This is a genomic window from Pirellulales bacterium (assembly GCA_019694455.1).
Classification (GTDB): Bacteria; Planctomycetota; Planctomycetia; order Pirellulales; family JAEUIK01; genus JAIBBY01.
This window is the reverse complement of sequence record JAIBBY010000001.1, coordinates 172478-230148: the sequence shown is the minus strand read 5'-3', so window position 1 is coordinate 230148 and position 57671 is coordinate 172478. Positions and strand designations below refer to the sequence as shown.

The window sequence follows — 57671 nt, the reverse complement described above, 5'->3', positions numbered from 1 at the left end:
GCATGCGATTTCAAAAGCGCGAGGCTGGTCTGCCGGTGCTGGCGGAAGCCGACTTTTGCATCGTCGGCAGCGTTGAGTCAGGTCGGTTGTTGCCAGAGGGGCCATTTGGCGACCATCTGGGCTACTACAGTTTGGCGCATCCCTTTCCCGTCTTGCGGGTCGAGAAGGTCTTCCATCGTCGCGGCGCGATTTGGCCATTCACAACCGTTGGGCGCCCGCCACAAGAAGACACGACCTTCGGCCAACTGATCCACGAGCTAACCGGTCCCGTGATTCCGCAAGTCGTGCCCGGTGTTCGCGCGGTTCATGCCGTCGATGCCGCCGGTGTGCATCCCTTGCTCTTGGCCATCGGCAGCGAACGGTACACGCCGTATGCCGAGCGGCGCCGACCGCAAGAGTTGTTGACGCAGGCCAACGCCATTCTTGGACAAGGACAAATGTCGTTGGCCAAGTATCTGTTGATCGTGTCGCACGAAGACAATCCCGCCCTCGATATCCACGACATCAGCGAGTTCTTTCGGCATTTATTGACGCGCATCGATTGGCGTCGCGACCTGCATTTTCAAACCTGCACCACGATCGACACGCTCGACTACTCGGGCAGCGGCCTCAATGAAGGCTCCAAGTTGGTCATGGCCGCGGTCGGGCCGGCAATTCGCGAGTTGCCAGGCACGCTCGACGGCGAGCTTCACTTGCCCAGCGGCTACGGATCGCCCCAGGTTCCATTGCCGGGAATTCTCGTCATGCAAGGACCGCGGCACACGTCCAACGCCCTGGAGGGCTTTTGCACGGCCTTTCGCGCAGCGGATGCGATCAATCGCTTTCCGCTGGTGGTGCTGGTGGACGACAGCGAGTTTGCTACCCGCAATCTGAATAACTTGCTCTGGACGACGTTCACGCGCTCGAATCCGGCGGCCGACATCGACGGCGTCGAAAGCTTCGTCGAGCAGAAGCATTGGGGGTGCCGCGGAGCGTTGGTGATCGACGCGCGCAGTAAGCCGCATCACGCTCCCCCGTTGATCGAAGATGCGGACGTTGTGAAGCGGGTTGACCAATTGGCGGTGTCAGGCGGACCGCTGCACGGCATCATCTAAAGAGACAATATCTCCCAAATCGGGAACACCATGGCTGCTTGTCGCACGCCGTATTTGCTGTTCGTCGACCAACTGCCGAACAGTAGAATCGGGGCGATGCAATGGCAAGAGTTGGTGTTCATTGTCGTGGCGCTTTCAATCTTAGGCGCCTGCATCGGCAGTTTTCTGAATGTTGTGGCCTATCGATTACCGCGCAGCATGAGCCTTTCGCGCCCGCCGTCGCAGTGCCCTGCCTGTGGCCATGCGATCCGCTGGAGCGATAATGTGCCCGTCCTGGGCTGGTTACGTCTCCGGGGCCGCTGCCGCGACTGTTCGGCGCCGATCGCCGCGCGCTACCCCATGGTCGAAGCGACCACGGCGCTCATCGTGTTGATCGTGGGAATGCTTGCGCTCCTTAGTCGCGGCGGCAGCGCGGACACCGCCTGGATCGCGCGCACGGCGTGCGACGCCGCGCTGTGCCTGACGTTGCTCAGCGTCGCGCTCATTCAATGGGATGGAAACTACATTCCCGGTCGATTGTTGTTGCCGGCGCTGGTGATTGGACTCGTTGTGCCGCTCGTGTGGCCAGAGTCGAAGCCGAGATTGGCCCTGACTGGAATGTCTGAAGTTCGTTGGGGACCGCGCGGGGCGGTTGTCAATGCGACTGTGCTGGGCGCGGCCTACGGTTTGCTGGTCGCAGCGCTTGCGCAATGGCTACGGCGATCGGCGCGAGGCAAGCCATTTGGCCCGCCTCGTTCGCAGCCAGAGCAGACATCGCGCATAGAGTGGTATGCGCTACCGACGTTGATTGGACTTTTCTGGGGTTGGCCGGCGGTACTTGTCATAATTCCTGTCGCGGTCGCGCTTGGCGCGCTCGTGCCGCGCGCATTGCGACGCGCGATGCCGCTTGGCGCGGCGCTGTTAGTGGTCGCGATGCTGTATCTTGCCATTGCGAGCGCCTACGAAGGCTTTGGCTCGGCGAGCGCATCGCAATTGTCACCTCGTCATGACGCGCTCGCAGTGGCCATCGCGGCGGACCGATCGATGGGCCGAGAGCAAGAATAGATTTGTCACGAGTCTGTTTTCAGCGCAGCATAGGTGGTGTAACGCTCGCCGCGGTCGATGTCATAAATCGGAATAACATGCTTCAACTTACTTTTCTCGGCGCCGCAGAGACAGTCACCGGATCGAAGTACTTATTGGAGGCCGACGGCTCGCGTCTCTTGATCGACTGCGGCCTGTTTCAAGGACTGAAGGAACTGCGCGAGAAGAACTGGGCGCCGCTGCCGATAAGAGCGAGCGAAATCAATGCGGTGGCCCTCACCCACGCCCACATTGATCACACGGGCTATCTGCCGCGACTCGTAAAGCAGGGATTACATGGGCCGGTGTATGCCACTCCGGCGACCAAGGAGCTGACTGACCTGCTCTTAAGCGACGCGGCGCGGAATCAAGAGCAGGACGCCGAATATTTCAATCGCAAGCGATTGACGAAGCACAAGCCAGCGCTGCCGCTGTTCGACACAGACGACGCGCGTCGCACGGTCGACGTGATTCAAACGGTGGAGCGTGAGACCTGGTTCTGCCCGTGCGAACCGTTCTGGTTGCGCTATCATGATGCAGGGCATTTGCTCGGTTCCACCATGATCGAACTCGAGGTTCGACAGGGCCCGCGTCCGCTACGACTGCTGTTTTCCGGAGACGTCGGACGTTACAAGGCGCCGTTGTATCACGATCCGGCGCCGCCGCCAGCCTGTGACTATCTGATTTGCGAAAGCACCTACGGCGACCGTGAGCATCCCACGGTGGACATCCAGGAACAGCTTAGGCAGGTGGTGACCGATAGCGTGGCGCGTGGCGGCGTGCTGCTGGTCGCGGCGTTTGCCGTCGGCCGGGCGCAGCAACTCACCTATCTGCTGCAACTGCTCATGGCGCAAGACAAGCTGCCCAGAATTCCAGTCTATATCGACAGCCCCATGGCCAGCGAGGCGTCGCGCATCTATGCGGCGTTTCATGGCGAGCATGATCTATCGGAAGTCCAGGCCGCCGGAGTCGAAGATTCGATGACCGCTCGCAACGTGCGGCTAGTGCATTCGCGCGAGGAATCGAAACGTATCAACGACGACGACGGGCCGGCGGTGATTATCTCCTCATCGGGCATGATGGAAGGCGGTCGCATCTTGTTTCACTTGCGACAACGGTTGCCCGATCCGAAGAATACGGTGGTGTTGGGTGGGTTCATGGCTGAGGGGACCCGTGGACGACAGTTGCAGCGCGGGGCCAAATACTTGCGCATCCATCAATCCGATGTGCCGGTGCGAGCGCGGATTGTGGAGATGTCGGGTCTCAGTTGTCATGCCGACCGTAGCGAACTGCTCCGTTGGCTGGCGCCGTTGCCGGCTCCGCATCGCGTTTTTCTGACGCATGGGGAAAAGTCGAGCGCCATGTCGTTGGCCGAGGAGCTGCGCAAGCGGCGCAGTTGGGATGTGATTGTGCCGCGTCTCTACCAGACAGTGACGCTGGAGTCTCCCATATGACCCGGCGCGCGGCTCATGAGTTGACCGACGACGAGATGGCTCGCCGCAATCTGGAGGCGATTCATGCATCGCCCAGCTACGTGCTGGCCCAACGCGACTTGGAGATGCTTGCGCGGCCGGAGTTGCGTCCTATCCGCATGCAGTTGGAACTGCTTAAACCAGAATTGGCCTTTGGTCACGAAGGCATCGATTCCACCGTCGTGATATTTGGCAGCACGCAAATTGTCGAGCGGCGTCATGCTGAGGGTCTTTTGGCCGCCGCCGAGCGCGCATTGGCCGCCGATCCACATAACCCAATGTTGTCACGCGCCGTGGCGCGGCGACAAAAAACGGTTGACAAGAGCCATTACTATGACGAGGCCAGAGAACTAGCCCGTTTGATCACCAACAGTTCGGAACACAGCGAGTTCGTTGTCGTCACCGGCGGCGGGCCGGGCATTATGGAGGCCGCCAATCGCGGCGCGTTCGACGTCGGGCAGAAGTCGATCGGCCTCAACATCACGCTGCCGTCGGAGCAGTCTCCCAATCCCTACATCACGCCGTCGCTGTGCTTCCAGTTTCACTATTTCGCGATGCGCAAGATGCACTTCTTGTTGCGAGCCAAAGCGCTGGTCGTGTTTCCCGGTGGGTTTGGCACGATCGACGAGCTTTTCGATGCCCTGACGCTGCGACAAACCAATCGCATGCAGCACATCCCCATCATTTTGTATGGCAATGAGTACTGGCGGCGCGTGATTGATTTTCAATACCTGGCGGATGAAGGGGCGATTCAAGACGAGCATCTGACTCTGATGCAATACGCCGATGCCCCAGCCGAGGCATGGAACGCGATTCTCGAGTTCTATGCCAATCCGCCCAAGCAACCGCCCACCGAAACGACCGAGGGTTAGTCGGCAAACGCGGCTTGTTGCGCGGGGGTGAATTTGGCGCCCGCAAGTGGCCAATTTTCTTTGACGCCGCCATATCCACACATTACCATCTGTGCATGTGTTCCCGGATCGTAGGCTGACACATCGGACAAGCCACGGCGCACCCGCTGGGCGTCCCCCTTCCGCCCTACTTTGTTAGGAGACGCTGCGTTGATCTGGCGCACACCGTTCGCACTTGCTTTGGTGGCTGCGTGCCTCACACCGATTGCAGCGCCCGCACAACCTCCTTCGATCGGGTACACTGACCCTTTGGCCGTCGCGCCGGGCAAGGCCACAGATATCACACTGCGCGGCGCAGCGCTGGCGGCTCCAACGGGTGTTTGGTCCAGCTTCGGCGGCCAGATCGAAGTCGCGCCGGGCATTGAAGGCAACGGGACCAAGCCGGATCAAGTTACCTATCGAGTCACGCTGCCGGCCGACATTGCTCCGCAAGTGGGGGCAATCCGCGTTGCCACCGGCCAGGGTATTTCCAGTCTACGGCTGGTCATGATCGACGACTTGCCAACCGTAACCGATAACGGGCAAAACAAGTCGGTCGAAACTGCCCAAGAGTTGACCTTGCCCGTCGCTGTCGATGGCGCCAGCGAGGCCGAAAGCTTCGACTTCTACAAGTTGAACGCGCACGCTGGCCAACGGATTTCGATCGAAGTCTTCGCGCGGCGACTTGGCTTTCCGCTCGATCCCGTGGTGCGGGTGTTGAACTCGTCCGGCAAGGAATTGGCCTACAGCGATGATGAGGGGGGCAGCGGAGCCGATTGTCGCTTAACGCATCAGTTTGACGCCGATGGCGCCTACCTGATCGAAGTTCGCGATATTCGCTATCAAGGAGGCGGTGGCCATCGCTATCGCATGCGCGTGGGCGACTTTCCGCTAGTTACAACGCCCGTCCCCTTGGCGGCTCGGCAAGGCACAACGGCGTTGGTTTCAGCGGCCGGACAGGCCATCGAACGAGCGCCGCGAGTCGCCGTGAACGTCCCCAGCGTTCCGCCGGGCGGCCAAGTCGCGGTTGGTTTTCGCTACCCGGACGGCGCTGGAAGCTCATTCGGAACATTGGTAGCCAGCCAGGCAAGTGAGCAGATCGAGTTCGAACCCAACGACGCCGCGGAGCAGTCGTCGATCCTCTCTTTGCCCGGCGCCATTAGCGGTCGCTTTTTGGCTGCCAAGGATCGCGACTTTTATCAGTTCGATGTGGCGGCCGGACAGCGCTGGGTCTTTGCCGGACGCACTCGCCAGTTGGGTTCGCCGACCGATCTTTACCTGCGGCTGTATAAAGCCGATGGCGCGCTGCTGGCCGAAGTGGATGACAACGGCGCCGACGAGGGGCAAATCAACCATACATTCGCCGAGGCGGGCACGTACCGGCTGATGGTTGAGGATCTTCATCATCGCGGTGGCGCCGATCAATCGTATCGCATCGAGGCGACCCCCTATCAGCCTGGGTTCTCTTTGAGTGTGGAGGGAGACAAGTTTGATGTCCCCCAGGGAGGCGTGCTTGTCGCGAAGGTCACGGCCACACGCTTCGACTACAACGGGCCAATTACGTTGTCGCTGGAAAATGGCGACGGAATCGCGCTGGCCAACAATGTCATCCCTGAAGGGAAAAATGAAGTCGTGATACAGGCGACCGCCGGCGCCGGATTGGAACCTGGCCATTGGCGAACCGTCGCGGTCGTGGGACATGCCAAGATCGGCGAAAAAGATTTTTCCGCGCGGGCTGAGAACACCGCGGCCCTCAAAGGACTGTTCAGCGGCTTTCCATATCCTCCTGAACCGTTGGTTGGTTCGCTAGGGATTGGCGTGGGACCGGTGTTCCCCGATTTCTTCAAGTTGAGCGTGGCCGAAGGCGCCATCCGCCTGCCGCAACTGGTCGGCACGGCGACCTTCACGGTCAAGGCCGAGAAACTGAATGGCTTCAACGACGCCATCGCCTTAAGCATTGAGGGTTTGCCGCCCGAGATCACGGCCGACGTGAAGCCCATCGAGAAGGATAAGGCCGAACAGCAAATTACGCTGAAGGGCCCCGCAACGCTGGTCGAAGGCGAGATGCGAATCCGGCTGGTTGGCACGGCGGCGCACCAGAATCAGCCCAAGCGGGTGGTGCTCGATCAAATCCCCTTGCGCGTTTCGCCCCCCTTGGTGGTGACTGTTGAGTTGTCGGGCGCCGTCAAAGCTGGCGACAAGCTGAAAGCTAAGGTGCGTGCGGTGCGCGACGGAGGCGCTGCGGAGGCGATCGCCTTGGAATGGAAGAACTTGCCGCTGGGCGTCACCGCGCCAACAGGCGCCACGATACCGGCCGGCCAGAACGAAGTGGACCTTGAGCTAGCCACCGCCGCCAACTCGATGGTTGGCGCCGTCGAGAACGTGCTGGTGGTCGCCAGCACCAAGGTGCAAGGGCGCGACATCGTGGTCGAAAGCTCACCCGCGAAACTGGAAGTGACGATGCCGTAGAGCCACCGGCCAGGACGGAATCGGTGGCACAAGGAAGGGATCAAGGATATGCGCGTTGCTCGATCTTCTGGCCTGGGATGGCTGCCGGTGTGTCTGGCGATCCATGGGGCGTTTGGCGCTTGGGCCACCGCGAACGAAGCCACCCCGGCGGCGCCGGTCGTTGGCGCCGTGGAGCGGATCGAAGTCTACCCCACCAGCTTTCGGCTCGATTTGCCTCGCCGGCGAATGCGCTTTGCGGTCACCGGTTTCTATGCCAATGGCGATGTCGTGGACCTGACGCGCGCCGCCGAATTGATCTCATCCGACCCGAATGTGGTGGCCATTGCCGGAGGCGTGGCGCGGCCGGTCGCCAACGGCGCGGCGACCATCCTGATTCGCGCCGCCGGCAAGGAGGCGCAGGTCGCCGGCGAGGTCAGTCGCCAGGAATCGCCCGAGCCGGTTTCGTTTCAATACGGCACGCTCGTCGCGCTCACCAAGCAAGGTTGTAACTCCGGCGCATGTCATGGTTCGCCCAGCGGCAAGGGGGGATTCCGCCTCTCGCTGCGCGCCTACGATCCGGTGCTCGACACAGAGACCTTGGTGCGCGAAGTCTTCAATCGGCGAACCAACGTCTTTGATCCTGACGCCAGCTTGCTATTGCGCAAACCCCTGATGGAAATGCCGCATGGCGGCGGGCGCCGCCTGCGAAAGACGGACGCCAGCTACGCGGTGTTGCGCGACTGGATCGCCGAAGGGCTGCAGGCCGACGCGCCCGACGCCCCCACCTGCACTGGCATTGAGATCCACCCGCCGCAGCGCGTGCTCAAATATCCCGCGCACACGCAGCAGATTGTTGTGCTGGCCCATTTCTCCGACGGCAGCGTGCGCGATGTGACCGAGTTGGCCTCGTTCTCAAGTTCGGACGAGGCGGTGGCGACCGTGGACGACTTGGGGCATGTGACGGCGCAGGACCGGGGCGAATCGGCGATTCTGGTCCGCTATCTGGAGCACATGCAAACCTCCTATTTGATGTTTCTCAAGGAGGTCGAAAACTTCGCCTGGAGCGCCCCGCCAGCAAGCAACTACGTCGATCAAAAAGTGTTCGGCAAACTTCAGCAGATGGAAATTCAGCCATCAGATCTCTGCACCGATGAAGAATTCGTGCGGCGTGTTTATCTCGATTTGCTCGGTGTGTTGCCGCAGCCCAGCGAATCGGCGGCGTTTCTATCCGATGCCAACGCGGCGAAACGGGCAAAGCTGATCGACACCCTGCTCCAGCGCCCCGAACACGCCGAGTATTGGGCCCTGAAATGGGGCGATCTGCTGCGACTCAACGCCAAGAAAGTGACCGCCAGGGGGGTGCAGAAGTTCCACCATTGGATTGTCGCGGCGGTGCGCGACAACATGCCGTACGACCAGTTCGTTCGCGAGCTTTTGACCGCTACTGGCAGTTCGTTCGACAACCCGGCCGCCAACTACTATCGCACCGCCGCCGACACCAACGACTGCACCGAGACGACCGCGCAGCTATTTCTCGGCATTCGCATCCAGTGCGCCAAGTGCCACAATCACCCGTTTGAGCGCTGGACGCAGGACAACTACTACGGCATCGGCGCCTTCTTCAATCGAGTGCAGCGCAAGCCGACGGCCGAGCCCGAAGAGCTTGTGGTGTGGGTCGCGCGCGGCGGCGAGGTAGTCCAACCGCGCACCGGCAAGCAGATGCCGCCGTGGCTGCCGCTGGTCGGCGATGCCGAAGTGCCTGCCGAGGGAGATCGCCGCGAAGCGCTCGTCTCTTGGTTGGCCAGCGGCGACAACCCCTTTTTCGCCAAAGCAGAGGTCAATCGCCTGTGGGGCTATCTCCTGGGACGCGGCATTGTGGAACCGGTCGACGATTTCCGCGCGTCGAATCCGCCATCGAACGAGGCCTTGCTGGACGCGCTGGCCAAGGACTTCATCGAACATCGGTTTGATCGCCGGCATGTGATTCGCGTTATCCTCAATAGCCGCACCTATCAACTCAGCGCCCGCGCCAACGACTTTAACAAGAACGACGTTAAATACTTTTCGCACGCCAAAACCCGCATGCTCAGCGCCGAGCAATTGCTCGATGCGATTTGCAGCGTGACAGGCGTCGCCGAGAAGTACGCCGGATTGCCTGCTGGCACGCGCGCGACCGAACTGCCCAGCCCCGATATGGATCACGCGTTTCTCAAGGTCTTTGGACAACCCGCCCGCGAGATGGCCTGCCAATGCGAACGGTCGAGCGAATCGAACTTGTCGCAGGCGCTACAGATGATCAATGGTCCCCTCGTGCATGGCAAGCTGATCGACAGGAACAATCGCATCCGCTCGCTAGCCGAGGCGGGCAAGACCAACTCTGACATCGTCATTGAGTTGTATCAAGCGGCGCTCTGTCGCCGACCCAGCGACGCTGAATTGGCGGCGGCCGAAAGGCACATCGCCGCGCAGCCAGAGCGACTCTTGGCGCTGGAAGATGTTTGCTGGGCAGTGCTCAATTCCAAGGAGTTCTTGTTCCAGCATTAAAGGCGATTGCCGTTTGATGGCGCCCCTGCCCCCAGCGGCTCAGTTAGTGCCCTAGTTCGTTCGCCAACTCGCTGGCCTCGTAGATTTTGTTGAGCGCCTCGGTGATGCCCGCGGAGTGAACGCCCACGGCCCGCGCCCTCTCGTCGGTGTACGCATACGCCAGCACGAGCGAATAGATGTTGCCGTCAAAGATAATGCCCACGACCTCGCCGGATTTGTTTACGATCGGACTGCCTGAGTTGCCGCCGATAATGTCCGCCGTGTTGACAAAGTTGAACGGGGTGGTGAGGTCCAACCGGTCTTTGCGCTGGAGCCAACTCTTGGGCAGGTCGAAGGGGGGCATGCTGCCATGGGCCGCCGCATGCTCGTAAGTGCCGCCGAGCGTCGTCCAGGGAGCGATTTGTTGACCGCCTTCCTCATAGCCGCGCACCGTGCCAAAGGCCAGTCGCAGCGTGAAAGTCGCGTCAGGGTAAGTGTCGGTGCCTTCAATGGCAAACCGCGCGTTGGCAATTCTGGCGTAGGCCTGCCGCAGCGGCTCTTCCACTTGCTCTTCGTAATTCTTGCGCACGCGGCGGGCCGCGGAATCGACCAGCCGGGCAAGTCCCAACATCGGGTCAGTCGATTGGGCCGCCAGCGCGTCGGCGCCGCCTTCAGCCAGCTTCTTGCGCAGATCGACGTCTTCGAGAGCGGTGCCGTTCACCAGCGCCGCGGCGCGCTCTTGCGGCGATGCGCCGGCTAGCGCCTGCTGAACCAGTTCGTTCTCGGCGCCGGCTCGCTCCATCCACATGCCAAGCGAATCGGCCAACTTGGCGATCTCCAACGGTTTATAAATCGGAGCGGTGGAGAACAGTTGCTGCTTGAGCGATTCCAGGTTCGATTCGCGGAATTCGCGCAAACGTTCTTCGTTGGGGCGGCCTGCTTCTTCACTCAGCCGCACCAAGGTGCGCGCGAAATTGAACAACTCGCTGTTGAAGGCGTGACCTTGTTCGAGCAGCGTGTACTCGGTGTAAAGCCGCTCCCAGGCCGCGATGGCCTTTTCGACATCCTGCCAGGCTGTGCCCGCGGCCTCGCGCAGTTTCGGATCCTTATTCACCGCTTCGCGCAGACGACGTTCGTTCTGTCGAAGCGGACTCATGAAGGCGGGGTCTTGCAGCCCGGCCAATTGACCTAACCGCGCCTTGCGGCTGTTCTGATATCCAAACAACTCGTCCTCCGCTTGACGAGCGTTTTCGCTGCTGTTTTCAGAATACATCCGCAAATTGACTTCGCGGCGGCGAATCGTGTTGAGCGAAATCGGCAGCACCCGATCGCGCAGAAACTCAAGGTGCGCCACCGTGTTCTGCCGATCGGTCCGGCCGGGGTGGCCCGACACGAACACCAGTTCGCCATCTCCCGCGCCCGCTTCGCTCCACTTCAAAAAGTGCTCGATCTTGGCGGGCTGATCGTCTTCGTAAACGCGAAAGAAGGTGACATCCAGATCGTAGCGCGGATACTCGAAGTTGTCAGGATCGCCGCCGAAGAACGCGACCTGCTTCTCCGGCGCGAACACCAGCCGCACGTCGGTGTACTTCTTGAAGCGATACAGGTGATAGAGGCCGCCGTTGTACAACGTCACCACATCGCTGCGCAGGCCGGTGGCGTCGAGCGACTCCTTTTCGATCGTGTTCATCACGGCGCGCCGAGCAACCTGCGCGTCGGCGGCGCTCATGTCGGCCTTTACGGCTTCATTCACGCGCGCCGTCACGTCCTCAATGCTCATCAGCACGTTCAACTCCAGGTCATGGCACTTGATCTCGTCCTCCGGCTTGGTGGCGTAGTAGCCCTCTTGCAGCAGGTCGCGCTCGGGCGTGCTGAGCTTGGCCAAGGCGTCGGCGCCGACGTGATGGTTGGTCATCACCAACCCGTTGGAGGAGACAAACGATCCGGAGCCGCCGCTGTTAAAACGCACCGACGACTTCTGCAAATGTTCGAGCCACTGGTCGGTGACTTCGAAGTTGTGTTTTTCCTTGAGCAATTGGCGAGGCGGGTTGTTGAACAACCACATGCCTTCGTCGCTGTAGGTGATGCTGGCGGTCATGACGATAGCGGAGAATAGGAGCGATCGAATAAGCAGAGCAGACAAATTCATTTCGTGTTCCGTTGCTTTCTGAGGCCAACGACAAAGAGGCAGATCAACAGCAAGGCGAACATGCCTAGCGCCAAATATTCCGGTCCATAGGCGGCATGCCACCAGGCGGGCAAACGTTCTTCCATGCGCAGCGACTTGGCGATGTCGACTGGTGCTTTCGGCAGCAAGGCCATGAACGCGATCAATAGGCCGGCGATGGCGCCCCCCGCGATGTAGCCCGAACTGAGCAATACCCCAGGGCTCATTTCCGCTTCGGCAGCCGATCGGCCATGGAGTTTGTCGACCACCCACCGTAAGGCGCCGCCAATGAAGATGGGAACCGAAGTCGAAAGCGGCAGATACACTCCGACCGCGAACGGCAACGATGACGTGCCCGCCAGTTCCAGCGTGATGGCGATCAAAGCCCCTAACAGCACCAGAGTCCACGGCAGACGCTGGTTCAAGATGCCATCGATTATCAGCGCCATCAGGCGCGTCTTGGGCGCCTCAAAACGCGCGACGGCAGTGCCGTCGTCGCGCTGCGTGAGTCGGCCGTTGATTGCGGGGTCGACGAGATAGCGAATCTGTCCCGAATTGTCGACCAGGTACTTTCCGGCGGGGACGCCTTCGATTTCCTTTTGCCGAACGTATAAAACGTGGTAGCTGTTCTTGTCCTTGGCGGCGTGCTCCCCTCCCGGCTGTTCCATGCGCGTCAGAGCCGTGACGTCGGGCACCCGGTAGTTGGGCAAGTTGCGAGGATCGGCCGACCAGACCGTGCCGGCGCTGTTCATCAGGATCAAGATTCCGCCAATCACACTGGCCGATGTGAGCGCCCCGATCACGATGGCGTATTGCTGTAAGCGTGGCGTGCCCCCCACCAGGTAGCCGGTCTTGAGATCTTGTGCCGTGGTGCCGCCATTGCTGGCGGCGATGCAAACAACGGCCGCCACCATTAGCGCCGTGAAGGTTGCCGATGGCCCGCGCTCGTTCATGGCCAAAAAGATGAGGCATGTCAGCAAGAGAGTTGCCACGGTCATGCCAGATATTGGGTTCGACGACGAACCGACCTCCCCGGTCAATCGCGCGGAGACCGTGACGAAAAGAAAGCCAAAGAGCACAATCAACAGCGCGCCAGCAATGCCGCGCGGGTTAAATCCCAGGCCCAACCCAGGCACGGCGGTCAGTATCAAGACCAGCGCGATGCTCCCCAATACTGTCACCCAAATCGGCAGATCGCGCGCCGTGCGCGGCGTGACGGCGGCTTCGGCGCCGCCAAACGAAGATCGCATGTCGCGCAGCCCGCTCGCCACTGAGCCAAAGATCATCGGCAAGGCCTGAATCATGCTGATGATGCCGCCGGTCGCGACGGCGCCTGCGCCGATGTAAAGCACGTAATTCTCGCGCACCATGCCCAGAAATTGATCCGAGGTGGTGTCTTGCGCTGCGGGATCGGCCCCCACCAAGACAATCAATGGTGTAATCACCAGCCAGGCCAGCACACCGCCGCCCAGCATCAAAGAGGCAATCCGCGGACCGATGATGTACCCTACGCCCAACAGTTCTGGCGACAATTCGCCAGACAGCGCTCCGCCTCGCAGGCCGATCTGCGTAGTGGCGCCCGTCTCGGACTTTTGCAGCATGACCAGCGGCAGCTTGACGACCTCTTTCCACAACCCCATGGCGGCCGTCAAAAACTTGTAGACAAACGCCAGACCAAAGCCGGTAAATACCGTGGCGGCCGTCGCCCCCCCCTGCTCACCGGCGATTAGCACATCGGCGCAGGCAGTGCCTTCGGGATACGTCAGCACGCCATGTTGCTTGACGATGAACGCGCGCCGCAGCGGAATCATCATCAAGATGCCCAACAGGGCGCCCAGCGTGCCGACCGTCATCACCTGCAAAAACTCCATCTCACCGCCGAGCAGCATCAGCGCGGGGATGGTCACGCCAACGCCAAAGGCGATCGATTCGCCCGCCGAGCCCGTGGTTTGGACGATGTTGTTTTCCAGGATGGTGGCGCGGCGCGTCCCCGTGATTCGCGAGAATACGCGAAAAAGCGTGATCGCCAGCACCGCCACGGGGATCGATGCGGAGACGGTTAGGCCAACTTTCAGAACCAAATAGAGCGACGACGCGCCAAACAAGATTCCCAGCACCGATCCCAAGATCAGTGCCTGCCAGGTAAATTCAGGCAGCACTTCATTGTCGGCCACAAAGGGCCGATGCGCGGGCGTGACCTCTTTGGGAGGCGACTTGGGTTTGTCGATCGTTTGTTGCGCCGCCATGCATCGATTCCTTGGCACGGGTGGGCTTCTGCCGAGATTCGACCCATGTTGTACAATCCTCGCACGTTGAGAACCACCTCGATTGTGCGAACAACCATTGAATCCGCGGCTGCGCATCCTACTGTTCGAATTTGTGACTGACGGTTGGAACGCGGTGTACGCCGCTCCGCCCCCCCCCAGCTTGGCGCACGAAGGCCAGGCCATGCGCGACGCGCTGCAGGCCGATCTGATCGCGGCGGGGCATCGCGTGGTTGAATGCAACGGCCAAGCGCCAGACGAATTTCTCGCTCGCGAGGCGCCCCGAGCCGATTGGTCGATTGTCGTAGCGCCAGAACTCGATGGTTTGCTGCTTCGCTATTGCCGTCGTGCAAGCGCCGCGGGTGGATACTTGCTGGCCTGCCGCGACGACATGATTGGTCTGATGTCGGATAAGCACGCCATGTGCGAACATTTGGCGGCTAACGGAGTGCCGACCACCAGCGGAAGGTTGATTGGCGATGCGGCGCCCCACCAACTTGCCATCCGTTTGCCGGCCATCGTCAAGCCGTGCGATGGCGCTGGCTCTCAAGATTTGCGGCGAATTGACTCATGGGATCAGCTTGCCGCGGCTACAGACGACGGTCGGCGCTGGCGCGTCGAGGAATTATTGCAGGGCGTCGCGGCGAGCGTGAGTTTCTTATGCGGACCCCAAGGCTGTCATCCGCTGCCTCCCTGCCGTCAGACCTTAGCGGCCGATTTCGCCTATCTGGGCGGCGAGTTTATCGCGTCGCGAGCGCTGCAAAAAAGAGCATTTCGACTGGCCGCGCGGGCGGTCGCCACGCTCGATCGGCCGCGCGGCTGGATTGGCGTCGATCTGGTGTTGGGCGCCAGCAGCGATCAGGATCGAGTGGTCGAACTGAATCCGAGGCTCACGACCTCCTATGTTGGCCTGCGAACCATCGCCGAGGGGAACCTGGCCGATTGGATGCTGCGGATTGCGGGCGGCGATCGTCCCCTGTTAGGCTTTCGACCCGAGGCGCCGCGCTTTGCGGCGGACGGCAAAATGGCATTGGACTCGGTGTAGCGTGGCATGGAACTACTAGGAATCGACATCGGCGGCGCCAATCTCAAGGCGGCGTCGCAGGCCGGCTGGTGCGCTCACCAGCACTTTCCGTTGTGGCGCCAGCCAGATCGCCTGGCTCAGGCGATCCGCCAATTGATCGACGCGGCGCCTCAGTGTTCGCGTGTTGCGGCGACCATGACCGGAGAACTGGCGGATTGCTTTCGCACCAAGGCCGAGGGAGTTCGTTGGATCGTGGACGCGCTGGTCGAGGCGGCCGGCGATCGCGAAGTTCGCATTTATCATACCGATGGAATGTTGGCGCCCCCCAAGCTGACACGCGAACATCCCGAAATGGCTGCGGCGTCAAACTGGCACGCGCTGGCGCGTTATGTCGGCACGCTGTTCGCGCGTGGTCCGGTGCTATTGACCGACCTGGGGTCCACGACCTGCGACTTGATACCGCTAATCGACGGGCGACTTGCCGCGCGCGGATCGACCGACCTGGAACGCTTGCGTTCGGGCGAACTGGTCTACACCGGCGCCTCGCGGACGCCGATCTGTTCGCTGGTGACGCATCTGCCTTATGGCGACGAACTGCTGCCGATAGCGCGAGAACTATTCGCGACAACGCTCGATGCATATCTGATGCTGGGGCGCCTGCCCGAGTGCGCTGCCGACACATGCACTGCGGACGGCCGACCGGCAACGCATGAGTTTGCTCGCGATCGCTTGGCGCGCATGCTATGCCTCGACCACGATGCGTACGCCATGCACGACGCCATGCGCGCGGCCTGGCATATTGAATCGGCGCAGGTGCAAGAGATCGTCGGCGCCATGAACCGTGCGATCGAGTCGATGCCGTCGCCACGGCTATTAGTGATTTCTGGCGAAGGAGAATTTCTGCTGCAAAAGGCGATTTCATCCTCGGCGGGCCGGTACGTCTGGGCCGAGTTGGAAACGATCTCGCTGGCCGCAAAATTGGGAAGCGAGCTTTCACGCTGCGCGCCCGCCTTTGCGGTCGCGCAATTAGCTGAGTCCGATTGGTGATGCTGCAACGACGCGTGGTGAAAGTGGGGGGCAGCCTGTTGGAACTGCCCGACCTCGCCATTCGCCTGCGGCGCTGGCAGAGCGCGCAAGTTCCCAGCCAGTTTATTTTCATTGCAGGGGGCGGACGCCTGGCCGACGCGGTGCGCGGCTACGACGAGATTCATCAGCTTGGCGCCGAACAGGCGCATCAATTGGCCGTGCAGGCGATGTCGGTCACCGCGCGATTACTCGCCGAGTTGATCGGTGAGCGCCCCGTGATCTCGGATTGGCAAGTGGCGACCCGCGAGACGACCAATGTCATGATCCTGGATGTGGTCGACTTTCTCGCCACGATTGAGCCGTCCATTGCCGGCGCTCGCCTTGCTCATTCGTGGGGCGCCACAAGCGACTCGATTGCGGCGCGCGTGGCGATCGCCGCCAGCGCCGACGAGCTCGTTTTGCTCAAATCGCGATTAGCGCCACAAGCCTCAACGATGCCAGCCGCCAGCGCCGCCGGACTTGTTGACGAATGCTTTCCGAGGGTCGCCGCCAGTTGGACGACAGTGAGAGTCGTCAATCTGCGGGATGATGCTTTCGCAGAGCAGCGGTTGATTGCGATGCCGGAAAAATCCAGCGATCGCTAGTTCTTACTGGCGTCGTTGCCATCTTCGCGATTGAGGTGCCTGCGCAGATAACGCGCGCGCTCGATGTTGCGGTCGGCGGTGTCGAGCTCCACACCACGCAGCTTTTGCAAATGCGCCGGCTGGGTGTGAATGAAGAGCTGATTGATCATCGGGATTTCGATGTCTTGGATCAGTCCCAGATTGACTCCCATGCGGACGCTGGAAAGCAAGTGCATGGTCTCTTCCGAACTGATGGTCTGCGCGTTGCGCAATATGCCATAGGCGCGGCTGACGCGATCGTGCAGATTCTGTTGGCCTTCCTTGATCAGCACATCGCGGGCCTTGCGCTCGTAGTCGATGATCACCGGCACCACGTCGCCAACCTGTTTGATCAAATCAGGCTCAGAACGCCCCAAGGTGATTTGATTGCTGATCTGATAAAAGTCGCCCATGGCCTGCGAGCCTTCGCCATAAAGCCCGCGCACCGCCAAGTTGATCTTCTGTAACGAACGAAAGACCTTTTCGATCTGCCGCGTGATGACCAGCGCAGGCAGGTGTAGCATGACGCTCACGCGCATCCCAGTGCCGACGTTGGTCGGACAGGCGGTGAGGAAGCCCAGACGCGGATTGAAGGCGAACGCGATCCGCTCGGCCAGCACGTCGTCGATATGGTTGATCTCGTCCCACGCGCGCTCCAGATCGAGCCCGCTGTGCATGCACTGGATGCGCAGATGATCTTCTTCGTTAATCATCAGGCTGACGCGTTCTTCCTCGTCGAGCGCCACGCCGCGCGCCCCTTGGCTGTCGGCGTGCTCGCGGCTGATCAACTGCCGCTCGACCAGGAATTGCCGGTCTAGCCCCTCCAGGCGGCTGACGTCGAGGTAGCCCAGTCGGCCCGCCAGTTCGCTTTGCAGGATCGCGTCGTGCAGCGTCTTTTCAATCTCGGTGCGGTCGGGCTCGCTGGCCCGGCTGATAAACGGAAAATCGGCGAGATTGCGCGCCAGACGGATCCGGCTGCTCATCACGATGTCCGCCTGGGGCCCCGCGCCGCGAAGCCATTCGCCGCTGGTGTGCGCCAGATAATCCAGTTCTAACTTCTTATCGGACATCGGTCAGGTTATCCACGAGACGCCTAGCCGGCGTCCTTGATTTGCTTGATTTCGTCGCGCAGTTTCGAGGCCTGCTCATAATCTTCCGCGGCGATCGCCTCTTTCATCTCGCGCCGCAGTCGCACGAGCTGAGTCAGTTGGTCGGTGTCGGCCGCGGCGTTCTGCTTGGGGCGTTTGCCCACATGCGTCGTCTCGCCGTGAATGTTGGCCAGCAAGGGCTCCAGCTCTTTCTGAAAGCACACATAATCGTGAGGGCAGCCGAGCCGACCTTTGTTGCGGAACTCGAAGAAGGTGATCCCACAGACCGGGCAGGCCTGCTGGTCGAGTCGCGCCAATTCTTGAGCTGTTTGACCCACGGCGAGTTGCTGGGCAAGCGCCCCCGCCAGGTTGGCGGCGCCGGTGTCTGGGCTGTCAGACTGGGTGAGGTACTCGCGGGCGCATTCCTCGCACAAATGGAGCTCTTCGGGCTTGCCGCCAGTGAGCTCCGTAATGTGGAACGTCGCGGGGCGCTCGCACTTTTGACACTTCATGCTGCTGGACTACCCAATCCGCGCCGGCGCTGCGTGCGGTTCGTCGTAGATGCTTACAAGGCAAGAAGATAACCCAGCGTCGCGCGGTCGCCGAGAAACCATTGGGATTCTAGCAATGGTCCCCTAGGTGTCAATCCGAGCGAGCACGCGCCGGCCGCCGGCTAAACCACTATCGCGCATTGAGATGCGTCGCATCACGTGCCATGGTTGTCCGCCTGGAACTGGCGAACCCATTGCCGCCGTTGGTGTCGTCTTACCAGCGCTGGCGGCGGCCCTCGGAAGTTGCCAAACGGCTGTTACACTTGGGCACGGCCGTATAAATACCAACGGCCGCCAACGGATCAAGGCACGTACTTATGCACGAACCCAGCTTGGAACTGTTTCGGCAACTTGCCAAGGATCACGACTGGGTTCCCGTTTATCGTCGCATCCTCAGCGATACGCTAACGCCGGTATCGGCCTTTCGCCGCATCGACGCCGGTTCGTGCGGCTGCCTTTTCGAGAGCGTCGTTGGCGGCGAGCGCGTTGGTCGTTACAGCTTTTTGACCGCCGACCCGTTTTTGGAGGTCGAGGCCTTTGATCGCCGGGTGGTCGTTCGCAGCGCCGCTGGAACCGAGGCATTCGAGGCCGAAGACCCATTGGTCGAAATTCAACGCCGGATCGAGTCGATTCGCGCGGCCACGCTTCAGGAGTTGCCCCCCTTCACCGGCGGCGCCGTCGGCTACGCCGGATACGACACCGTTCGCTACGCTGAACGGCTGCCCAATGCTCCGCCCGACGATCGCGGGTTGCCCGACTTGTCGTTTGCCTTTTATGACCACATGGTGGTGTTCGATCACGTCACGAAAACCGTGACGGTGATCGCGATGGCTCGTTTGGACGCCTCGGGTCGAGATGAGGAGGCCGCGTACCGGGATGCCTGCCGCCGCGTGGACGCGCTGGTCGAGCGGCTCGATCAAGGGGATGACCACTTGAGCGTGGCCGATATCGATGTGCGTGGCACGCCCAATGTCGAGCTGCGCGGCAACTTTGAGCAGGCCGATTATGAGAACGCCGTCCGCCGCTGCGTCGAATACATTCAGGCCGGCGACATCTTTCAGGTGGTGCTAAGCCAGCGCTGGGAACTTGAAATCGAATCGCCGCCGTTCGAAATCTATCGAACCCTGCGGATCGTCAATCCCAGTCCCTTCATGTTCTTTTTGCGCACACCCAGTGTCACCCTGGTGGGCAGCTCGCCCGAGGTGATGGTGCGGGTGGTCAACGGAACCGTCACGGTACGCCCGTTGGCAGGCACGCGGCGGCGCGGCGCCAGCGAAGCGGAGGATCAACGACTGGCCGAGGAGTTGTTGTCCGATCCCAAGGAGCGGGCCGAGCATGTGATGCTGGTCGATTTGGGACGCAACGACGTCGGACGCGTGGCACAGTTTCGCAGCGTCAAGCTGACCGACTGCATGGTGATCGAGCGGTATAGCCATGTGATGCATATCTCTTCGAACGTGCAGGGAAAGCTGCGCGAGGGCTTTACGGCGTTCGACGCGCTGCGCGCCTGCCTGCCCGCCGGCACGGTGTCGGGGGCGCCTAAGGTGCGGGCTATGGAGATCATCGACGAGCTGGAACCCCATCGCCGCGGCCCCTACGCTGGCGCCGTGGGATATATCGACGTCAGCGGCAACATGGACACCTGCATTGCCTTGCGTACGCTCGTTGTGCAAGGCAAAACAGCGTATGTGCAGGCGGGCGCCGGACTGGTGGCCGACAGCGACCCCCCTACCGAGTATCAAGAAACCCTAAATAAAGCGCGCGGGCTGCTCAAAGCGATTGAAATCACCGAAGCGCGCTGCCGAACCAAGTAATCAACGAATTTGCCGCATTACGGCGATTTGGGCCGACCCAGCAACTTGGTCGCTAGCTGGCCGCGCACCGCGAAGTCGCGGCGCGCGGGTTGTCGCTTTTTTTCACGATCCTTAGAATCCCCAAGCAGCCATCCAACGAATCTGATTGATCGGGGACGAAGGTCCATGCTGAAACGGAAGCCCGTATTTCCGCACGTCATTGAAATGAATTACCAGGCCGGCGAGCGCATCGGCTGCAACGTGTACCTGGTGTTCGACGATGCGGACTGGCTACTGATCGACATTGGCTTCGAGGACGTGGTCGACGAGATTGTCGAAATGATTCGACAGCTCGATTTTCCGCTGTCGAGCTGCCGCGGACTGGTGGCCACGCACGCAGACGTGGATCATGTGCAAGGTATGGCCAAGCTCAAGCAGATTGTGCGCGCGCCCGTGATTGGCCACGCCAAGGCGGTCGAGCCGCTGGAAACAAGCGACCTGGTCAAAACGTATGCTGAGATTTCCGCTCAGAACATCCACATGCCGATGCCGTCGGTGAAGATCGACCAACTCGTGTCGGATGGAGATCGCTTGAAAGTGGGCAATCTCGACCTGGAGGTTTGGCACACGCCGGGACACACCGATAGCCAATTGTCGTTTCGGCTGGGCGATCTTTTGTTCAGCGGCGACAACATTTATCGCGATGGCTGTGTCGGCGTGATCGACGCTCATCACGGCAGCGACATCGCCGCATTCGTGCGCTCGCTGGAGCGGATCCGGGCCAGTGATGTGAAATGGCTTCTGCCGAGCCATGGCCCCATCTTCAAGAAAGATGACGCCGTCTTGGACAGCACAATTGCCCGGCTGAAGGGCTATCTCCATATGGCCGATTTTGGCACCTGCGCGGCCGATTGGCCGCTCATGCACGAATGGGACGAGGAGCTGGCCGCCGGCAAATTGCCGGAATAGCCATGCTGTTCGACTCAGCGCGGAAACCTTGGCAGACTTTGCGGCCTGCCGCAACGCGGATTGCGCGTTTGTGCCGAATATTCGCTTCATGCCGAATATGCCGCCCAGCCGATGCTCCCTCTTAGGCGAACCAGGCGGCCACCGGGCGACCCAATCCTCAGCCCGCCGCCGCGCTGCCGCGCCAAGGAGGGATTCCATGATTCGTCGAATAGTTCTCGCGCTGGTTGGCGCGGCCGCCTTCTCGCTGGCGAGCACCTCGGGCGAGACGCTCGCCCAGCAGGCGTATGGGCGCCAATGGCTCCATACGTACAGCACCCAGGACTGGCAGCGCTTCTATCACTATCCGTACGTCTATTACCCGCAAAACTTCTACGGCGAAGACTACTACAAAAGCGCCGAGAGCTTGTACTACCGGTATCCCCAAGAGATGCGAGTTCCGGTGTACAACAAGCAGTGGCAGAATTACTACCCGCAGCGGCGCCGTTACCACTACGGTCACCACTTCAACCTGGACGTTTTTTAGTCGCTCAACTGAAGCGCCGAGCGTAGCCGTATAGGATCTCGCTGGCCGCTTCGAGTTGGTCGATCGCCAACCACTCATCGGCGGTGTGGGCTTGTTCGATCGAGCCGGGACCGAACACCACCGATGGCACGCCGGCAAGCGCGATCTGCGCCGCGTCGGTGCCGTAAGATACGCCCACCGTAGCCCCTGCTGGCCGCACGGCCCGCACTGCGGCCAGCAGGCCTTCGGCAACCGCGCCGTTGTCGTCGTCGGCAAGTCCCACGCCGCTCAGAAACGGCGCGTCGTGCACCGGTTCAAAATCAATGCTCGGCTGTGCGGCGATGTAACGCTTCACTTCCTCATAAGCCGTCTGGCCGTCTTCGCCGGGCAGCAGTCGCCGGTCGATCTCGATAACGCATTCGTCTGGCACCGTGTTGACGCTGAGGCCGCCGTGGATAACTCCCACGCTGAGCGTTGCCGGGCCGCATAGTCGATGCGGCGGGATCGTGGGCGCGAATTCCGTGGCATAGCGCTGCAAGGCCGCGACCACGCGGGCCATCTTGTAGATCGCGTTGTCGCCCAGGTGCGGGCGGGAACTGTGGATGGCGCGGCCCCGTGTGTGGCAGCGCCACCGAACTGCCCCCTTATGCGCGACAACAACATCAAGCTCCGTGGGTTCGGCGATGACGGCAGCGTCTGGTCGTCGCGGAACAAACGGCGACGGCGCCTCGCGCCACATGCGGCACAGCGCGGTGGCGCCGGTGTATCCATGTTCTTCGTTCACGGTGCAGGCCATGAGAATCGTGGGCATTCCCCGCGGCCGTTCTCGCGCCAAGCGGTCGAGCGCGCCCAACATCGCCGTCATGCCCCCCTTGATGTCGCAAGAGCCGCGTCCATAAACGCGCCCGTCGCGCGCCACCGGCTTCCACGGGTCGATTGTCATGCCATCGACCGGAACAGTGTCCTGGTGGGCTTCGAAGAGCAGAAGTGGCCCTCCCGTCTGCGGCGATCGATCGCCATCGAGCCGGGCAATGATGTTGTCGCGCAGCGGCTCGACTGTTTGCCGCAGATACGGTATCCCGCGTTCCCGGAACCACGATTCCAGATAGTCGGTGACGCGGTGTTCGTATATATCCGGGCCCGACAGGTCGCGCCCCATCGGGTTCACGCTCGGTATCGCGACCAGCTCGCAGAGAGTTTTGACCAGATCCATGGGCTCGCTCCAGTTACGGGGGAGCCCATTGTAGCCGCTGGAAATCGATACGTGGATGAGAAGCTACGACCAGGCCCTTATTTGGGCAACCGTTTGAACGATTGCTCCACGATCGTCTTAAGCGCTGGGGCGCCAAGGAGCCTCCCCAACACCGGAATATTGCCGGCCACATGCACGTCGGAGTCGTCGACCCGCATTTGCACATCGAACCCCTTGCCCTGGATGTCGACGCTACTCTTGTCCTGCGCCCACTCGACGCGCTCCACCATCAGCGAAAAACGCTGCGTTGTTTCGGTCACCGCGCGAGCCAAATGATCGCGGGCCTCGGCGACTGAAGTGCCGTGCTTGAGCGACAATTGAATCAAGGACATGTGCTTCTCGACGTTTTCAGTTCGCCCGAGCGATGACGACGCGCCAGCATCATGCGTTTATCCTACGCAGGGCGCTTGGCAATGCCGCTCAACGCGCAGGGGCGGCCGGAGACTAGTTCCACCACCAGCGGTCGCTGTCGCTGGCCGCCTGCGCTCGTTTGGGGGCGAGTGTGTTGTCCGCGTCGGCCTGGGAACGGGCCGCCATAGCCCATGAATTGATCAACACGCCGCCCGACGCGCTAATAATCCAGTTGCTCCCCTTCTTGATGAACGATGCCTGCGACGGCACTTGGCGCGGCGCGTCCAGTTCGGCCACTCGTAGCGCCGCCGCGTCCATCAACATGGGCAGCGGGCAGTCTGCCCGATCGGCGAGGTTTTCCCTGGCGATCAACGCGGAGATCACGGCCAGATTCATGACATTCTTAAGCTCCGCGAAGATGGGCAATCGCGTCGACAGTTCTTCGTAGTGCTTCGTCATGTTGTTGGCCCAGCGCTGGGCATTGGCGCTGGCCTTGCCAGACTGTTGCCGCTGTCCATTGGCGGCCAGAAAATCATCTTCCGTCATGGCCTTCACGCGCATGGCTTTCAATTCCCAGGCGAGCCCATCGGGCGACTTCACCAAGGGATCGACATCGGGTTCCAGCCACCAGCGCGGCATCATGCTGCCGCCGCGACCGCTGTTCATCGCCAAATAACTGCCGAGGCCGCGCACCGGCGCGGCTTCAAAGTTCATCGCCAGCCGCTTCATGCGATAGTCGGCGGCCACCAAAACTTGCGCAAAATGGCTCGTGGCGGGCACGCCTTGGATGGTCACGGTCTGTGGTCCCAGGCTCTCTTCGATGCCGCTGATGGTCGCATTGGGATTGGGGCCAATCGTTGTCTGCTGACTCAAGAACTGGCTGAGGCGATTCAATCCTTCCTGCGTCGGATCAATGGAGCAGCTAATTCCTGTCTTGCCGGCGGCGTCCGCCGAACGGAGCGCCACCAAGAGATCGTCCAGCATCAAGACGGGGCGACCCGTGGTGACGCCGACCAAGTTGCCTAATTCATCGCTCCGCCAGCCCTCGCCGAAACCCGCCAGCACAATATCGTTTTGCTCGGGGTACAAGAAGACATAGCGAATCTCCTGCAAACCGGCGAGACAAAAGATGTCCTGGGTTAGCGGCGCGCCATCGTTCAGTCGCTTTTGGATGGCGGCCTGCAAGCGCTTGAGCGACACCTTGCGCAGTGGACTGGCTTGGTTCAAATCGGCGGGCAATTCGGCCAAGGCCGACATGCGTTCTCGCGCCAATCGCGCCAGCTGATCGACCTCGACGTTCTGAACAACGCCATCGGCGTTGATGGCGACGCCGCCGACCGGGTTAACGAAAAATCCGCCTCCGAAGACACTGCCGCCGCCGTTATTGCTTCCGCCTCCATTACCTCCACCGCCGTTTCCGCCGCCGCCCCCACCACCCCCGCCGCCTTGGGCAAACGCGCTCGATGCAGTCGCAACGACGGCAAGCACGCACAATGCGATACGAATATGTCTCGCAACGCGAGTGGGGTAATTTGACATACAATCCCGTTCCTTGAATGAGCGTCGGCAGATTCGCAAGCCCGCGCGAACAATCGGCAGCACAGGCCATTTCGGGGCCTGTGTTTAAGACTAACCCGGCCCTACAGCCAGGGCAACGAATCGTTCGTCTCGGAACCGCATTTTCTGGGTTCCGGCTCCCCTTGCCGGGGCGAAACGGGCCAAGATAAGGTAAACTAGGTATTCCCGCTGCCACCGCACCACGTCCCATCTACTGGCAGCCAGCGGTTTTGCAGTTCAACGTCCTATTCTGACGCGATGTTAGCGTATTTGGTTATTCGCGAGGGCTCCAAGTGGACCGATGTCTTTCGGTTAATTCCGGGACAGACGGCGACCATCGGTCGTTCGCCGATCAACCAGATCGTCCTCAAAGACGAACGCTGTAGCCGCTGTCACGCTGAAGTCTTCATGGCCGATGGCCAATGGAAACTTCGCGACTTGGAGAGTCGCAACGGCACCTTTGTCGCCGAGCGGCAGATCAAGGGGGATTATGCCCTGACGCCGGGCGAGGTGGTGCGCATCGGCCGATCGCAAATGGCCTTTGTCACCGATCTGTCGAAGGCCTTCCCCGATTCCAGCGGTTTGACGCAAGTGGATGGCGCGGCGGTCGCTGGAGAAGACGATCAAACATACGACTCAAGCGTGTTGGCGGCCCACGAGCCCACCACAATCACGCATCGCAAAGGCCAGACCAAGTTCTTGGCGCCGCGCGCCGAACACAGTGACGAAGAAAGCGGCATTTCGCGAATTGGCAAGGCGTCTGCCAAGTTGTGCCGCTTGGCCTTCGAAATGGCGAAGACGCCTGATCTCAATGGCATCGCGAATTTGGCGCTGGGCGGCATCTTCGAAGGGACGCATGCCGACACGGGCGCGGTTTTGTTATTGCCGCGCGATTATGTGGGCGACCCCAAGGAGCCGCAACTTGAAGTAATGGCGTCGCGCGGCAACGGCGACACTCCCTACCATCGCGTCTCTTCCTTTCTGGCCACCACCGTATTGCGTGATGGCGAAGCGGTGCTGGCGCGCAATATTCTGGGCGACAGTGCCGTGACCAGTCGTGACAGTAAAGGCGAAATCTACGCCACCAGCGTGATCTGCGCGCCGGTGCGACACGGCAATCGCGTGCTGGGCATGGTGCATCTGTATTCGACCAGCCCCGACTTGGTGCTCGATCCGGACGATTTGGAATATAGCCTGGCCGTCGCCGAGACCTTGGCGGTGGCAATTGCCAACACCAGCCGTCGGCAAGAACTGGCGCAAAACCTGATTCAGGTTCGCGACGAAAACTTTCAGCTCCGTCAAAAACTCGGCGTCCAAAGCGACATCGTTGGCAAGAGCGAAGCGGTCGGCCGCATCATGCAGGAAATTGCCCGCGCCGCCCCCAGTAAGGCTACTGTGCTGATACGAGGCGAAAGCGGCGTCGGCAAGGAACTGGTCGCCCGCGCGGTGCATTATTCCAGTCCGCGCAGCAAAAACGTCTTTGTCTGCCTGAATTGCGCCGCATTGACCGAGTCGCTGCTGGAGAGCGAGCTTTTTGGCCACGAAAAGGGAGCGTTCACGGGCGCCACGGATCGCAAGATCGGCAAGTTCGAGTCGGCGCATCAAGGCACGCTGATGCTCGACGAAATTGGCGAGATGAGTCCGACGATTCAGGCCAAATTCTTGCGCGTGCTGGAAGGGCATTCTTTTGAACGGGTGGGCGGCAGCGAGCAGGTCAAAGTCGACGTGCGCGTGATTGCCGCCACCAACCGCGATCTGGAAAAGGAAGTCACCGAGAATCGATTCCGCCGCGATCTGTACTTCCGATTGGCCGTGCTCGAAATCTACGTCCCGCCGCTGCGCAAGCGTCCCGCCGACATTCCAGAATTGGCTCGTTTCTTTTTGCAACGCTTTAACGAAGAGACCGGCCGGCGCATCCGCGGATTCACCCAGGCTGCCATGGAGCAGATGCTCCGCTATCGCTGGCCAGGCAACGTGCGCGAAATGAAGAACGTCGTCGAGCGCGCCGTGCTGCTGGCGCGCGACGATGTGATCGACGCCGACGATCTGATGCTTTCCAAATTGCCGACCGCTGGCGACACCGCCGAGGTCGCGGCCGTCACGCCCGATGAGCATGTGCCGATGTCGCTGGCCGAAATGGAGCGCCGCCATATCCTGGCGACATTGCGCGCGACGAGTTGGAACAAGAGCCAAACCGCCACAATCCTAGGTATTGAGCGGTCGACGCTGGATCGCAAAATTCGCCGCTATGAGCTGGAAGAAGTCGTCATGCGGCGCGGATTTTGAGCGGCCCGCGGTCCTTGGGTTCAACTCCGTCAACGCACTGCGTGACGGGGTTTCATTTTGCCAATGGTTCGACTGGTCGTACCAAGTCGCGGCCGGTATTCTGATGTTGTTGGGGCCACGCCTATTTAGCTCGGAGTCCAAGCAATGCCGTCAATGAAAGTAGTGGTGCCGCACGAACTGGGCCAAGACGAAGCTGCGGCGCGGCTCAAGACGCTGCTCGAGCGCGTCAAAGAAAAATACGGCGGCCAGATCAACAATCTGCAGGAGAACTGGGGAGAGAACTCCGGCGATTTTAGTTTCAGCGCCATGGGCTTTAAGACCTCGGGCAAAATTGAGGTCGCCGCGGGCGAAGTGAGAATCGACGGCTCGCTGCCCATCGCCGCCATGCTGTTCAAAGGGCAGATTGAAACCGCAATCCGCGATCAGCTAGGCAAAATCTTGGCGTAATCGCGCGCGTTCGAATCCCTGAGACGCTCGGCCTAGGCGGGCGCCTCACACGACGATCGGGATGCGCCGTCCTTCTTCAAAGCTTTGTCGCGCCTTAATCACCACATCCAGGGCGCGATAGGCGTCCTCAAGACTGGCCGTATTGCGAACGAGGCTCGTCACCGATCGGTAAAAGAGCGAGAGCAATTGCTCTCCCAGCGGGCGCTCGCTATCGAGCGATTCCTGATGGCGACCGGCGTTGTCAAACCAGATCAACGTCGACGGCAAGTCAATAAAGGCGATGCCGTTTTCACATGCCACTTGCAAGGCCGCTGGCGGACGAAACGCCACCGCTTCCGACCAATTCGCTGGTACGTAACGACCGCAACTAATCTGAGCCAGCGGGCCCGCGCCGAATTGCCCAGACGGTGAGAATTCCAGACTCATCATCTGGTAGTCTTCGCAAGGCAGTTCAGGAGCTTCTTCGCTCGGCGGATTCGAAGCGCGGTGCAGCACGCCAAACACCGCGCTCGGCTCGGCGCCAACCACGTAGCGGCACCAGTCGACCAACTCGATCAAATCTCCGAGTCGATCCGCATGGACGCCCAGGCGCGAATCGGCGCTGCCTTCGGCGGGTTTGCGTCGATGACAAAACAGGAGCCTGGGCGCGCCAAGCCGCGTGGCGATCAACTCCTTGAGGCGAATCGTGGCCGCAGCCTGTCGACAGGGAAACTCGGCCATGAACGCGATGCCCGCTCGTTCCACGCGCTGTTTGATCTTGAGCGCCATCGTTTCGTCGAGCTCAAGCCCCGCTGCGGTGTAGACCGCTTTGCCCGCGTCGCACGCTGCTAGGATCGGCAATGAGCCGTACCACTGGCGCGACAGCATCAAGACGGCGTCGATGTCCTCGCGCCGCGACAACGCGCGAAATCCATCAATCTGGTCCGCGTTGAACTCGCGCGCGGCCTGCGCCGCGCGATGCGCCACCTGCTCACATACGGCGCGCACTTCGAAGCGATCGCTCAAAGCGCGCAGCGCCGGCCGGTAGCGAGACTCCCAATCACTTCCCAAACCAACGAGACCGACGCGCAGCTTCATTCCATCGCAGCCAAGAACCAATCGCAGAAATCAAGTGCTCATCGGTGGTTACGATGCGAAAGACAAGCACTGTGCGGTGATTATAGCGGGCCTGACGCGCGACGCCTAATTGATGTCGATCCCTTCATTATTACGCTCTCAATCTCCACGTAATCCGCAAACTCTTTGCCTGTTCTGTAGTTAGGGCAACTTTCTCATTTTTAACCTTTTTAGGTTGTCCAGCGGAGCATCATCGTTAGACTGAGTTCTCCTTTAAGCCCGTGCTTTGGGGTCGCATTAGCCGACCAGCGGCACAACCGGCATCACACCCGCCATACGCCAGTAAACCGCACGGGCTTCCCACCACAGCTAATGCTCACCTGTCGGCCGACTTCCATCGGCCATGGATGGGGCAATCGTTTCACCCTAAGGAGACTTGGTAGTGTTAGGAGTCACTGTCGCTCTGCTCTTGCAGACCTCGATCGTTGCCGCGGATGTGAACACTTACGCCGCGGCCCACAAGCAAACCCTGGAAACGGGTCGGCCGCTGGTTGTCTTGGTCGGCGCCGATTGGTGCCCCGCATGTCAGCAGATGAAGCAGAATGTAATCCCGCAGGCGAAACGCCAAGGCCTGCTGAATCGCGTGGCGTTTGCAACCGTCAACAGCGATCATGAGCCGGGCGTTGCCCGCCAACTCATGCGTGGCGGATCGATCCCGCAACTGATTATGTACCGGAAAACCAAAGAAGGCTGGATGCGCCGCCAATTGACCGGCGCTCAGAGCCTGGAAGCGCTTGACAGCTTTCTCACTCCGCCGGCGGAGTCGGTCGCGGAACAACCGCAGCAGGCAACGGAACCAAAGCCCACCGAAGCGGTCATGGGTCGCTAGGCGATTCGGTTCTCAAAGCTTTCCACACACCGTCCCAGTTCACGACCTTTCCAGGCGCGAACTGGGGCGGTATTTTTTTGCGCTTCGAGCCCCCCCGCGCAACCATCGCTTGCCGTGCGACTTTCGATCATTATTCCGACGCTGAACGAATCGCGACACGTCGCGGAGGCCGTCCGCCGCGCATGGTCGCTACTCCCCAGCGACGTGACGATCGCCGATGGCGGCAGTGACGACAACACGGTCGCGTTGGCGGCCGAAGCGGGGTGCCGCATCGTGACCACCGCGCCCGGCCGAGCGCGCCAGCAGAACGCCGCGGCGCGGCATGCGGATGGCGACACACTCTTGTTCGTACACGCCGACACTTGGCTTCAGCCCGCGGCGCACGAGCAGATCGCGCTAGCGCTGAGCGATGCGACCGTGATTGGCGGCGCGTTCCGCCAGCGCATCGATGCACCGGGCCTCAAGTTTCGAGCACTGGAAATTGGCAACGCCTATCGTGCGCGGGTGCTGCGATTGCCCTTTGGCGATCAAGGTCTCTTCTTCCGGCGCGAGGTATTTGAGCGGCTGGGAGGCTTTCCAGAAGTGGATTTGATGGAAGACCTGCTGCTGAGTCGTGCGGCGCGGCGAGTCGGCAAACTGGTGCTGTTGCCTGGACCACTAAACGTGAGCGCGCGGCGCTGGCTGAGGCACGGCGTGGTTCGCCAAACACTGCGTAATTGGTCATTCATCGTGGCCGAGCGGTTGGGTGTCTCCCCCGATCGGCTCGCCAAGCGCTACCGTCGGCACGACAGCTAAAAAATAGTCGCCCCCTCACAGTCGTGTGAGGGGATTGTCGCGCACCGCCAATGGCAATGCGACACGCCCTCCCTGCACCGCCGAGGCAAACGGCGCCACGATCATTTCCATAACGCCGCGCGCCTCGTAGACACTGGCCAATGGTTGCCGATCGTTTTCGATCGACTCCATCAGGTCGGCAATTGCGGCCAGGTTGCCATCCTCTGGCCCACCTGCCGGCATAGGTTCTGGCTTGCCAACTCCCGCGGATGTCACTTCCTGCCACTTCGCCCCGCTGCGGCCTGGCGACCAACTGGAATCTTCCAGCAACCGGACCGTCGGCATCCAGCCCGTTTGTATTTCCAAGATGCCGGCCGTGCCAAAGATCTGAATTCCAAACCGAGCAGGCTTCGCGGCGGCGCCACGATGCGAGGCAAAGTACGCCGTCGCATCGCCAGAAAGCCCATACATTGCGTCGACCGAGTCCCCAGCTAACGGTCCAATCCCTTCCGCGCCGTCATGTACGTGCTGCCGCGCGATGGACTCCCCCTGCTCGCTCACTTGGGCAAAGCACCAACTCGGCTCGCCCGCCAAGTGGCGAATCAGATTGAATAAATGTCCGCCAAGCACAAACAAATCCTCGCCCCCACCGCGCTGGTCCTCCTTGCCGCGCGCCCGGTACTCAAGCACGCGGCCAATGCGGCCAGCTCGCAACAGGCCTGCCACGACCGGCAATTTGGGGCTGTAGCGGGTTTGATAGGCGATGGCCAGTTTGGTGTGGGTGCGTTCGCACGCCGTGACAATCGCGTCGGCCTCCGCCAGCGTTCGGCAAAGCGGCTTTTCGGTGAACACGTGAATGCCGCGCTCGGCGCAGGCCACGATCATCTCCGCATGCGCGTCGATCCACCGCGGGGCGACGCTGACAATCTGCGGTTTCTCCCGGTCGAGCATCTCACGATAGTCGAGGTATCCGCGCTCCACCGACAGTCGCCGCGTCGCCTGCGCCAGTCCCATCTTGCCGTCGTCGGCGACGGCGACCAGCTTGGCGTTGGGCGCCCGCAGCCAAACCGTGTCGAGGGCATGCCCATAGTCGCCCCGACCGGTACGACCGATGACCGCCGCGCGTAGCGTCTCTGGCATAATGCGCAAACTCCCGGCCCGCCTGCGACGCATTTGCAATCGGTGAGTGCAGGCGGCATGATGGCATCGTTGATCCAAAGTCCGATTCTGCTGACGTATCGCACATGACGCAAGTCGATCCCCGTATCGCTGTCTATTCGGGTTCGTTCGATCCGATCACGCTCGGGCATCTGAACGTCATCGAACGTAGCGCTTCCTTGGTCGACACGCTGATCGTCGGCATTGGGATCAACGCCGGCAAAGAACCGCTCTTTACGCTGGAAGAGCGCGTGTCGCTGGTTCGTCGCACCACCAGGCGCTACCCCAATGTCGAAGTCAGGACATTCTCAGGGCTGGCGGTGAACTTTGTCCGCGAATGTCGATCCCGAGTGATGATCCGCGGCGTGCGCCCGCTCACCGACATCGCCGCCGAGTTCACGATGGCCATGGCCAATCGCCAACTCGATCCCGGCCTGGAGACTGTGTTTTTGATGGCGGACGAAGAGTTTTCGCACGTCTCCAGTTCATTGATTAAGCAAATCACGCCGCTGGCGGGCGACGACGAATTGGCGCGATTTGTTCCCTGGGAAGTTATTGAAGAACTGCGCAAGAAGATGGCCCGCGTGACGTAGCGTTCTCACCGGCTAAGTCACTCATCAAGCGGTTGTGGCCGGGCAGCAGACCTGCAAAGCGCGCGGCGAGAGCGTGATCTCAAAGTCGCCGGCCCCGATCAACTCGCCGTCGCATTCCCCCGTCAGTGGCGCCGATGAGCGAAAACGCAGCGACCGGGCAGTGTGCTTCTCGATTGAAGGTTCATCAGCGTAGTCGCCGCTATACAGTTTTGGCGTCTTCAGCAACATTTGCAGCGAGGTCATCGACGTGAAGAGCATGACGTCGAATAGTCCATCGTCGAGCGTCACCCCTCCTCCAAACCGCATGCCGCCACCGGCAAAGATGCCCTTGGAGGCAAACAGGCACAGCGCTTCGCGCCGCAGCGATTGGCCGTCCAATTCCAGTTCAATCGAGCGCGGTCGGGCGCCAAACAGGCTTGCCAACGTCGGCAGCAAATAGCAGAGCGATCGCGGCAGCCAGCCCGGCATCTGCTGCTTGCGGCGCACAATCTCGCCGCTCATGCCGAAGCTGGCGATATTCAAAAAGTGCATTGGCGGCCGGCTATCGTCCAGCGTGCGGATGGCGCCCACATCAACCGCTCGCATGACCGGGTTGAGCGCCACTTCGCGCCAGTCCGTGGTTCGATCGGGCGCCAGGGTCTTCAAATAATCCGAACCGGTACCCAAGCGCGACACCGCCAAGCAAGCGGCCGGCGCCACTGGCCGCCCCTGCTCAAAGAAGCCGTTTGCCGCCGCGTTCATCGTCCCATCGCCGCCGATCGCCACTATCTGCTCGGCGCCCCCCAGCAGCGCATCGCGTGTCCGGCGAGTGAGGTCGTCGCGACTCTCGCAACGGATTACGTCGAACGAGCCCGTGCGGTCAAGAAAATAGCGTTCGATCTCGCGCAATCTTCGCGCCGAAATCCCGCCCCCCGCCCTCGGGTTGAACATGAACACGCGCTTCATGCTGGCGACTCCTCGGTCGTGCGCGAGTTTACTTGCGATTCGAACCAGGGGCCAATTGCGTCGCGCAGCGCCCGTTGCGGCGCGAGCACGAACGCGCCCAAGCGGCGCTCGATCAAGTCTTCCGGCCGCAACACGTATTCATGGTGCAAGGCGTACACCGCCTCTCCCCAGACAAAGGGCGCGCCCTCAACGATGGGTTGCCCCAGCTCGGGCGAATTCTCAATCAGTTCGTCAATTCGCCAGGCGTTCGATCCATACCGCTCCCACAGCGCCGCGACGCGTGGTGAGGCGTCCTTCGGCAGTCGTTGCGCTGCGCCAGAGATGGGACTGGCGGTGCCGCATGGCGCCAGCGTGCGCTGACGGAAGAACGAGTCAATCAACAGATCAACAACCTTCTCCGCCATCGCCCGGTAGGTGGTTAGTTTGCCGCCGGTGATCGAAACCATTCCGTCCGCTTGCAGTAGAATCTTGTCGTCGCGAGGCGCTTGGTCTTCGCTCTTGCCACGATCGCTGCCGATCAGCGGCCGCACGCCAATAAATCGAGTCAAAATGTCTTGCTCGGCGACCTGCGCATGGGGCAGGTAGCGGTTCACTGCTGCCAATAGGTAGTCCACCGCTTCGGCCATCACGACTGGAGCATCGAGGTCGCCGTCAAAAAAGGTGTCAGTCGTGCCGACTAGCACGTTTTCTCCCCAGGGAACGGCATAGATCATCCTGCCATCGGCGGGTACCTCCAGGGCTAACGTGCCGTTCACGGGCAATCGCTGGCGCGAGAACATCAGATGCACGCCGGCCGAATTGCGCATGCCAAACCGCTGTGCGGCGCCGCAGCGAAACTGCACATCGTCGGCCCAGGGCCCCGCCGCGTTGACGATTGTGCGGCTGCGCAGTTTCAACTTTTTGCCAGTCGGAACATCGCGGACGCCAACTTCGAACCCGCTTTGCGCGCGCTGCAGGTGTTGCAACTCGCAATAGTTGAGCAGGTGCGCGCCGGCCGCTTCCGCCGATTTGAGCGTATCGATCACCAATCGAAAATCGAGGCCGGCGCAATCCCAATAGCTCAGCCCGCCGACCAGGTTCGCCTTGTCCAGCGCGGGCTCCGCCTGTGTCACTTCGCGCGCGGAGAGAAAATGAAATCGCCCGATTCCGCGTGGTATCGCCAACAGGTCGTAGAGCGCTAGCCCAAGTGCGGCCAACCACCGTGGGGTGCGGCCACCGGCATAAAACGGCAACACAAATCTCACGGGCCGAATAATATGCGGAGCGACCGTTCGCAATAGCAACGACCGTTCGCGGCATGCCTCTCGCACCAGTCGCAAATGAAAATGCTTGAGATAGCGAGCGCCGCCATGCACCAACTTGCCCGATTTCGAACTGGTCCCCGACGCGAAATCTCCTTTGTCGATCACAGCGCAGCGCAGCCCGCGCAGCGCGGCGTCGCGCGCGATGCCGGCGCCCGTGATCCCTCCGCCGACGACCAGCACATCGTACTCATGGCTGGGCCACAAATCGAAGATGCGTTGTCGCCGGTCGTTCACAGCAGCTTGCCCGGATTCATGATGTCGTCGGGGTCCAGTGTCCGTTTAAGCTGCGCGAGCATCGCCTGCTCCACTTCGCCGCGGCCAGTGTGCTCGCGGTGATCCAGGCCCACGCCGTGATGGTGGCTGATGGCGGCGCCGTGTCGGCGGATCGCTTCGTTCGCCGCCGTCTTGATTCGCAGCCATTGCGCGATGGGGTCGGCGCTGTCTTGCCGCCCTAACAGTGTGAAGTAGAGCGATGCGCCATCTGGGTAAAAATGCGAGACATGGCAATACACCATCAGCGGATGTCCTTGCGCCATGGCAGCTTCGCTAATCGCCTTGCGCACCGCATCATAAACCAGATGCAACTGCGACCACGTCGTGGCCGTCTCCAAGGTGTCGATTAACAGGTCGTTGTAAATCAGTTCGTCGCGCAGGTACGGCAGCTCGAAGCGCGACGCCAGCCAGCGCTCGCCCGGCGACTTGCCTAGGTAGAAACCGCCACGCTGCTGCAAATGGCGTCGAATCTGTCGCCGCTCGATGGCGATGGCGTCGGTCTCACCTTCCAGTCCCACCAGCACGGTGCATAGCGCGGGGGGCCGAAAACCTCGCTGCTCCAGCAGCCACTGCGCCGCTCGGCGTTTTACTTGCTTCATGCCCGACGCCGCGGTTTGCCCCATCGCCAATGTGCCTTGCGTCTCTTCCTCGTCAGAGATGCGCAGTAGCGCCGGTCTGCCGCCGGCCTGAACCAACTCGCGGCACGCGTCGATCGCGCTGGTAAAGCTCTTGAAAACGAACATGAAATAATCGCGCGCCTTAGGTAGCCTCCGAATCTTCACCGTGGCGGCCGTGATGACCCCTAGCGTCCCTTCGGAGCCAAGCAGCACCTGATTCACATCGGGCCCATCCGCGCGGCGCGGTACCGAGAGGGTGCGGATCTCGCCAATCGGCGTTACGGCGACGATGCTTTCGACCAGGCGGTCGATGCCGCCATAGCCCAGTGAGTTCTGCCCACTGGATCGCATGGCGATCCAGCCCCCCAGCGTGGAGTATTCAAACGATTGCGGGAAATGCCCGAGCGTGAATCCACGTTCGCGGAGCGCGGCCTCCAGCTCTGGCCCAAAACAACCGGCCTCCAGGGTGGCGGTCAGCGACGATTCGTCGATCGTCAACAGGCGATTAAGAAACGCCAGATCGAGCGAGATGACGGCATGCTGATTTCCGCGTTCGGCGTCGAGTCCGCTGACGACGCACGAACCACCACCAAAGGGGATCACGGCCACTCGTTCCGCTCGACACAACGCCAAGATATCGGCCACCTGCTCCGCGGTTTGCGGATACACCACCGCATCGGTCGCCAGCGGCAATCTCAGCGAGCGTAGTCGAATCAGATCTTTGTAGCCCTTGCCGACCGAGTGCAGCACGCGCTCGCGATGACCGGTGCGGCAGTGTTCCGCTCCCACAAGTGCCGACAGCTTTCGAATCAGGTCGGGGCTGGCCTGACTGGCCGGCATCTGCGCCGCCTCGATCGCCGGCGGTTCGAACTCGCGTAGCGCTTCGATCCCCAATCGGCGCCGCAGATATTCCAATGCGCCGGGCATGTGGGTCAGCGGGTAGCGGTGTTCTGGCGCTCCCCACCCCCACCATTTCATTTTGCGGCGTGCGTCGGCTGCGCGATCGTGGTTCAACTGGTTTCCCCGCGTCCGGTCCTGCGTGGCTTTCCCTTTCGGCCTCTACAGGATACGGGCGCGCATGGGCGGCGCAAAATGGGATAGCCCATGGAATACGGGGAAATGCGCGCAAGCGCCAATGCCGACACTGTCGAGTCCCAACCGAGCTACGGCCGCGCCACGCAATTTACCGGCCGCTCAAGGCGCGATAGTCCTCGCTGGTCGCCAACAGAATCTCATGGATCGCCCGGCGAGTATCGCCATCAAGCCTGGCGTACTTGGGATCGCGATCTTCTCCCGCCAGCACGCGCCCCAAGCCACGATAGAAATGTTCCTTGACCGCCGGTGGCAACTGCTTCATCGGCTCGCTATAGACGAGATAGCTCAACGGATAACGGAACAACCGCGTGTGCAGATCCAGATCGCGTAGACTGCGCCCCGCCGCATCGCGAACGCCCTTGGCGGCGAAGTCGACGGCGAACTCGCTGTTGCCTTCGATCGGTTCGGTAAGCTGAGTCTCGCCACAAAAGAGCGCGTACTCCAGCAGTTTATCGGCCTGCCGATCACAGCGTCGATGGAACGTCTCGGAGCGATAGTCCGCGGGTCGCTCTAGCGATTCATTGAGCGACTCGTCGTAATAGGCCGCCATCCGCTCCTCAATCGCCGCCCTGGCAATGCGGTTGTGCATCTGAGTCTGATGTTCGAGCACCATCAGCGCCACGATGTCGCTGGATGGTTTCAGGTAGGCTCCAATTTCGCAGCGTCCTGCCAAATCGAGCAGATTGGCGCCCGCCGCCGAATCGATCTCCGCTTTGCCACCGACATCGCGCGCGATCTGATTGCCCATGTGTGTCTGCTTGCCGTGTTTGCCGGTGACGTACCAGCCTCCCCAGCGCTCGCTCAATGGACTGGTGTGATCGATGTCGAACGTGCCCGCGTGATAGATCGGCATCCCCCGCCGATCCGGAAACACCGATCGCACCACATGGCCGGGCACATCGCACGTTCGTGGCGACGAATGGCATTGCAGGCAGTCATGAGTGCGCCGTTCGATCAGCGGCCGTTCGACCGCCTTTTGGTCCAGTGTATAGAACACCGCGCCCAGCGCCGGATCGGCTGCCGACATCTCCACTACGTCCCCTTCCGGAACATAGCCAATGTAGACATTGTCCGAAAAATAAAGTGCCCTAGGGCGTTGCGGGTTGATGAGATGGGCCTGGAAGCTGGTCTTGGAGAAAACCAAGGTCTGCGAGTTCTCGGGCACCCCCAGCGCTTCGAGCACCGCCGGCAAGTAGCCGTACCGATCATCGAATCTGAGTTGACGCTTGCCCGATTCCAAATCGGCCATCAGATGGGCGACCGGGTCAGTGGCCTGGGCCGTCAGATAGGAGATGGGGGCAGCTTCGTATTCCAATTCGGCGCCCCGTGCTGCCAGGCACAATAGCGAAGCCGCGAGCATCCAGCCGATTCGCATTGGTCGTCTACAGATCGCCATCTAAGCTATCCTCCTACCGACCTACCAACGACAGAATATTGGATATTTATATCCTATTTACTTCTCGGCGGCAAGCCGCTCGGCACTTGCAAATTTTGTGGACGGGAGCGTGATTCCGTTGCCCAGTATTTCACCACGATCTTGGATTGGCTGGTTCGCTGGCCACGAACTCTCCGTTTTGCTGGCCTTGCTGGCCAGTGTGCTCTCGATCTGGGCGTTCATTGTACTCGCCGGTGAAGTGGCAAGGGGGGATGCCAAACACTTCGACCGCACGGTTTTGTTGGCTACCCGCACGGCCGACGATCCGCATGTACCCGTGGGCCCGGCTCGGCTGCCGGAAGTGGCTCGCGACATTACCGCATTAGGCAGCGAGATCGTCCTGACTTTGATCGTCCTGGCAGTGGCTGGTTTCTTGCTGCTGAACCACGACTATTACGCCATGAGCCTGGTGTTGGCGACCACCGGTGGCGGCTTCGTGCTCGGCACGGCGCTGAAACTCGCGTTTGCCCGTGAAAGACCCGATGTCGTCCCACATTTGGCGATCGTCAGCAGCTACTCGTTTCCGAGCGGCCACGCCATGCAGTCGTCAATCATCTATTGGACGCTGGCGGCGTTGCTCGCGCGTCTGGTCGACCGTGTTTGGCTCAAGGTCTACCTGTTCGTCACGGCCACTTGCCTCACGCTGCTTGTCGGTAGCAGCCGCGTGTACCTCGGTGTCCATTATCCGACGGATGTTCTTGCGGGCTGGTCGGCCGGACTGGCCTGGGCATCGCTCTGTTGGTTGGTTGCCAGATACCTTCAGCGCCGCGGCAAGCTGGAACAGCACATCGACACCGCGAGCGGTTGACGGACCAAATTTCTCGCGCTCAGCGGCTTTGGAACGATTCCGGGCGCTCGCGCAACAAGGTGTCGGCGATCCAGCGGGCTTCCCCCTCCGTGAGGCCATTGAATCGGCAAACCTCCTGACCGCTGGTCGAAAAGATCAACTCGAAGGGACTCGTCATTGGCGCCTCCGCGATGCGCCGCTGACCAGCCTTCCAAGCTTTGGCTTGGTTGTTGGCGGCGCGCTGCAGGGCAATGCGGTCAATCTTGTCATGCGGGTACCGCCATTGTGGTCCGAGTCCAATCCAGCGCACCGTGCACCGCATGGCATCGGCGCCAAAACGCCAGGTGGTGCGCCGCAACGGTTCCACGATCGTCATGCCCAGGATCGCGAAAAATAATAGGCCAACGGCCTCGAAGGGGATCAAGAACAGAAAGAGAAACCACCATTCCATGCCGCCAGGCTGTTTCTCGACAATAAGCTGATACAAGAACACCGAGACGATTCCATTCCAGAACGCGCAAAGAAACAGCGCCACGCCCATGCCGGTCAGGCTGAATTCGCCCCGTTGTTGAAACGCCACCGACTGAAAATCTTCCAGTCGTCGCCACGCGGTGTCCAAGGGGGGAGTCACCGGCGAGTCCATCAATTGCAATACTTCGGCATCGCCCCGCTGCGCCGCGGCGCTTGTTCGGCGCGGTTGCTCTGGCGCCTCAACGGGCGCAGCAGGCAGGCCACTGTCTGCGCGTAGTTGCGTTAATCTGCGATTCAGTTCAAAGCTGAGCCAACCACAACCTTCTCTATTCAAGCCGACGCCAAATTGCAGCGGTCGTCCCAGTGTGCGCATCTCGACGACATGTTGCGGCGGAGAGTCGTCGCTCGTGTGTTGCAATGCGGATTCAAAGGATTGAATTTCCGTCAGCGGTACGAAGCGCCGTTGGAGCGGAACGAGCGCCTCGCGGATGAAATAGACGCCTCCCGGCGTCAGCGCGAACGAATCCTTGCGGAACATCAGGTAGACCAGCAGCGCGGCGACAAAGAACCAAGCGCTCCAAAACGGGACCGCGAATAGTAGCGAGGAGACGGTCCGCTCTGCGTTCACTCGAAACGCGAGAAAAACGCACCCGATGGTCCAAAAGAACAGCCAGAACATCAAGAACCCACTCGCGCCCCAGCGTGCCATGCCGGTGGGGCGATCGATAAAGGCGAACTCCTCCTCGGTTTCCACAAGCTGGATTGGCAGCTTGGCCGGACGCGGAACCGCGATCCGCGCTGCTTCGCTGAATTGGGTAGTTTCGGTAGGCATGGTTTTTGTGTGACGCAATCGCAACTGAGATGCTGGCGATCGGTTGCTATCGGTCGATGATTGTCGCTCAATCGCCGACCGGAAAATTAGGCAAGGTTTGACGACTACAACAGTGAAGGCTAACGCCATTTCCAACGTCGGGACGATGCAACAACAGCGTACCGCTTAGGCGATTGGCTGTCTTGATCGAGCTTCCCGCCTCGCCAGCCCGTCGTCGTGTGGATAGCGCGGTGTGCCGCACACATCCTTGACGAGACCCCATGTCTAAATCCATCGCTAGCGCTGCCCGCGATTGCAGTTGGCCAGGCCGGTGGCATGCTCTGATCGTGTGCTGGCTGATGGCCTGTTGCAGCGCCGCCGTGGCCGGCGAACTGCGACGCACGGCCATCGTCGAAGCCGTCGAACGTGTCCGCACGTCGGTGGTCAATATCCACGGCGAAAAAACGCTCGCCGAGGGAGAGGTTCCACCGGCCGGAATGGACAGCGATCGCCGCGTGAACGGGATGGGCACCGGCGCGATCATCGACCCGCGCGGCTACATCATCACCAATCACCATGTCGTCGATGGAGTGGACCCAATCAACGTCACGCTCGCCGATGGCGAGGAATGCGTGGCCAAGCTCGTCTCGCACGATCCCGACACCGATCTGGCGATCATCAAGATCGATGTCTCCAAAACGCTTCCTGTGACGCCCATCGGCACTTCGCGCGACCTGATGGCCGGCGAAACAGTGATCGCCATCGGCAACGCCTTCGGCTACGAACACACCATCACGCGCGGCATTGTCAGCGCGCTGCATCGCACCGTGCAAGTGGGCGACAATCAAAAGTACGAAGACCTGATTCAAACCGACGCCAGCATCAATCCGGGCAACTCCGGCGGTCCGCTCTTCAACATCGATGGCGAGATGATCGGCATCAATGTGGCGGTGCGAGTTGGCGCCCAAGGGATCGGTTTCGCCATTCCGGTCGACAAGGCGATGCAAATCGCCTGCGAACTGATCAGCGCCAAACGGCTGCAGAGCGTATGGCATGGCCTGGTGGTCGAGAGCGAACCCTCCCAGCACAACCCAGCGGCCTTGGTGGTGCGGAGTTGCGATAGCGACAGTCCCGCCGCCGCGCTCGGACTGGAAGTGGGGGACCGCATCACGCGAGTTGGCAGTCTCGACGCGCGCCGCCCCATGGATCTCGAACGCGCCCTGCTCGGCAAACATGCCGGCGACGAAATCGAGATCGTCCTCGATCGCGAAAAAGCGGAAAGCAAGCTCCACCTCAAATTGGTCGATCTGCCCGCGCATCTCAAACCCAACGATGAGCCGATCTGGGAACTGCTGGGACTACGGCTCAAGCCGATTAGCGGCGACGACTTTCGCCGCTATCAAACTCGCTATCGCGGCGGCCTCAACGTCGTGGCAGTGCGATCGGGCAGCCCCGCCGCCCGGCAAGGCATCCGTCGCGGCGACGTGCTGGTCGGCATGCACATCTGGGAAACGATCACGCTGGAGAACGTGTCCTATATCTTGAATCGCCCCGACTTTGCTTCGCTGTCGCCGCTCAAATTCTATATCCTGCGCGGCAACGAGACTTTCTTGGGGCACATGAGCGTCGCGGGCGCCAAGACCCGTTAACGCCCTTACTCAAGCCCGCAGCAGAACGCAGCCGGCGCTTCCAGTCGGTACAATGGCGACCGCGGATCGTTTCGATTTTTCGTAGCGCCAAGGTGCGTCGTCAGCGTTGGAAGCTTCTCTAGTCAACTGGTTCGGCAAGCGCTTGCCACGGCAACCCAGCCAGCGCGTCGGCATCGGCGACGACGCCGCGGTATTGCGCTGGGGCGCCGGGCCAGATTGCGTCGTCACCGTCGATGTCGTGATGGATGGCGTCGACTTCGATCTGGCGACTGTCGACCCGCGCCGCGTCGGCAGAAAGGCGATCGCCATCAATCTGAGCGATTTGGCGGCCATGGCCGCGACTCCGGTCGCCGCGGTGATTGGCCTGGTGCTGCCACGTGAAGGAGGCGCAGCGCTGGCCCGTGAACTCTATGAGGGGTTGATTCCCTTGGCCGAGCAGTATCAGGTGGCATTGGCCGGCGGCGATGTGAACAGTTGGGACGGCCAGTTGGCAATCAGTGTGACTGTGTTGGGACAGGCGACCGATCGCGGCGCGTTGACCCGATCCGGGGCAAAGCCAGGCGACCAGATTATCGTCACCGGCGAATTTGGCGGCAGCATCTTAGGCCGGCATCTCGACTTTGAGCCCCGCGTTCAAGAAGCCCTCAAGCTGCATCGAGAATTCGACATCCATGCCGCGATTGATGTGAGCGATGGGTTGTCGCTCGACTTGTCAAGAATGGCCGAGGCCAGCGGCTGTGGCGCGGTCGTCCATCTGACGAGGGTGCCGATTTCCCAGGCTGCCCATGCTCGGTCCAAGGAAACAGGCGCTGCGCCCATGGAGCACGCCCTGAGCGACGGTGAGGATTTTGAACTGATCCTCGCGATTCCCCCCAAAGCCGCGGCCGCGCTGCTGGCCAGCCAACCGCTGCCCGGAGTGCCGCTGACGTGCATCGGCGAGTTAACCGACGATGGCGCGCTATGGCAGGTCGATGACGCGGGCGTTCGCTCACGTCTGATTCCCAAGGGATACGAACATCGGCTCAGTCCATGACGCCGCTATCGATTACGGTGAGTGGCGAAGCGGAGACAGGCCAGCTTGGCCAGCAGCTTGCGCTGGCGTTAGCTCCCGGGGCAGTGGTGGGCCTCGATGGCCCGCTCGGCGCCGGCAAGACCACGCTGGTACGATCAGTCGCGGCGGCGCTCGGCGCCAATCCACGGCAGGTGGCGAGCCCCACCTTTGTGCTCATGCACCAATACGAAGCGCGCACGCCCATCTACCATTTCGACGCCTACCGTGTGAAATCGGCCAACGAATTTTGGGAGTTGGGAATCCAAGACTATTTCGAGTCAGTCGGCATCTCGATCATCGAATGGGCTTCGCGCGTCGTGGAATGTTTGCCAGACGATCACATCTTGGGGCGCGCCGAGTTAACTGGCGAATCGAGCCGCCTGTGGTTGTGGAGCGCCGCCGGTCCGAGGTCGGCGGAAATATTGCGCAAGCTGGAAAGTAGCTGGCAGAGCCGCGCAATCTGATCGACCGTTGCGCGCGGCGCGATCGTACCTCGCTGACGCCGGGATTGTTGGCGGTTGTCGGCGGCGACTTGAAACGCCGCAGCCTCCGGTTTCTACTGGATAAGCGGCCAATCCAAGAGACTCCCCCTGCCGTTTCTGGCGTCGGCCCATCGCCAGATCGGGGGCAATTCACACTGGCGATTCGCGCTTCCTGCTTATGCATCGTGACCTGACCACGCGCCTGTTTGGCAATCGGATCGTCGCGTCCCCAAGCCGAGGCGTCTGCACCCAATTTCGGCTGGAGCTACTGGAAAGTCGGCTGGTGTTCGCCGCGCCGACCTTAGGCGCGCTTGCCGACGTGTCGCTCTTATCAGGCGCGCCATTGCACATCGCGCTCAATGGCTTCGACTCCGATGGCGACGCGCTCACATACACCGTCACCACCGACAACTCGGACCTGATCGGGATTATTCCCACCGGCAATCAAAGCCTGAAGATCACGACGGTTCGCGAGGACGCCCAAGGCAACGTCGTGCAAACCTTTGGCGACATGGTTTTTCAACTCTTCGACGACAAGGCGCCCCGGACCACCGGCCACATCAAGCAATTGGTGAACCAAGGCTTTTATAACGGAGTGGTGTTTCACCGCATCATCCGGAACTTTGTAATTCAGGGAGGCGATCCCACGGGCACCGGATCGGGCGGCTCCTCGCTCGGCCGCATCGACGACGAATACGATCGCGACCTGCAGTTCACCAGTGCCGGCGTTTTGGCCATGGCCAAAAGCAGCGACGACACCAATGACTCGCAATTCTTCATCACCGCCGGCCCGACGCGCAGTCTCGACTTCCAGCACTCAATCTTCGGCTTTCTGACGCAGGGAGCAGATGTGCGCGAAGCGATTGCAGCGACGCCGACTGGCGCAGGGGATCGACCCGCGGACGACATCGTGATGCAGAGCGTGAGCCTCTTCACCGACACGCAGAACGGCGTGTTGCGTCTGTCGGCGGCCAATGGCAAAAGCGGCACGGCGCACGTGACTGTCAAGGTCCGCGATGCGCAAGGCAATGAGGCCACGCAGTCCTTCACGGTCACCATCTCGCCCGACACGGTGAACAACAACCCCTTCTTGAAGGCGGTGTCAACGATCCAAACTACGCAAGGCGCGCCCGTCATCTACGAGTTCGAGGCGATCGACGTGGAAGGCGACCCGATCCAGTTTCAGGCCAGCCAGGTGACCACCGGAGTCAATATCACCGTCCCCGGCGGTACGGTGAACGTCACGCCGACGGGCGGCGTCGCGAAGTTGGCGGTAATGATTAGCCCCGATGCGGCGCTGGTCGGCAACAAGCAGTTTCGCCTTTTCGTACGTCCCGTTGGTTCGACCGCGACCAGCGATCAAATCGTCGACGCGCAACTGGTTCAATTGGCGATCGCCCCCTTGGCCCCGTCCGGCGTTGCGCTCGATAGTTCAGTCGACACAGGCGTTAGCGCGATCGACGCCATCACCAAGGAAAACACGAATCTCGTTTTCAAAGTCGCCGGAGTACTCCAAGGCGCGACGGTCCAGCTTCGCCTAAACGGCCAGGTGATTGGCCAGGCTACCGCGGCCGCCGCCGCCAGCGGGCAGAATCCCGGCCAAGTGGTGCTGACCGTGCCGCTGAACGATGGTCTTACACTGACGCCCGGCCAACATGCCATCACGGCCGTGCAGATCTTTGACGGATTGACCAGCGCCGTCTCGCCGGCGCTGCCACTGGTGATCGATCAGCAAACGCCCGCCATCACGTCCACACCGTCGACCACTCCGCTGCTGGCAGGCTCGCCGACACCGTTCTACTACAACGTAGAGACCGATGAAGAAACCGCCGGCGTCGTCTATAGCCTGATCGAGGCGCCCAGCGGCATGACCGTCAACAACGCGACTGGTGAGATCCAATGGTCACCGACGTCCGCGCAAGTGGGGCAACATTCCGTCGTGGTTCGCGCGGTCGATCGTGCTGGCAATGCTTCGGATCAACCTTTTGATGTCACCGTAGCGCCCAACACGCCCCCCATCCTGTCGCAGCCAGACGCGCTCTCGGGTGATGAGGGCATCCTGATGGTCTTGCCGCTGCATGCCGACGACGTCGATCTGGCGATCGGCGATGTCTTGACCTATAGCCTGCTGCCCGGCGCCCCTGACGGCGCGATGATGACTCCCTTTAGCGGCGTGTTTTCTTGGCGACCGAGCGAGGTTCAAGGGCCGGGCACTTACTCCATTGGGGTGCGAGTCACCGATAGCGCCGGAAACAGCGACACCAAGAACTTGCAAGTCACCGTCGCCGAAGTGAATCAACCACCGCAGTTGGCGCCGATTGGCGCGCAAGTCGTCGCGGCCGGAGGAAAGTTGGGTTTTCGAGCCACCGCCGTGGACGCCGATTTTCCGGCCGGGTCGCTGGTTTATAGCTTGCTCGACGGGGCGCCTGTGGGCATGTCGGTCGATCCACAAACGGGCCAGGTCACCTGGTCCGTGCCAGATGGCCAAGCGGCCGGCGATTACCTAGCGACCATCGTGGTGACCGACCAAGGTCAATTGACCGATTCTCGGCAGTTCACCGTTCGCGTGCAGACGCGGCCGATCATCGAACCCCTTGCAAACCAGTCGGTTGTCGAAGAAGAGACCTTGGAGGTTCAAGTCGTTGCCAGTTCCGCAGCCGTGCCAACTTCGGCGCTGAGTTATGCGTTGGTCAACGCGCCTCAAGGCGCTAGCATTGATGCCAAAACTGGCAAACTGACTTGGACTCCATCCGAGGCCCAGGGTCCCGGCCGATACAACATCGAGGCGGCGGTTACCGATTCGAATGGCCTATCCAGCCATGTTGCCTTTGATGTCGACGTGGCCGAACGCAATACGGTGCCGCGCCTTGTGGATATTGGTCCAGTTATCGCGATTCCCGGACAATTGTTGAGCATTCAGTTCGAGGCCGTTGACGCGGATTTGCCGAGCAACTCGTTCACCTTTTCCATCGTGGAAGGTCCCCAGGGCGCCGTCATCCATCCCATGACGGGCGTGTTCCGCTGGCTGGCGCCAGATAACGACAGCTTCAAGTCAGTTCCCGCGACAGTTCGCGTCGCCGATTCGGGCACGCCGAATCTGTTTGCCGAACTGACGTTTTCGATCACGCTCGGCAACCCGGGCATTGGCATCTTTCCCGGCAGTGGCCCCGGCCTCCCTTGGTTCGTGTCGCCCAGCGCCGCCAATGCGAGCGCCGCGCTGTTGTCGCTGGTGGCCAGCGGCACAACGAGCGTCGTCGTGCTCAATGGCGCGGAGTTCCGTGCGTTCAATCAACAACCGTTCGATGTCGACGTGGTTGAAACCCCCGACAGCGAACTCGCGCCGATCATTCGTCCCGCGACACAGTTTCAGATCGGTCCCGACACCGGCGTAGGCAGTTTCGATACCCAGGCGCCGCGCCAACACCGTGTCGAACGACCAACAACGACAACTGGCGGCGCCGATGCGGCTACTGATACCAATGCTCCCGATAGCGCGAACCAGTCGCCGCAAAAGGGGGCGGAACGTGGCGGTCCTATCGACGACCAAGCCGCTGCCGACGAGCAATTGCGCAGGCTTTTCGACGACCTCGCGCTGCCGCTGGCCGACCTGGTTTTTGAACGACTGACTCAAGTTGAACCAGTCGAATTGTTGCTGTATACGACGGCACAACCCGCCGCCAACTTGACTGAACTGGCGCCACCTGCCGAACAGGCGCCCGCCGCGTCCGACATCGATATGGCGGCAGGCTATAAATCCGATAATGGCTCGCACACTGCGTCCAAAGTCGCCGCAAGCGCCGCTTTGGCGTTTTATATGCCGCTCTTGGTCACTGAGCTTAGCGATGAAGCCGACGAGCCAATCCGCGAGCGGACTCGCCGATCAAAGCGAGCGCCGGCGCGTTGAGATCGGCCAGAACGCCGCAACCTGGCGATTGCGCAGCACGTGATACCCGTCGTACAGAACGCACGTGAAGTCGCCGTAACCGGGAATCAACTCCACGCGGTCGCCAATCTTCAGCGATTGCGCTTCGTCCGCCAGTTGCAGCCAACCGTGCTCGGCCGACAGCCGATCGACGGTCGCGCCGGGACGACCGACCACCAGCGGCGCATGCAAGTCGCCGTTGACGCTCTTGCGCCCCGCGTCGATGATCGCCCTATCGCGCGCCGGACGACCGACCACAGTGGCGATCACAGTCAGCGCGTTTTCAAATTCATCGATCTGGCACACGTGCCGATAGAAGGCGTCCATAAACACCCAGCCGCCGGCCTGAAGCTCAGTCACCGCGGGGTGTTCGATTGAAAAGTGGTAGGAGCCGGTGCCTCCCGCGGAAACAATCGAACATTCGAGCCCCGTGTTCTCAATTTGTCGTCGGCAATCTTGGAGCAGGTCCAGCGCCTCGGCGACGCGCCGAGACTTCTCTTGTTGATCGGGCAAGGTGAGCAGGTGCCCTTCGTATCCCATGATGCCAACAAACAGCAGCGACGACTGATCGGCCACATACCGCGTCAGCTCCAACGTTTGCTCGACCTGTGGCACGCCCGCCCTCTGCAAACCAATATCGACCTCAATGATCGCCCTCAACGTTTGGCCAGACTGCTTCATGGCCGCCTCAATCGCGTCGACTTGATCGCGATGATCGACTGTCACAATCGGATCGCAGATTGCCCGTAGCGCCGCCAGTCGCCGCATCTTGTGCGGACCGGCCAATTGATTCGCGATCAAAATGTCGCGCACCCCGGCCGCCGCCATCACTTCGGCCTCGGCGATCTTCGCGCAGGTGATCCCCAAGGCGCCGGCCTCGATCTGTCGTCGCGCGATCTCGGGCGATTGATGCCCCTTGGCATGCGGGCGCCATTGCATCCCGCGCTGGCGGCATGACTGCGAATAGCGCTGGATATTGCGCTGCAGGCGATCGAGGTCAATGCACAAGACGGGCGTATCCAGTTCATCCGCCGAACATCCCACCGCATCGCTAGCTTGTCGCATCCGCGCCACTTTCTGTTTGAGGCTCCAGACGTTCCACGATTAGCCAACCCAATCGGCCCAACAATCGGGCGTATATGAAGATATAGGCGGCCACCGCCGGCGCCAAAAGCAAAATGACCGTATACGGCCAATGGAATCCCAGTACGGCGATCATGATCAATATCGTGAGCCACACGCCGGTCTGGAAGTAGAAAACGATCCAGGCCAATGGCAAGCGAAATAAACTCATGAAGATCGGCGCAGAGACCGGAAACAGAGCCGTGCCCGATTCAAGCGCGCTTAGCATCAAGAAAGGGAACGCCGCGAAGCTGGCGGCGACTCGCGCCACCCAGCTAACGCCAGCCGCTGCCCCTAGCGCATTCGTTAACCATCCGGCGCCGACGCTGGCCACGCTCGCCAACGCCGCGATATACAGCAAGAACAATAGGTTGTAGAGCCAATCGCGCCAGTCCAGGGTTGGCCACTCCACGATCTCGTCGGCGCCGCTTGCCGATTCGCGCACGATGGCCATTAAGCATGCGGCAGCGAACGACCAGGTCCAAAGCGAAGTAAAGAACGCCGTTGCCCCAAAGGCGCCGCCAGAAACGGCAACCGCCGCGCCAAGCCCCCCTCCCCCGCCAAGATCCGCGTTATTCGGCGATAGCTGCGATCCAAAGGCGAGCCAGGCAACGCAGCCACTCCCGGCCAAAGCCAGCGCCAATACGCACCAGCGGCTGGCCACTTCCCCCCGCCACGGAAAGGTATAGATGCCTGATAGCAGCGGATGCCTCGGCAGCGAACTGACCGGCACGCGATGCTCAATCGCCGCGGGCAAAGGCGGCGCGCTCAACGGTATTACGACTGCTGGCGGCGGCGCTCCCATGTCGTATTCCCCCACGACCAGATCGGGGGCATGGCGGCGCGCCGGTTCCCGGTGCTCCGGCACCGTCGTGATCGTGGCGCATTCGGGGCAGCGAATCCGCTGCCCTGCGTGTTCGCGACGTGCGTGCATGCGTGTATGACACTTGGGACAGAGCACCAGTGTCCAGCTTGGCGACTCAGCGCTCGATTCGTCATTGCGCAGCGAGTATTCGTCTGGTCGCGCCGGGGCAACCGCTGGCGTCACTGTTGTTGGCGCCGTCACCGTGCATCGCGTTCCACAATCGGGACAAGCCACCGTCCTGCCCACATGTACCGCCAGCGCGTGCATCCGCGCGCGGCATTTGGGGCAAACAACCGGCACGTACTGCTCGGACGATTCTGCGAGCATCATTCTTGGCTCCCTGCCGATTCACTATAACGGCGCCGCGCAGGGGGGGCGAAATAGCTGGCCGACTCAAAGCGACTTGAGGTATTCGACCAGGTCCGCCAGCTCCGAGTCGCTCAGTGTACCGCCGCTGACACGAGACGGATGATGCGGCCCCTGCAGAACCTCCTCCAAGCTCGTGGCGCGCCCGTCATGCAAGAATCGAATCCGGCGATGCACGCCCAACAGACTGGGCGTATTGAAGCCGTCGAACTTGTCCGCCGGTGAGCCCAGGCCCACGTCGTGCGTCTTTCCGTCTGTAAAGTAGGCGCCGTGGTGACACCGCAAGCAGCCCGCATTGTCACTCTCAAAGATCAACTTGCCACGCATGGCGGCGGCCGACAATGCGCCGTCGCCCGCGCGATAGGGGTTGGAAGGCGCTTCGCGCAAAGACAGATACTCCGCCAAGGCCGCCACATCGTCGTCGGTCGGCTCCGGGCCAAGCATGGTTTCGGTCAGGCTCTTTCGCAGCGCGGCGCCAAGTTCTTGCTGCCAGCCATGCCAGGTCCAAGGTCCGGTCTTGTCGATGTGGTGCAAGTCGATGACGGTCTTAAAGCTGCCAAAACCGCCATCATTGCGGGTGTCCATCTTGACGGCATTGACGCCCCCCTCGTAGTGGCAACTGTGACAGCTATACCATTGGTCGAGGCTGCGCCGCGCGTCGTAAAAAATGGCCTCCCCGCGCCGCGCAAGCGACGGCTTGTCTGGCCCGCCCAAAGCGATCGTTTGCGTCACGCATCGCTCGGCGATGCTCACCACTTGAACCGCATTCAACAAGTAATTCGCCACGAACAACCGCTCGCCATCCCGAGAGAATCGCGCGGCCAGTGGTCGGCCGCCCAGCGCAATACGGAAGCAGCGCGAGTCGTCCTTGGCCAACGCCTCGTCCATCGTGTCTCCGGGCCCGCCGTAGTCCATCCACGGCAAACCGTCGTTCTTGAAGACCAATAGCTCGTGACTACCAGACGCGCTCACGGCGATCCACGACTCATCGGGCGAAAGCGCCACGGCATGCGGATCGCCGGTGGCCTGCCCTTGCACGTCGATCGCAATTGCTTCGCGTCGCGCGGGGCCATCCAGTCGCACCTTTGCCAGCCGACTGGCAATCACCCAACCGCGGCGGATGTTCTGCGCAGTGATCGGGTTGCCGCCATAAGTGATCCACGGCACATAGACATGTGTGCCATCGGCCGACGCTTGCATTTGTCCCAGGTTGAGCCCGGCGAACTTCTCCTGATAGATCGTCATGCGCGTAACGGTGTCGATCACTGTCACCCCCCCTGCCCCGCTGGCGCCGACCGCCAATCGAGCGCCGTCAGGCGACAGCGCCAAATAGCGAGGCCAATGGCCAACGTCGATCCGCGCAACGCTGCGCCGGTTTGCCAGATCGACCACCGCCACCGAGGCCCCCTCCGACAGCGCGACATAGGCGCTGCTTCCATCCGGGCTGATCGCAATGCCCACCGGTGCGAAGCCTAGGTGCATCTGTCCGGCGGGTCGCAGGCGGCGCCCTGTCAACTCGAAGAAGCACAAATCGCCCGAATATTGCGCGGTGGCCAGAACCAACATCTCGTCCGGCGACATGACCACCGCTGCCGGATGTCCGCCGCACGGCGTCTCGTCGATCACTTTCCCCTGTTCGAGATCAACAAGAGATAGAGTGCCAACCGTTTGATTGGCGACCACCATCAGCGTTTCATCCGCCGAGATCGCCAGGTCCACGGGCGAACGATCGGGTTCGCCGGCCACCGCCAGGGCAATTGACAGAAGTCCCGCCCAAGCCGCAAATACTGTCGTCGACCAGTAACGGCGCAAGTTGCTCATTTCGACCTGCGACGTTTAGTGGCAGCCGAATCGCGCAGCGCTGCAATCGTTTGCGGCGGATCGCCGCCCCGTGCGAGCATCCGACTAAGGCGATCGGCCCAGTAGATTGGCTCCGGCAAGCGGCGCCCCTTCAACAAGGTTCGAGTCACCTGCCGCGCGTATTCAACATCGACTAGATGCCCTGGCGATGCGTAGAGCGTTTGCTCGCTGTCTCGACTGGCCTTCAGGGCCACACCGATCGTTCGGTCTTGCAGCATGATGGGTATCGCGCCGCAGCGAGGCTTTTTATCGGTGGCAAGCTGTCCCCACAGCAACCGCTTGGTGACCCCGATCGTCCGCAAGTTAGTCACCACGCCAAAATGGCTGGCAAGTCCAATCTGGCGCTGATGCGCCACCCCGGCGCCATCGACGAGCAACGCGTCGGCTAGTTTGCCGGCCTGCCTTGCCTCATCGACCAGCGCCAACAAGATCGGCAGCTCTCGAAACGTGAGAAACGATTGAATGTACGGAAACGTGACCGGCAATCGCCGACTCGTCCACCACACCAGCTTGCCCGACGGATACTCGGTCAGCGCATAGACGCCAACTCCATGTCCATCCGCGGAGTACGACACGTCAACCCCCGCCACGGCGTCGGGCAAACTGGCGGGCGTTGTTATGGTCACATGTTCAGCCGCGTTATGCTGCGCCTGTCGCAGTCGGGCCAAAGGGCGTTTGCCCATCAGTCGGCGCCATTCATAACGCTCCAAGTCCACGCGGTCTCCGTCGGTCAAAACCGATTCCGCCCCCAGCGCGGCGATTTTGGCTTTGGTTCCGCCGGCGATATACCCGCCCAGCGCTCCGCCAGCGCGCACCACTCGGTGGCAAACGCACAATTCGTTGTGAGCGTGATGCAACAGGTAGTGCCCCACCCAGCGGGCCGCTTTCACGTCCCCCAGCGCCGTAGCCAGGGCGCCATACGTGGTGACGCAACCGCTCGGAACTTGCCCCAAGAGTCGCGCCATCTCGCCGACCATGTTGGGCAGCGGCGGCAGCAATTCGGCGATATCGTTACTTAGCGTTTGCGCTGCTATAGACATCGTTCGCGGCGGCGATGCTGGCCCCGTGGTCGAATGGATATCCGTTCTCGGCGAGCAATTGTTCGAGCGCAGCGAGAAAAGTAAAGACGCACTCCTGTCGTGCGCCATATCCCATGAGGCCGATGCGCCAAACTTTTCCTTTGAAGGCGCCCAAGCCGGCGCCAATCTCGATGTTGAAGCGGTTCAACAGCGCGCCACGAACTCGCGCTTCATCGACCGAGTCGGGCACACGCACCGCATTGAGCATTGGTAGTTGATGCCCCTCGGCCGCGGCGTAACCGAGTCCAATGGCCCTGAGGCCCGCCTTGAGCGCTAGATGATTCAATAGGTGCCGCGTAAAGCAATTGTCGAGTCCTTCTTCCAGGATCAAACGCAGCGCCTCATGTAGCGCATAGGTCATGTTGATCGGCGCAGTGTGGTGATACACGCGCTCCGATCCCCAATACTGCGCCAACATGCTCACATCCAGATACCAGCTCTGCGGCTTCTGCTTGCGCGTCAGAATCCGTTGCATTGCCGACTCGCTGAACGAAACCGGCGCAAGCCCCGGCGGGCAACTCAGACACTTTTGCGTCCCGGAGTAAATCGCGTCGATCCCCCAGCGATCGACCTCCACCGGCATCCCCCCCAACGAGGTCACCGCGTCGACCAATAGCAGCGCCCCGGCGTCGTGTACGATTTTCGAGATTTCATCGATGGGTTGCGCCGCGCCGGTCGAGGTCTCGGCCATCACGATGCCGACCACCTTCGGCTTGCTCTTGGCGAGCGCTTCTTTCAGATCATTCGGCGAAAACACCTCTCCCCAAGGCCGCTCGCACTTGGTGACCGCCGCGCCCGCCCGCTGCGCCACATCCGCCATGCGGCCGCCAAACACCCCGTTGACACAGACGAGCATCGAGTCCCCCGGCTCGATCAAGTTCACCACCGTGGCTTCCATCCCCGCCGAGCCAGTGCCGCTGATGGCGAGCGTCATCGTATTGCGCGTGCGAAACACCAATCGCAGCATCTCCTGCATCTCATTCATGAGTCGCAGGTAATATGGGTCGAGATGCCCCACCGTGCTCGCGGCCAGCGCCGCCAGCACGCGCGGATGCGTTGGGCTCGGTCCGGGGCCGAGCAATAGGCGAATCGGCGGATTTAACGGTTGCGCTGCGACTTCCACGAATACCTCATTCCTCGTTGAGCGTGAGATCAGCTCGCTTCGGGCGGCGTCTCGCGCACCAAGCGACTGATTTCTTTGAATTCTGGGCTGCCCGCCGCTTCGCACCACTCAAACATGGCGGCTTCGGTCGTGGTGAGCACGGCCCCGCTGGCCTCCATCCGGCGCAGCGCGGTTTGATGATCGATCTCGAATCGCGAGCCCAAGGCGTCGACCGGCACATACACCCGATAGCCCGCTGCCAGCAAGTCGAAAACGGTTTGTTGAATGCACACATGCGACTCAATGCCCGCTACGAGTACGCGCTGCACCCCTTTTGCTGTCCAAGATGCGAAAATCTCAGGGCAAGCGCCGCAACTAAATGCCACCTTCTCGGCCGGCGGAGGAAGCTGCCGCGCCAGTTCCGCCACGGTCGGCCCCAACCCACGCGGATACTGTTCCGTCACGGCAATCGGCAACTTCAATGCCTTGGCCGCTTCGATGAGCCGGCCAATATTCCAGATGATACGAGCATGGTCCCCAATCAGCCCGATCAGCTTGCCCTGCACATCGACCACGAGCAGCGCCGTGTCGTGACGCGACATCAGTTCTGGACTGCGTGGCAGGTGGCTTTCGGTGTGCCGCGGTTGATTCATAGCGAAAATATCGGTCCCTGTGCCATCAGCGGGTACGCTCGTCCAGTCGCACCGCCGGAAAAATTCAAGAATCCGCGTGATCGTTGGCCCGTCACTCGCGAAAGGGCCATGATACCGAAATCCAGTAAATCCGACTACGCTCGCCCTCTCGTCTAGTGTTTACTTATACTATGGATTTGGCGAACCAATACTTGAAGCCTCCGCGAGCCGAGCAGTGTCACCGGCGTGACTCAGCAGGCGCATGCACTGTCGATTGCCTTCACATGATTATTGTCTCAAACAACCAGCGATCCGCGCCGTAAGGGCAAAGAGATGGAACGCGCGGCGGAAGATTCTCGATCGCTGCCCGACGAAACCATTGACCTGTTGGTCGAGAGTTCCTCGTCGCTCACAGATATCGAGCGCCCCCGCGTCGAGTTGGTCGCCGGATCGGGGCCAGAACTGGCGACCGAGGTGGTTGGCCTGTTGCGGGCGCGCTTGCGCGTGGCTGCCATCGTGTTCTTGGCGCCGATGGTCTACTTTACCCTCCGGCGCTGGCTGGGATGGAGCGCCGGCGAAGGCGGCTACAACGACATTCTGATCGCCTACCGCTACTTTGTGCTATTGGTCTTCGTCTTGGTGACCGCGGCGCTGTGGAGTCCCATCAGTCTTTCGCTTTCAGAGTTGAGAGCGATTGAACTGGCGCTGTTTGGGCTGCCTTGCGTGCTGATGGTGTTTTTGCATCACGCGCTATTGCAGGAGGCGGCCGCCAAGTTTCAGATCGGCCCGCCCGAACTGACTGCCGCCAGAGAGGACCATGTGCGGTTGGTGCTGCGCACCTTGGCCCTAATGTGGTTTGCCGTGGTGCTTATTTATGGCACCTTCATCCCGACTTCGCTGCGGCGCGGCGCTGCCGTCATGGGCGCCATGGCGCTAGCGCCGTTGGCGGTCGTCGCGTGGGCGCTCGTCGAGTTTCCGACGCTGCGCCACAGTGTGTTTCCCGACGAGTTTCTCACCATGGTGGCCACTATGGCGGTGGGCTACGCCACCGCGCTCTACGGCTCGTACAAAATCGGCATCTTGCGGCGCGAGGCCTTCGAGGCGCGCCAGCTTGGGCAATACCGGCTCACCGAGCGCATTGGCGCCGGCGGCATGGGCGAGGTGTTCCTGGCCGAGCATCAAATGCTCAAGCGACCTTGTGCGATCAAACTGATTCGTCCTGGCCAGGCCGCCGATACCCGCTCGCTGGCCCGCTTCGAACGCGAGGTGCGCGCTATTGCCCGACTCTCGCATTGGAACAGCGTAGAAATTTTCGACTACGGTCGCGCCGACGACGGCACCTTTTATTACGCCATGGAGTACTTGCCGGGGCTCAGTTTGCAAGAGGTGGTCGAGCGACAAGGCCCATTGCAGCCCGAGCGGGCCGTGCATCTATTGCGGCAAGTCTGCGGCGCGCTCATCGAGGCTCACGCGGCGGGCATTGTGCATCGCGACATCAAGCCGTCGAACATCATCGCGTCGCAGCGGGGCGGCGTTTACGACGTGGCGAAACTGGTCGACTTCGGGCTGGCGACCTCCGCCGAAGAAAGCAGAGAGATCAAGCTGACGCAGGAGGGCGCCATAGCCGGCTCGCCGCTGTATATGGCGCCAGAGCGATTTCTCGAGGATGGCGAGCCCAGTCCGAGCTCCGACATCTACAGCTTAGGCGCTGTGGCGTATTATCTGATTACCGGTCAACCGCCGTTCCGCGGCGAAACGCCAGTCAAGGTGATGATCGCGCATGCGCGCGAGCTCGCCGTGCCACCGCGCCAATTGAATCCAAACCTGGAAGAGGCATTGGAACGGATCGTGCTGCGTTGTCTGGCCAAAGAGCCAGATCAACGGTTCGCCGATGTCCGCGAACTGGAGTCTGCGCTCGGCGCATGCCGCTGCGCCAATCGCTGGTCACAAGAACTCGCGGCCCGCTGGTGGACGACGCGCCCCGAGTCGCCCACTCTCGACACCAGCGATCGGCTGGCCGAGGCGACGATTGCCTGACCTCATGCCACGCTAGTCCGGCGATCGGCAACGCGCCGCGTGTCCATCCGGCCCCTGTTCGGTCGCAGACCGATGCGATACAAAGCATTCCACCCAATTTCCCAGGCGCCGCTGACATGAAAACTCGCAGCACCACGATTCTGACCGTTCGCCATCAAGGGATAGTCGCCATTGGCGGCGACGGTCAGGTGACGCTGGGATCGAGCATCATGAAGGCCGACGCCCAAAAAATACGCCGTCTGGCCGATGGATCGGTGATTACCGGGTTCGCCGGCAGCAGCGCCGACGCCTTCGCGCTGTTGGAGCGGTTCGAGGCCAAGCTCAAAGACTTCCCCTCGAATATGCCGCGCGCGGCCACCGAACTGGCCAAGGAATGGCGCACCGATCGCGCGCTTCGCCGGCTGGAGGCGCTGTTGGCCGTGGTCGATGGTCGCAATACCCTGCTCGTCACCGGCAATGGCGACGTGATCCAGCCGACCGACGGAATCCTGGGCATTGGCTCGGGGGGCAACTACGCGATCGCGGCCGCCAAGGCGCTGGTTCAACACTCCAGTCTGACCGCGGCGCAGATCGTGCGCAGCGCGCTCGAGATTGCCGCCGAAATCGACGTGTACACCAACGCCAACATCGTCGTTGAGGAATTGCCGTGCAAGACATGACGCCGCGCGAAATCGTGGCCGAGTTGGATCGTCACATCGTCGGGCAGCACAATGCCAAGCGCGCGGTGGCCATCGCCGTGCGCAACCGCTGGCGACGCCAGAAGCTGGCGGACGACATTCAAAACGAAGTGTCGCCCAAGAACATCATGATGATTGGCCCCACGGGCGTCGGCAAAACCGAAATCGCCCGTCGCCTGGCCAAGTTGACCGGCGCGCCGTTCATCAAAGTCGAGGCGACCAAGTACACCGAAGTCGGCTACTACGGCCGCGACGTCGAAAGCATGGTCCGCGAACTGGTCGAGAACGCGATCGGGCTGGTGCGCGAATCGGAACGCGGCGCCATCGAGGAAGAAGCCCGCCGCCGCGCGGAAGACCGTTTACTCGATCTGTTGCATCCCGCGCCCCCCGTCTTCGACACGACCGCCGATAGTCCAGAGTCTCCAGAACGCTATCAGCGGACGCGCGACAAGATGCGCGCCATGTTGGCCACCGGCGAGCTGGACGAGCGCAAGGTGGAAGTGGCCATCGAGCGCAAGGCGGCCCCCATGATGTTCACCGGAATGGGGCTCGAGCAAACCGATTTCGACCTGCAAGGCATGTTCGAAAAGATCTTGCCCAAGAACACCACCCGGCAAGAGATGCGCGTCGGCGATGCGCGGCGGGTGTTGTTCGACCAGGAATGCGAACGCCTGATCAATCAAGAAAAAGTCAACGTCGCGGCCATCACGCTGGCGGAGAACCTCGGCATCATCTTCTTGGACGAAGTGGACAAGATCACGGCCAGCGAGGGGGGGCGCGGCGCCGATGTCTCGCGGCAAGGCGTGCAGCGCGACCTGTTGCCGATCGTCGAGGGCGCGACCGTGCAAACGCGCTATGGCGCGGTCCGCACCGACCATGTGCTGTTCATCGCGGCCGGGGCGTTCCATCGCAGCAAGCCGAGCGATCTGATGCCGGAATTGCAGGGACGCTTTCCGATTCGTGTGGAGCTTACCGATCTGACGCAAGAAGACTTTGTGCGCATCCTCACCGAACCGAAAAGCTCGCTGGCGCGTCAGTACGCGGCGCTGTTGGCGACCGAAGGGGTCGAGTTGGAGTTCAGCGACGACGGCATCGCGGCGCTGGCCGACTACGCGTTTCGCGTCAATCAAACTACGCAAAACATCGGCGCGCGCCGCTTGTACACCATCATGGAGCGACTGCTCGAGGAGC

46 protein-coding genes (2 of these 46 running past the window's edge) are annotated in these 57671 nt (G+C 61.3%); 26 read left to right on the top strand and 20 right to left on the bottom strand.

The window, feature by feature from the left end:
- The 6 genes from K1X71_00925 to K1X71_00900 form a co-directional block, all read left to right on the top strand.
- On the top strand, positions 1 to 1094 hold the 3' portion of the coding sequence (locus K1X71_00925; protein MBX7071681.1) for a UbiD family decarboxylase. Its footprint begins 730 nt before the window's first position; the window shows 1094 of its 1824 coding nt (coding positions 731-1824); the start codon falls outside the window, past its left edge; it ends in the stop codon at positions 1092 to 1094.
- Positions 1095 to 1124: 30 nt separating this feature from the next.
- Positions 1125 to 2138 carry a prepilin peptidase gene (locus K1X71_00920; protein MBX7071680.1) on the top strand — a complete coding sequence of 338 codons (1014 nt, stop codon included), beginning with the start codon at positions 1125 to 1127 and terminating at the stop codon, positions 2136 to 2138.
- A gap of 77 nt (positions 2139 to 2215) precedes the next feature.
- On the top strand, positions 2216 to 3610 hold the full coding sequence (locus K1X71_00915) for an MBL fold metallo-hydrolase (GenBank protein MBX7071679.1): 1395 nt from the start codon (positions 2216 to 2218) through the stop codon (positions 3608 to 3610).
- A gap of 20 nt (positions 3611 to 3630) precedes the next feature.
- Entirely contained in the window at positions 3631 to 4500 is an 870-nt protein-coding gene (locus K1X71_00910; GenBank protein MBX7071678.1) for a TIGR00730 family Rossman fold protein, read from the top strand.
- A gap of 288 nt (positions 4501 to 4788) precedes the next feature.
- Complete coding sequence (locus tag K1X71_00905; protein MBX7071677.1) at positions 4789 to 6987, top strand: PPC domain-containing protein; 2199 nt, start codon at positions 4789 to 4791, stop codon at positions 6985 to 6987.
- Positions 6988 to 7035: 48 nt separating this feature from the next.
- The gene (locus K1X71_00900; protein MBX7071676.1) at positions 7036 to 9510 is read left to right on the top strand and encodes a DUF1549 domain-containing protein; all 2475 of its coding nucleotides are present in this window, start codon (positions 7036 to 7038) and stop codon (positions 9508 to 9510) included.
- Positions 9511 to 9553: 43 nt separating this feature from the next.
- Here the strand turns inward: K1X71_00900 and K1X71_00895 are convergent, their stop codons facing one another.
- Both K1X71_00895 and K1X71_00890 read right to left on the bottom strand, forming a co-directional pair.
- The gene (locus tag K1X71_00895) at positions 9554 to 11587 is read right to left on the bottom strand and encodes a S46 family peptidase (GenBank protein ID MBX7071675.1); all 2034 of its coding nucleotides are present in this window, start codon (positions 11585 to 11587) and stop codon (positions 9554 to 9556) included.
- A 47-nt stretch (positions 11588 to 11634) separates the two neighbouring features.
- Positions 11635 to 13902 (bottom strand): oligopeptide transporter, OPT family, encoded by a 2268-nt coding sequence (locus K1X71_00890; protein MBX7071674.1) that lies wholly within the window; start codon positions 13900 to 13902, stop codon positions 11635 to 11637.
- An 82-nt stretch (positions 13903 to 13984) separates the two neighbouring features.
- Here K1X71_00890 and K1X71_00885 point away from each other — a divergent pair, with 82 nt between their 5' ends.
- The 3 genes from K1X71_00885 to K1X71_00875 are packed head-to-tail and all read left to right on the top strand — an operon-like array spanning position 13985 to position 16614.
- Entirely contained in the window at positions 13985 to 14965 is a 981-nt protein-coding gene (locus K1X71_00885; GenBank protein MBX7071673.1) for an ATP-grasp domain-containing protein, read from the top strand.
- 6 nt (positions 14966 to 14971) lie between these two features.
- Complete coding sequence (locus tag K1X71_00880) at positions 14972 to 15991, top strand: hypothetical protein (GenBank protein MBX7071672.1); 1020 nt, start codon at positions 14972 to 14974, stop codon at positions 15989 to 15991.
- On the top strand, positions 15991 to 16614 hold the full coding sequence (locus K1X71_00875) for a hypothetical protein (protein MBX7071671.1): 624 nt from the start codon (positions 15991 to 15993) through the stop codon (positions 16612 to 16614). Before K1X71_00880 ends, K1X71_00875 begins: the two co-directional genes overlap by 1 nt.
- Here K1X71_00875 and K1X71_00870 read toward each other — a convergent pair.
- Positions 16611 to 17702, bottom strand: coding sequence for a protein arginine kinase (locus K1X71_00870; GenBank protein MBX7071670.1), 1092 nt, complete (start codon positions 17700 to 17702; stop codon positions 16611 to 16613). The genes K1X71_00875 and K1X71_00870 overlap by 4 nt on opposite strands.
- 23 nt (positions 17703 to 17725) lie before the next feature.
- Positions 17726 to 18232, bottom strand: coding sequence for a UvrB/UvrC motif-containing protein (locus tag K1X71_00865; protein ID MBX7071669.1), 507 nt, complete (start codon positions 18230 to 18232; stop codon positions 17726 to 17728).
- A gap of 356 nt (positions 18233 to 18588) precedes the next feature.
- On the opposite strand from K1X71_00865, the gene trpE reads away from it, so the two are divergent.
- The 3 genes from trpE (at position 18589) to K1X71_00850 (ending at position 21556) form a co-directional block, all read left to right on the top strand.
- A complete protein-coding gene (gene trpE / locus K1X71_00860; protein MBX7071668.1) occupies positions 18589 to 20085 on the top strand; it encodes an anthranilate synthase component I in 1497 nt (498 codons plus the stop codon).
- Positions 20086 to 20250: 165 nt separating this feature from the next.
- On the top strand, positions 20251 to 21033 hold the full coding sequence (locus K1X71_00855; GenBank protein ID MBX7071667.1) for an MBL fold metallo-hydrolase: 783 nt from the start codon (positions 20251 to 20253) through the stop codon (positions 21031 to 21033).
- A gap of 196 nt (positions 21034 to 21229) precedes the next feature.
- Positions 21230 to 21556 carry a calmodulin-binding protein gene (locus K1X71_00850; protein ID MBX7071666.1) on the top strand — a complete coding sequence of 109 codons (327 nt, stop codon included), beginning with the start codon at positions 21230 to 21232 and terminating at the stop codon, positions 21554 to 21556.
- Positions 21557 to 21560: 4 nt separating this feature from the next.
- Here K1X71_00850 and K1X71_00845 read toward each other — a convergent pair whose 3' ends face one another.
- The 3 genes from K1X71_00845 to K1X71_00835 form a co-directional block, all read right to left on the bottom strand.
- Positions 21561 to 22748, bottom strand: a complete 1188-nt coding sequence (locus tag K1X71_00845; GenBank protein MBX7071665.1) for a M20 family metallopeptidase — start codon at positions 22746 to 22748, stop codon at positions 21561 to 21563.
- Between the two features lie 77 nt (positions 22749 to 22825).
- Positions 22826 to 23119 (bottom strand): polyhydroxyalkanoic acid system family protein, encoded by a 294-nt coding sequence (locus K1X71_00840; GenBank protein ID MBX7071664.1) that lies wholly within the window; start codon positions 23117 to 23119, stop codon positions 22826 to 22828.
- Between the two features lie 112 nt (positions 23120 to 23231).
- A complete protein-coding gene (locus K1X71_00835) occupies positions 23232 to 24365 on the bottom strand; it encodes a DUF1598 domain-containing protein (GenBank protein MBX7071663.1) in 1134 nt (377 codons plus the stop codon).
- On the opposite strand from K1X71_00835, the gene K1X71_00830 reads away from it, so the two are divergent.
- From K1X71_00830 to K1X71_00820, 3 genes are all read left to right on the top strand, one after another.
- Positions 24357 to 24674 (top strand): hypothetical protein, encoded by a 318-nt coding sequence (locus K1X71_00830; GenBank protein ID MBX7071662.1) that lies wholly within the window; start codon positions 24357 to 24359, stop codon positions 24672 to 24674. The genes K1X71_00835 and K1X71_00830 overlap by 9 nt on opposite strands.
- Before the next feature lie 279 nt (positions 24675 to 24953).
- On the top strand, positions 24954 to 26981 hold the full coding sequence (locus K1X71_00825) for a sigma 54-interacting transcriptional regulator (GenBank protein ID MBX7071661.1): 2028 nt from the start codon (positions 24954 to 24956) through the stop codon (positions 26979 to 26981).
- Positions 26982 to 27125: 144 nt separating this feature from the next.
- Positions 27126 to 27428: a polyhydroxyalkanoic acid system family protein gene (locus tag K1X71_00820; GenBank protein ID MBX7071660.1), complete on the top strand. Its 303-nt coding sequence runs from the start codon at positions 27126 to 27128 to the stop codon at positions 27426 to 27428.
- Positions 27429 to 27473: 45 nt separating this feature from the next.
- Here K1X71_00820 and K1X71_00815 read toward each other — a convergent pair whose 3' ends face one another.
- Positions 27474 to 28505, bottom strand: coding sequence for a Gfo/Idh/MocA family oxidoreductase (locus tag K1X71_00815; protein MBX7071659.1), 1032 nt, complete (start codon positions 28503 to 28505; stop codon positions 27474 to 27476).
- Between the two features lie 421 nt (positions 28506 to 28926).
- On the opposite strand from K1X71_00815, the gene K1X71_00810 reads away from it, so the two are divergent.
- On the top strand, positions 28927 to 29373 hold the full coding sequence (locus tag K1X71_00810; protein ID MBX7071658.1) for a thioredoxin family protein: 447 nt from the start codon (positions 28927 to 28929) through the stop codon (positions 29371 to 29373).
- 114 nt (positions 29374 to 29487) lie between these two features.
- Positions 29488 to 30168, top strand: coding sequence for a TIGR04283 family arsenosugar biosynthesis glycosyltransferase (locus K1X71_00805; protein MBX7071657.1), 681 nt, complete (start codon positions 29488 to 29490; stop codon positions 30166 to 30168).
- 15 nt (positions 30169 to 30183) lie between these two features.
- On the opposite strand, the gene K1X71_00800 is transcribed toward K1X71_00805, so the two are convergent.
- Positions 30184 to 31287: a Gfo/Idh/MocA family oxidoreductase gene (locus K1X71_00800; protein MBX7071656.1), complete on the bottom strand. Its 1104-nt coding sequence runs from the start codon at positions 31285 to 31287 to the stop codon at positions 30184 to 30186.
- Positions 31288 to 31391: 104 nt separating this feature from the next.
- On the opposite strand from K1X71_00800, the gene coaD reads away from it, so the two are divergent.
- Positions 31392 to 31898, top strand: a complete 507-nt coding sequence (gene coaD / locus K1X71_00795) for a pantetheine-phosphate adenylyltransferase (GenBank protein ID MBX7071655.1) — start codon at positions 31392 to 31394, stop codon at positions 31896 to 31898.
- Positions 31899 to 31922: 24 nt separating this feature from the next.
- Here coaD and K1X71_00790 read toward each other — a convergent pair whose 3' ends face one another.
- The 4 genes from K1X71_00790 to K1X71_00775 form a co-directional block, all read right to left on the bottom strand.
- A complete protein-coding gene (locus tag K1X71_00790; GenBank protein MBX7071654.1) occupies positions 31923 to 32843 on the bottom strand; it encodes a hypothetical protein in 921 nt (306 codons plus the stop codon).
- Positions 32840 to 34381: a glycerol-3-phosphate dehydrogenase/oxidase gene (locus tag K1X71_00785; protein MBX7071653.1), complete on the bottom strand. Its 1542-nt coding sequence runs from the start codon at positions 34379 to 34381 to the stop codon at positions 32840 to 32842. The genes K1X71_00790 and K1X71_00785 overlap by 4 nt, the downstream gene beginning before the upstream one ends.
- Positions 34378 to 36051: an FAD-binding oxidoreductase gene (locus K1X71_00780; protein MBX7071652.1), complete on the bottom strand. Its 1674-nt coding sequence runs from the start codon at positions 36049 to 36051 to the stop codon at positions 34378 to 34380. The genes K1X71_00785 and K1X71_00780 overlap by 4 nt, the downstream gene beginning before the upstream one ends.
- Before the next feature lie 169 nt (positions 36052 to 36220).
- Positions 36221 to 37528 (bottom strand): hypothetical protein, encoded by a 1308-nt coding sequence (locus K1X71_00775; protein ID MBX7071651.1) that lies wholly within the window; start codon positions 37526 to 37528, stop codon positions 36221 to 36223.
- A 178-nt stretch (positions 37529 to 37706) separates the two neighbouring features.
- Here K1X71_00775 and K1X71_00770 point away from each other — a divergent pair, with 178 nt between their 5' ends.
- On the top strand, positions 37707 to 38375 hold the full coding sequence (locus K1X71_00770) for a phosphatase PAP2 family protein (GenBank protein ID MBX7071650.1): 669 nt from the start codon (positions 37707 to 37709) through the stop codon (positions 38373 to 38375).
- A 19-nt stretch (positions 38376 to 38394) separates the two neighbouring features.
- On the opposite strand, the gene K1X71_00765 is transcribed toward K1X71_00770, so the two are convergent.
- Positions 38395 to 39657, bottom strand: a complete 1263-nt coding sequence (locus K1X71_00765) for a hypothetical protein (protein MBX7071649.1) — start codon at positions 39655 to 39657, stop codon at positions 38395 to 38397.
- A gap of 338 nt (positions 39658 to 39995) precedes the next feature.
- Here K1X71_00765 and K1X71_00760 point away from each other — a divergent pair, with 338 nt between their 5' ends.
- The 4 genes from K1X71_00760 (at position 39996) to K1X71_00745 (ending at position 46722) form a co-directional block, all read left to right on the top strand.
- On the top strand, positions 39996 to 41285 hold the full coding sequence (locus tag K1X71_00760; protein MBX7071648.1) for a trypsin-like peptidase domain-containing protein: 1290 nt from the start codon (positions 39996 to 39998) through the stop codon (positions 41283 to 41285).
- A 106-nt stretch (positions 41286 to 41391) separates the two neighbouring features.
- The gene (locus tag K1X71_00755; GenBank protein ID MBX7071647.1) at positions 41392 to 42318 is read left to right on the top strand and encodes a thiamine-phosphate kinase; all 927 of its coding nucleotides are present in this window, start codon (positions 41392 to 41394) and stop codon (positions 42316 to 42318) included.
- On the top strand, positions 42315 to 42800 hold the full coding sequence (gene tsaE / locus K1X71_00750; GenBank protein MBX7071646.1) for a tRNA (adenosine(37)-N6)-threonylcarbamoyltransferase complex ATPase subunit type 1 TsaE: 486 nt from the start codon (positions 42315 to 42317) through the stop codon (positions 42798 to 42800). Before K1X71_00755 ends, tsaE begins: the two co-directional genes overlap by 4 nt.
- Before the next feature lie 196 nt (positions 42801 to 42996).
- A complete protein-coding gene (locus tag K1X71_00745; GenBank protein ID MBX7071645.1) occupies positions 42997 to 46722 on the top strand; it encodes a putative Ig domain-containing protein in 3726 nt (1241 codons plus the stop codon).
- On the opposite strand, the gene K1X71_00740 is transcribed toward K1X71_00745, so the two are convergent.
- From K1X71_00740 to K1X71_00715, 6 genes are all read right to left on the bottom strand, one after another.
- Entirely contained in the window at positions 46699 to 47805 is a 1107-nt protein-coding gene (locus K1X71_00740) for a DSD1 family PLP-dependent enzyme (protein ID MBX7071644.1), read from the bottom strand. The genes K1X71_00745 and K1X71_00740 overlap by 24 nt on opposite strands.
- Positions 47792 to 49057 (bottom strand): hypothetical protein, encoded by a 1266-nt coding sequence (locus K1X71_00735; protein ID MBX7071643.1) that lies wholly within the window; start codon positions 49055 to 49057, stop codon positions 47792 to 47794. Before K1X71_00735 ends, K1X71_00740 begins: the two co-directional genes overlap by 14 nt.
- A gap of 63 nt (positions 49058 to 49120) precedes the next feature.
- A complete protein-coding gene (locus tag K1X71_00730) occupies positions 49121 to 50914 on the bottom strand; it encodes a hypothetical protein (protein MBX7071642.1) in 1794 nt (597 codons plus the stop codon).
- Complete coding sequence (locus K1X71_00725) at positions 50911 to 51993, bottom strand: endonuclease V (GenBank protein ID MBX7071641.1); 1083 nt, start codon at positions 51991 to 51993, stop codon at positions 50911 to 50913. The genes K1X71_00730 and K1X71_00725 overlap by 4 nt, the downstream gene beginning before the upstream one ends.
- Entirely contained in the window at positions 51965 to 53155 is a 1191-nt protein-coding gene (locus K1X71_00720) for an alanine--glyoxylate aminotransferase family protein (GenBank protein MBX7071640.1), read from the bottom strand. The genes K1X71_00725 and K1X71_00720 overlap by 29 nt, the downstream gene beginning before the upstream one ends.
- Before the next feature lie 29 nt (positions 53156 to 53184).
- Positions 53185 to 53787, bottom strand: a complete 603-nt coding sequence (locus tag K1X71_00715) for a hydrolase (GenBank protein MBX7071639.1) — start codon at positions 53785 to 53787, stop codon at positions 53185 to 53187.
- A gap of 312 nt (positions 53788 to 54099) precedes the next feature.
- On the opposite strand from K1X71_00715, the gene K1X71_00710 reads away from it, so the two are divergent.
- From K1X71_00710 to hslU, 3 genes are all read left to right on the top strand, one after another.
- Complete coding sequence (locus K1X71_00710) at positions 54100 to 55803, top strand: serine/threonine protein kinase (protein ID MBX7071638.1); 1704 nt, start codon at positions 54100 to 54102, stop codon at positions 55801 to 55803.
- Between the two features lie 116 nt (positions 55804 to 55919).
- Positions 55920 to 56462 carry an ATP-dependent protease subunit HslV gene (hslV, locus tag K1X71_00705; GenBank protein ID MBX7071637.1) on the top strand — a complete coding sequence of 181 codons (543 nt, stop codon included), beginning with the start codon at positions 55920 to 55922 and terminating at the stop codon, positions 56460 to 56462.
- Positions 56459 to 57671: the 5' portion of an ATP-dependent protease ATPase subunit HslU gene (gene hslU / locus K1X71_00700; GenBank protein ID MBX7071636.1), read on the top strand. Its footprint extends 116 nt past the window's final position; the window shows 1213 of its 1329 coding nt (coding positions 1-1213); the start codon lies at positions 56459 to 56461; its stop codon lies beyond the right edge, outside the window. The genes hslV and hslU overlap by 4 nt, the downstream gene beginning before the upstream one ends.

Bases quoted from the DNA above. Each gene is read 5' to 3' on its own strand.
- K1X71_00920 (MBX7071680.1), top strand. From the start codon at position 1,125: ATGGCTGCTTGTCGCACGCCGTATTTGCTGTTCGTCGACCAACTGCCG.
- K1X71_00915 (MBX7071679.1), top strand. From the start codon at position 2,216: ATGCTTCAACTTACTTTTCTCGGCGCCGCAGAGACAGTCACCGGATCG.
- K1X71_00900 (MBX7071676.1), top strand. From the start codon at position 7,036: ATGCGCGTTGCTCGATCTTCTGGCCTGGGATGGCTGCCGGTGTGTCTG.
- K1X71_00895 (MBX7071675.1), bottom strand. From the start codon at position 11,587: ATGACCGCCAGCATCACCTACAGCGACGAAGGCATGTGGTTGTTCAAC.
- K1X71_00890 (MBX7071674.1), bottom strand. From the start codon at position 13,902: ATGGCGGCGCAACAAACGATCGACAAACCCAAGTCGCCTCCCAAAGAG.
- K1X71_00880 (MBX7071672.1), top strand. From the start codon at position 14,972: ATGGAACTACTAGGAATCGACATCGGCGGCGCCAATCTCAAGGCGGCG.
- K1X71_00875 (MBX7071671.1), top strand. From the start codon at position 15,991: ATGCTGCAACGACGCGTGGTGAAAGTGGGGGGCAGCCTGTTGGAACTG.
- K1X71_00870 (MBX7071670.1), bottom strand. From the start codon at position 17,702: ATGTCCGATAAGAAGTTAGAACTGGATTATCTGGCGCACACCAGCGGC.
- K1X71_00865 (MBX7071669.1), bottom strand. From the start codon at position 18,232: ATGAAGTGTCAAAAGTGCGAGCGCCCCGCGACGTTCCACATTACGGAG.
- trpE (MBX7071668.1), top strand. From the start codon at position 18,589: ATGCACGAACCCAGCTTGGAACTGTTTCGGCAACTTGCCAAGGATCAC.
- K1X71_00855 (MBX7071667.1), top strand. From the start codon at position 20,251: ATGCTGAAACGGAAGCCCGTATTTCCGCACGTCATTGAAATGAATTAC.
- K1X71_00850 (MBX7071666.1), top strand. From the start codon at position 21,230: ATGATTCGTCGAATAGTTCTCGCGCTGGTTGGCGCGGCCGCCTTCTCG.
- K1X71_00845 (MBX7071665.1), bottom strand. From the start codon at position 22,748: ATGGATCTGGTCAAAACTCTCTGCGAGCTGGTCGCGATACCGAGCGTG.
- K1X71_00840 (MBX7071664.1), bottom strand. From the start codon at position 23,119: ATGTCCTTGATTCAATTGTCGCTCAAGCACGGCACTTCAGTCGCCGAG.
- K1X71_00825 (MBX7071661.1), top strand. From the start codon at position 24,954: ATGTTAGCGTATTTGGTTATTCGCGAGGGCTCCAAGTGGACCGATGTC.
- K1X71_00820 (MBX7071660.1), top strand. From the start codon at position 27,126: ATGCCGTCAATGAAAGTAGTGGTGCCGCACGAACTGGGCCAAGACGAA.
- K1X71_00815 (MBX7071659.1), bottom strand. From the start codon at position 28,505: ATGAAGCTGCGCGTCGGTCTCGTTGGTTTGGGAAGTGATTGGGAGTCT.
- K1X71_00800 (MBX7071656.1), bottom strand. From the start codon at position 31,287: ATGCCAGAGACGCTACGCGCGGCGGTCATCGGTCGTACCGGTCGGGGC.
- coaD (MBX7071655.1), top strand. From the start codon at position 31,392: ATGACGCAAGTCGATCCCCGTATCGCTGTCTATTCGGGTTCGTTCGAT.
- K1X71_00790 (MBX7071654.1), bottom strand. From the start codon at position 32,843: ATGAAGCGCGTGTTCATGTTCAACCCGAGGGCGGGGGGCGGGATTTCG.
- K1X71_00775 (MBX7071651.1), bottom strand. From the start codon at position 37,528: ATGGCGATCTGTAGACGACCAATGCGAATCGGCTGGATGCTCGCGGCT.
- K1X71_00765 (MBX7071649.1), bottom strand. From the start codon at position 39,657: ATGCCTACCGAAACTACCCAATTCAGCGAAGCAGCGCGGATCGCGGTT.
- K1X71_00760 (MBX7071648.1), top strand. From the start codon at position 39,996: ATGGCCTGTTGCAGCGCCGCCGTGGCCGGCGAACTGCGACGCACGGCC.
- tsaE (MBX7071646.1), top strand. From the start codon at position 42,315: ATGACGCCGCTATCGATTACGGTGAGTGGCGAAGCGGAGACAGGCCAG.
- K1X71_00745 (MBX7071645.1), top strand. From the start codon at position 42,997: ATGCATCGTGACCTGACCACGCGCCTGTTTGGCAATCGGATCGTCGCG.
- K1X71_00740 (MBX7071644.1), bottom strand. From the start codon at position 47,805: ATGCGACAAGCTAGCGATGCGGTGGGATGTTCGGCGGATGAACTGGAT.
- K1X71_00735 (MBX7071643.1), bottom strand. From the start codon at position 49,057: ATGATGCTCGCAGAATCGTCCGAGCAGTACGTGCCGGTTGTTTGCCCC.
- K1X71_00730 (MBX7071642.1), bottom strand. From the start codon at position 50,914: ATGAGCAACTTGCGCCGTTACTGGTCGACGACAGTATTTGCGGCTTGG.
- K1X71_00725 (MBX7071641.1), bottom strand. From the start codon at position 51,993: ATGTCTATAGCAGCGCAAACGCTAAGTAACGATATCGCCGAATTGCTG.
- K1X71_00715 (MBX7071639.1), bottom strand. From the start codon at position 53,787: ATGAATCAACCGCGGCACACCGAAAGCCACCTGCCACGCAGTCCAGAA.
- K1X71_00710 (MBX7071638.1), top strand. From the start codon at position 54,100: ATGGAACGCGCGGCGGAAGATTCTCGATCGCTGCCCGACGAAACCATT.
- hslV (MBX7071637.1), top strand. From the start codon at position 55,920: ATGAAAACTCGCAGCACCACGATTCTGACCGTTCGCCATCAAGGGATA.